Source organism: Priestia filamentosa (assembly GCF_900177535.1).
Classification (GTDB): domain Bacteria; phylum Bacillota; class Bacilli; order Bacillales; family Bacillaceae_H; genus Bacillus_I; species Bacillus_I filamentosa.
On sequence record NZ_FXAJ01000001.1, the window covers coordinates 517373 to 575043 of the forward strand.

66 protein-coding genes and 1 riboswitch (1 of these 67 cut by a window edge) are annotated in these 57671 nt (G+C 37.5%); of the genes, 60 read left to right on the forward strand and 6 right to left on the reverse strand.

The genetic code is table 11. From position 1 onward, the window contains the following. The 18 genes from B9N79_RS02765 to B9N79_RS02850 all read left to right on the forward strand — a co-directional run. On the forward strand, positions 1–122 hold the 3' end of the coding sequence (locus tag B9N79_RS02765; protein ID WP_046217825.1) for a pyrimidine-nucleoside phosphorylase. It extends 1189 nt beyond the left edge of the window; 122 of the gene's 1311 nt are visible here — the last part of the coding sequence; its start codon lies beyond the left edge, outside the window; its stop codon occupies positions 120–122. Positions 123–271: 149 nt separating this feature from the next. Next, on the forward strand, positions 272–1438 hold the full coding sequence (locus B9N79_RS02770) for a D-alanyl-D-alanine carboxypeptidase family protein (RefSeq protein WP_046217824.1): 1167 nt from the start codon (positions 272–274) through the stop codon (positions 1436–1438). Positions 1439–1530: 92 nt separating this feature from the next. Then, a complete protein-coding gene (gene spoIIAA, locus B9N79_RS02775) occupies positions 1531–1878 on the forward strand; it encodes an anti-sigma F factor antagonist (RefSeq protein ID WP_019391611.1) in 348 nt (115 codons plus the stop codon). After that, a complete protein-coding gene (gene spoIIAB, locus B9N79_RS02780) occupies positions 1879–2322 on the forward strand; it encodes an anti-sigma F factor (RefSeq protein WP_019391612.1) in 444 nt (147 codons plus the stop codon). It abuts the gene before it with no gap. Between the two features lie 12 nt (positions 2323–2334). Beyond that, positions 2335–3093, forward strand: a complete 759-nt coding sequence (sigF, locus tag B9N79_RS02785; RefSeq protein WP_019391613.1) for an RNA polymerase sporulation sigma factor SigF — start codon at positions 2335–2337, stop codon at positions 3091–3093. A gap of 128 nt (positions 3094–3221) precedes the next feature. Then, positions 3222–3842 carry a stage V sporulation protein AA gene (locus tag B9N79_RS02790; RefSeq protein ID WP_040056740.1) on the forward strand — a complete coding sequence of 207 codons (621 nt, stop codon included), beginning with the start codon at positions 3222–3224 and terminating at the stop codon, positions 3840–3842. A gap of 40 nt (positions 3843–3882) precedes the next feature. Then, positions 3883–4251 (forward strand): stage V sporulation protein AB, encoded by a 369-nt coding sequence (locus B9N79_RS02795; RefSeq protein WP_081496068.1) that lies wholly within the window; start codon positions 3883–3885, stop codon positions 4249–4251. Positions 4252–4265: 14 nt separating this feature from the next. Continuing rightward, on the forward strand, positions 4266–4727 hold the full coding sequence (gene spoVAC, locus B9N79_RS02800; protein ID WP_019391616.1) for a stage V sporulation protein AC: 462 nt from the start codon (positions 4266–4268) through the stop codon (positions 4725–4727). Between the two features lie 20 nt (positions 4728–4747). After that, complete coding sequence (spoVAD, locus tag B9N79_RS02805) at positions 4748–5764, forward strand: stage V sporulation protein AD (protein ID WP_019391617.1); 1017 nt, start codon at positions 4748–4750, stop codon at positions 5762–5764. Continuing rightward, entirely contained in the window at positions 5764–6114 is a 351-nt protein-coding gene (gene spoVAE / locus B9N79_RS02810; protein WP_019391618.1) for a stage V sporulation protein AE, read from the forward strand. Before spoVAD ends, spoVAE begins: the two co-directional genes overlap by 1 nt. A 5-nt stretch (positions 6115–6119) precedes the next feature. After that, a complete protein-coding gene (spoVAEA, locus tag B9N79_RS02815; RefSeq protein WP_040056739.1) occupies positions 6120–6689 on the forward strand; it encodes a stage V sporulation protein SpoVABEA in 570 nt (189 codons plus the stop codon). Further along, positions 6679–8160, forward strand: coding sequence for a spore germination protein (locus tag B9N79_RS02820; protein ID WP_040056738.1), 1482 nt, complete (start codon positions 6679–6681; stop codon positions 8158–8160). Before spoVAEA ends, B9N79_RS02820 begins: the two co-directional genes overlap by 11 nt. 162 nt (positions 8161–8322) lie before the next feature. Then, complete coding sequence (gene lysA / locus B9N79_RS02825) at positions 8323–9636, forward strand: diaminopimelate decarboxylase (RefSeq protein WP_019391621.1); 1314 nt, start codon at positions 8323–8325, stop codon at positions 9634–9636. Between the two features lie 99 nt (positions 9637–9735). Then, positions 9736–11676 (forward strand): BglG family transcription antiterminator, encoded by a 1941-nt coding sequence (locus B9N79_RS02830; RefSeq protein ID WP_046217823.1) that lies wholly within the window; start codon positions 9736–9738, stop codon positions 11674–11676. Between the two features lie 51 nt (positions 11677–11727). Then, positions 11728–12081: a PTS sugar transporter subunit IIB gene (locus B9N79_RS02835; protein WP_268869746.1), complete on the forward strand. Its 354-nt coding sequence runs from the start codon at positions 11728–11730 to the stop codon at positions 12079–12081. A gap of 20 nt (positions 12082–12101) precedes the next feature. Beyond that, positions 12102–13451, forward strand: coding sequence for a PTS cellobiose transporter subunit IIC (celB, locus tag B9N79_RS02840; protein WP_040056736.1), 1350 nt, complete (start codon positions 12102–12104; stop codon positions 13449–13451). A 34-nt stretch (positions 13452–13485) separates the two neighbouring features. Then, on the forward strand, positions 13486–13818 hold the full coding sequence (locus B9N79_RS02845) for a PTS sugar transporter subunit IIA (protein ID WP_019391625.1): 333 nt from the start codon (positions 13486–13488) through the stop codon (positions 13816–13818). Then, complete coding sequence (locus tag B9N79_RS02850; protein WP_040056735.1) at positions 13818–15152, forward strand: 6-phospho-beta-glucosidase; 1335 nt, start codon at positions 13818–13820, stop codon at positions 15150–15152. Before B9N79_RS02845 ends, B9N79_RS02850 begins: the two co-directional genes overlap by 1 nt. Before the next feature lie 39 nt (positions 15153–15191). Here the strand turns inward: B9N79_RS02850 and B9N79_RS02855 are convergent, their stop codons facing one another. Then, positions 15192–16070, reverse strand: coding sequence for a DUF1002 domain-containing protein (locus B9N79_RS02855; RefSeq protein WP_019391627.1), 879 nt, complete (start codon positions 16068–16070; stop codon positions 15192–15194). 236 nt (positions 16071–16306) lie between these two features. On the opposite strand from B9N79_RS02855, the gene B9N79_RS02860 reads away from it, so the two are divergent. Together B9N79_RS02860 and B9N79_RS02865 are read left to right on the forward strand one after the other, a co-directional pair. Continuing rightward, positions 16307–16744 (forward strand): peptidylprolyl isomerase, encoded by a 438-nt coding sequence (locus B9N79_RS02860; protein WP_019391628.1) that lies wholly within the window; start codon positions 16307–16309, stop codon positions 16742–16744. A 301-nt stretch (positions 16745–17045) separates the two neighbouring features. Then, complete coding sequence (locus B9N79_RS02865) at positions 17046–17423, forward strand: GNAT family N-acetyltransferase (RefSeq protein ID WP_019391629.1); 378 nt, start codon at positions 17046–17048, stop codon at positions 17421–17423. Here B9N79_RS02865 and B9N79_RS02870 read toward each other — a convergent pair. Next, on the reverse strand, positions 17420–17950 hold the full coding sequence (locus B9N79_RS02870) for a DUF309 domain-containing protein (protein WP_019391630.1): 531 nt from the start codon (positions 17948–17950) through the stop codon (positions 17420–17422). The genes B9N79_RS02865 and B9N79_RS02870 overlap by 4 nt on opposite strands. An 89-nt stretch (positions 17951–18039) precedes the next feature. Then, entirely contained in the window at positions 18040–18132 is a 93-nt protein-coding gene (locus tag B9N79_RS02875) for a YjcZ family sporulation protein (protein ID WP_019391631.1), read from the reverse strand. A gap of 170 nt (positions 18133–18302) precedes the next feature. Here B9N79_RS02875 and B9N79_RS02880 point away from each other — a divergent pair, with 170 nt between their 5' ends. From B9N79_RS02880 to B9N79_RS02950, 15 genes are all read left to right on the forward strand, one after another. Further along, positions 18303–19058 carry a segregation/condensation protein A gene (locus B9N79_RS02880; RefSeq protein WP_019391632.1) on the forward strand — a complete coding sequence of 252 codons (756 nt, stop codon included), beginning with the start codon at positions 18303–18305 and terminating at the stop codon, positions 19056–19058. Then, positions 19009–19620, forward strand: a complete 612-nt coding sequence (scpB, locus tag B9N79_RS02885) for an SMC-Scp complex subunit ScpB (protein ID WP_100217205.1) — start codon at positions 19009–19011, stop codon at positions 19618–19620. The genes B9N79_RS02880 and scpB overlap by 50 nt, the downstream gene beginning before the upstream one ends. A 162-nt stretch (positions 19621–19782) precedes the next feature. Beyond that, a complete protein-coding gene (locus tag B9N79_RS02890) occupies positions 19783–20253 on the forward strand; it encodes a DUF3907 family protein (protein ID WP_019391634.1) in 471 nt (156 codons plus the stop codon). Positions 20254–20375: 122 nt separating this feature from the next. Beyond that, positions 20376–21512, forward strand: a complete 1137-nt coding sequence (locus B9N79_RS02895; RefSeq protein WP_019391635.1) for a D-alanyl-D-alanine carboxypeptidase family protein — start codon at positions 20376–20378, stop codon at positions 21510–21512. Between the two features lies 1 nt (position 21513). Then, positions 21514–22110, forward strand: a complete 597-nt coding sequence (locus B9N79_RS02900; RefSeq protein WP_019391636.1) for a nucleoside recognition domain-containing protein — start codon at positions 21514–21516, stop codon at positions 22108–22110. Further along, on the forward strand, positions 22110–22643 hold the full coding sequence (locus B9N79_RS02905) for a spore maturation protein (protein ID WP_019391637.1): 534 nt from the start codon (positions 22110–22112) through the stop codon (positions 22641–22643). Before B9N79_RS02900 ends, B9N79_RS02905 begins: the two co-directional genes overlap by 1 nt. A 123-nt stretch (positions 22644–22766) precedes the next feature. Then, complete coding sequence (locus B9N79_RS02910) at positions 22767–23501, forward strand: pseudouridine synthase (protein ID WP_019391638.1); 735 nt, start codon at positions 22767–22769, stop codon at positions 23499–23501. 90 nt (positions 23502–23591) lie between these two features. After that, the gene (resA, locus tag B9N79_RS02915) at positions 23592–24119 is read left to right on the forward strand and encodes a thiol-disulfide oxidoreductase ResA (protein WP_019391639.1); all 528 of its coding nucleotides are present in this window, start codon (positions 23592–23594) and stop codon (positions 24117–24119) included. A gap of 12 nt (positions 24120–24131) precedes the next feature. Beyond that, positions 24132–25757: a cytochrome c biogenesis protein ResB gene (gene resB / locus B9N79_RS02920; RefSeq protein ID WP_019391640.1), complete on the forward strand. Its 1626-nt coding sequence runs from the start codon at positions 24132–24134 to the stop codon at positions 25755–25757. Next, a complete protein-coding gene (gene ccsB / locus B9N79_RS02925) occupies positions 25754–26938 on the forward strand; it encodes a c-type cytochrome biogenesis protein CcsB (RefSeq protein ID WP_019391641.1) in 1185 nt (394 codons plus the stop codon). Before resB ends, ccsB begins: the two co-directional genes overlap by 4 nt. 124 nt (positions 26939–27062) lie before the next feature. After that, on the forward strand, positions 27063–27779 hold the full coding sequence (locus B9N79_RS02930) for a response regulator transcription factor (protein WP_019391642.1): 717 nt from the start codon (positions 27063–27065) through the stop codon (positions 27777–27779). Beyond that, positions 27776–29542 carry an ATP-binding protein gene (locus tag B9N79_RS02935; RefSeq protein WP_019391643.1) on the forward strand — a complete coding sequence of 589 codons (1767 nt, stop codon included), beginning with the start codon at positions 27776–27778 and terminating at the stop codon, positions 29540–29542. The genes B9N79_RS02930 and B9N79_RS02935 overlap by 4 nt, the downstream gene beginning before the upstream one ends. 122 nt (positions 29543–29664) lie before the next feature. Then, positions 29665–30198, forward strand: a complete 534-nt coding sequence (locus B9N79_RS02940; protein WP_040056734.1) for a sigma-70 family RNA polymerase sigma factor — start codon at positions 29665–29667, stop codon at positions 30196–30198. 144 nt (positions 30199–30342) lie between these two features. Next, entirely contained in the window at positions 30343–31032 is a 690-nt protein-coding gene (locus tag B9N79_RS02945; protein WP_026009497.1) for a peptidoglycan DD-metalloendopeptidase family protein, read from the forward strand. 104 nt (positions 31033–31136) lie between these two features. Then, positions 31137–31257: riboswitch (FMN riboswitch) on the forward strand. Between the two features lie 143 nt (positions 31258–31400). Further along, positions 31401–31997: an ECF transporter S component gene (locus tag B9N79_RS02950; protein ID WP_040057046.1), complete on the forward strand. Its 597-nt coding sequence runs from the start codon at positions 31401–31403 to the stop codon at positions 31995–31997. Between the two features lie 37 nt (positions 31998–32034). On the opposite strand, the gene B9N79_RS02955 is transcribed toward B9N79_RS02950, so the two are convergent. Next, positions 32035–32283: a ferredoxin gene (locus B9N79_RS02955; RefSeq protein ID WP_019391647.1), complete on the reverse strand. Its 249-nt coding sequence runs from the start codon at positions 32281–32283 to the stop codon at positions 32035–32037. A gap of 360 nt (positions 32284–32643) precedes the next feature. Here B9N79_RS02955 and B9N79_RS02960 point away from each other — a divergent pair, with 360 nt between their 5' ends. The 9 genes from B9N79_RS02960 to B9N79_RS03000 all read left to right on the forward strand — a co-directional run bounded on the left by B9N79_RS02960 (position 32644) and on the right by B9N79_RS03000 (position 41540). Next, on the forward strand, positions 32644–33714 hold the full coding sequence (locus tag B9N79_RS02960) for a YpbB family protein (RefSeq protein WP_019391648.1): 1071 nt from the start codon (positions 32644–32646) through the stop codon (positions 33712–33714). Beyond that, positions 33705–35237: a RecQ family ATP-dependent DNA helicase gene (locus B9N79_RS02965; protein ID WP_040056733.1), complete on the forward strand. Its 1533-nt coding sequence runs from the start codon at positions 33705–33707 to the stop codon at positions 35235–35237. Before B9N79_RS02960 ends, B9N79_RS02965 begins: the two co-directional genes overlap by 10 nt. Next, entirely contained in the window at positions 35224–35793 is a 570-nt protein-coding gene (locus B9N79_RS02970) for a CPBP family intramembrane glutamic endopeptidase (protein ID WP_040056732.1), read from the forward strand. The genes B9N79_RS02965 and B9N79_RS02970 overlap by 14 nt, the downstream gene beginning before the upstream one ends. 68 nt (positions 35794–35861) lie before the next feature. Continuing rightward, positions 35862–36320, forward strand: a complete 459-nt coding sequence (locus B9N79_RS02975; protein ID WP_019391651.1) for a DUF2663 family protein — start codon at positions 35862–35864, stop codon at positions 36318–36320. A gap of 161 nt (positions 36321–36481) precedes the next feature. Beyond that, positions 36482–37234: a metallophosphoesterase gene (locus tag B9N79_RS02980; RefSeq protein ID WP_082864757.1), complete on the forward strand. Its 753-nt coding sequence runs from the start codon at positions 36482–36484 to the stop codon at positions 37232–37234. Between the two features lie 90 nt (positions 37235–37324). Beyond that, a complete protein-coding gene (locus B9N79_RS02985; RefSeq protein WP_046217822.1) occupies positions 37325–38230 on the forward strand; it encodes a MerR family transcriptional regulator in 906 nt (301 codons plus the stop codon). Positions 38231–38351: 121 nt separating this feature from the next. Then, the gene (locus B9N79_RS02990) at positions 38352–38951 is read left to right on the forward strand and encodes a genetic competence negative regulator (RefSeq protein ID WP_040056729.1); all 600 of its coding nucleotides are present in this window, start codon (positions 38352–38354) and stop codon (positions 38949–38951) included. Positions 38952–39155: 204 nt separating this feature from the next. After that, the gene (locus B9N79_RS02995) at positions 39156–40436 is read left to right on the forward strand and encodes a Glu/Leu/Phe/Val family dehydrogenase (RefSeq protein WP_040056728.1); all 1281 of its coding nucleotides are present in this window, start codon (positions 39156–39158) and stop codon (positions 40434–40436) included. Between the two features lie 144 nt (positions 40437–40580). After that, positions 40581–41540, forward strand: a complete 960-nt coding sequence (locus tag B9N79_RS03000) for a YpdA family putative bacillithiol disulfide reductase (RefSeq protein WP_019391656.1) — start codon at positions 40581–40583, stop codon at positions 41538–41540. A gap of 25 nt (positions 41541–41565) precedes the next feature. Here B9N79_RS03000 and B9N79_RS03005 read toward each other — a convergent pair whose 3' ends face one another. Next, positions 41566–42531, reverse strand: a complete 966-nt coding sequence (locus B9N79_RS03005; RefSeq protein ID WP_019391657.1) for an asparaginase — start codon at positions 42529–42531, stop codon at positions 41566–41568. A 114-nt stretch (positions 42532–42645) separates the two neighbouring features. Between B9N79_RS03005 and prsW the strand changes: the two genes are divergently transcribed. The 9 genes from prsW (at position 42646) to fni (ending at position 50624) form a co-directional block, all read left to right on the forward strand. Next, a complete protein-coding gene (prsW, locus tag B9N79_RS03010; RefSeq protein ID WP_019391658.1) occupies positions 42646–43320 on the forward strand; it encodes a glutamic-type intramembrane protease PrsW in 675 nt (224 codons plus the stop codon). Between the two features lie 192 nt (positions 43321–43512). Next, positions 43513–44484, forward strand: a complete 972-nt coding sequence (gene sleB, locus B9N79_RS03015; RefSeq protein WP_019391659.1) for a spore cortex-lytic enzyme — start codon at positions 43513–43515, stop codon at positions 44482–44484. A gap of 13 nt (positions 44485–44497) precedes the next feature. Then, complete coding sequence (ypeB, locus tag B9N79_RS03020; RefSeq protein ID WP_040056727.1) at positions 44498–45844, forward strand: germination protein YpeB; 1347 nt, start codon at positions 44498–44500, stop codon at positions 45842–45844. Between the two features lie 123 nt (positions 45845–45967). Next, positions 45968–46624: a flagellar brake protein gene (locus B9N79_RS03025; protein ID WP_046217821.1), complete on the forward strand. Its 657-nt coding sequence runs from the start codon at positions 45968–45970 to the stop codon at positions 46622–46624. 75 nt (positions 46625–46699) lie between these two features. After that, entirely contained in the window at positions 46700–46876 is a 177-nt protein-coding gene (locus tag B9N79_RS25975) for a YpfB family protein (protein ID WP_158512826.1), read from the forward strand. A gap of 130 nt (positions 46877–47006) precedes the next feature. Continuing rightward, positions 47007–47687 (forward strand): (d)CMP kinase, encoded by a 681-nt coding sequence (gene cmk / locus B9N79_RS03030; protein ID WP_019391664.1) that lies wholly within the window; start codon positions 47007–47009, stop codon positions 47685–47687. Continuing rightward, positions 47684–48265 (forward strand): lysophospholipid acyltransferase family protein, encoded by a 582-nt coding sequence (locus B9N79_RS03035; protein ID WP_085117704.1) that lies wholly within the window; start codon positions 47684–47686, stop codon positions 48263–48265. Before cmk ends, B9N79_RS03035 begins: the two co-directional genes overlap by 4 nt. A 142-nt stretch (positions 48266–48407) precedes the next feature. Further along, the gene (gene rpsA, locus B9N79_RS03040; RefSeq protein ID WP_040056725.1) at positions 48408–49553 is read left to right on the forward strand and encodes a 30S ribosomal protein S1; all 1146 of its coding nucleotides are present in this window, start codon (positions 48408–48410) and stop codon (positions 49551–49553) included. A 12-nt stretch (positions 49554–49565) separates the two neighbouring features. Then, positions 49566–50624: a type 2 isopentenyl-diphosphate Delta-isomerase gene (fni, locus tag B9N79_RS03045; protein ID WP_040057045.1), complete on the forward strand. Its 1059-nt coding sequence runs from the start codon at positions 49566–49568 to the stop codon at positions 50622–50624. A 45-nt stretch (positions 50625–50669) separates the two neighbouring features. On the opposite strand, the gene B9N79_RS03050 is transcribed toward fni, so the two are convergent. Continuing rightward, positions 50670–50804: a YpzI family protein gene (locus tag B9N79_RS03050; protein ID WP_019391668.1), complete on the reverse strand. Its 135-nt coding sequence runs from the start codon at positions 50802–50804 to the stop codon at positions 50670–50672. Positions 50805–50907: 103 nt separating this feature from the next. On the opposite strand from B9N79_RS03050, the gene B9N79_RS03055 reads away from it, so the two are divergent. The 7 genes from B9N79_RS03055 to B9N79_RS03085 all read left to right on the forward strand — a co-directional run bounded on the left by B9N79_RS03055 (position 50908) and on the right by B9N79_RS03085 (position 57519). Further along, positions 50908–51510, forward strand: coding sequence for a YphA family membrane protein (locus B9N79_RS03055; RefSeq protein WP_019391669.1), 603 nt, complete (start codon positions 50908–50910; stop codon positions 51508–51510). 188 nt (positions 51511–51698) lie between these two features. Next, positions 51699–53009, forward strand: a complete 1311-nt coding sequence (der, locus tag B9N79_RS03060; protein ID WP_040056724.1) for a ribosome biogenesis GTPase Der — start codon at positions 51699–51701, stop codon at positions 53007–53009. Between the two features lie 20 nt (positions 53010–53029). Next, positions 53030–54070, forward strand: a complete 1041-nt coding sequence (locus tag B9N79_RS03065; protein WP_040056723.1) for an NAD(P)H-dependent glycerol-3-phosphate dehydrogenase — start codon at positions 53030–53032, stop codon at positions 54068–54070. A 181-nt stretch (positions 54071–54251) separates the two neighbouring features. Further along, positions 54252–54455 (forward strand): DUF2768 domain-containing protein, encoded by a 204-nt coding sequence (locus B9N79_RS03070; RefSeq protein ID WP_019391672.1) that lies wholly within the window; start codon positions 54252–54254, stop codon positions 54453–54455. 40 nt (positions 54456–54495) lie between these two features. Beyond that, positions 54496–55206, forward strand: a complete 711-nt coding sequence (locus B9N79_RS03075) for a hypothetical protein (protein WP_019391673.1) — start codon at positions 54496–54498, stop codon at positions 55204–55206. A 181-nt stretch (positions 55207–55387) separates the two neighbouring features. Next, positions 55388–56866: a stage IV sporulation protein A gene (spoIVA, locus tag B9N79_RS03080; RefSeq protein ID WP_019391674.1), complete on the forward strand. Its 1479-nt coding sequence runs from the start codon at positions 55388–55390 to the stop codon at positions 56864–56866. Between the two features lie 380 nt (positions 56867–57246). Next, positions 57247–57519, forward strand: a complete 273-nt coding sequence (locus tag B9N79_RS03085) for an HU family DNA-binding protein (protein WP_019391675.1) — start codon at positions 57247–57249, stop codon at positions 57517–57519. Positions 57520–57671 lie beyond the last annotated feature (152 nt).

Consider the following 57671-nt stretch of genomic DNA (forward strand, 5'->3'; position numbering starts at 1 on the left):
TTTACAGCAACAAAGAAGATGTTCAAGAAGTAAAAGAACATATTCTAAAGAACATTAGCATTTCTTCTGAAAAAGTTGATGCTCCTTCTCTTATTTATGATACAGTTCAAAAATCAAACTAGTATCTATAAAAAAACGCGGTGAAGAATATTCTTCACCGCGTTTTTTTATAGATATAAAAGATTTTTCCTCCATTATTTTCAACAAAATTCAGTATAATATGTGCTTTTTTGGAAAAAATAGTGGTATTACGAATGGAGGTTAACATGCAATGAAACAACTCTTTTCTTTTATACTAGTTCTCTTATTAGGCGTCTCCACTTTATCAACAACAGCATTTGGAGCTGAGAAAAAAGCACCAACTTTAGCTGAGAAAGCGAAGTCGGCTATTTTAATTGAACGAGACACAGGAGAGATTTTATACGAAAAAAACGGCAATGAAAAACTTCCTCCTGCAAGTATGACTAAAGTTATGACAATGATTCTTATTATGGACGCTCTTGATAAGGGGAAAATCAAGATGAGCGACAAAGTTCGGACAAGTGAACATGCAGCTTCAATGGGTGGCTCACAAATTTTTCTTGAGCCTGGCGAAGAAATGACGGTAGAACAAATGTTAAAAGGAATTGCAATTGCTTCAGGAAACGATGCCTCAGTTGCAATGGCTGAGCACATCGCAGGTTCTGAAGAAGAGTTTGTAAGCATGATGAATCAAAAGGCAAAAGATTTAGGACTTAAAAATACACAGTTTCAAAATCCAACAGGTTTATCTGTTGAAGATCACTATAGTACAGCTCATGATATGTCTATTATGGCAAAAGAGCTATTGAAATATGAAGGAATTACAAAATTTACAGGCACCTATGAGGACTATCTTAGAGAAGATACAGATAAAAAATTCTGGCTTGTGAACACAAATCGTCTGCTGAAGTTTTATGATGGCGTTGACGGATTAAAAACAGGGTACACAAAAGAAGCAAAATATTGTTTAACAGCAACAGCTAAAAAAGGCAATATGCGCGTTGTAGCTGTTGTATTTGGAGCAGACACACCAAAAGATCGCAACAGCCAGATTACAAAGATGCTTGATTACGCGTTCAGCAAATACGAAACATCTCCACTTTACAAGCGAGATCAAGTTGTTGGAGAAGTGAAAGTTGCAAAAGGAAAAGATAAAACAGTAAAAGTTGTAACGTCAGAGCCTATTTCAATCTTAAATGAAAAAGGACAAGGAAAAGCAAATATGAAAAAAGAAGTGAAGCTGAATAAGGATTTAAAAGCGCCTTTGAAAAAAGGAGATGAAGTGGGAACGCTTATTATAAAAAAAGATGGAAAAGTTGTCACAACATCACCGCTTCTTGCAAAGGACAGTATGGAAGAAGCCTCATGGTGGAATTTCTTTAAACGAACGTTTACAACATTTACAAAGACGAGCTAAATTTGACGAATCTAAACTAGTTTTGTCATGAAGAAGGAAACCTCCTCCTTTCTAGCGAAAGAAGCATTATATGAAAGCAAGGAGGGTTTAATGTGAGTCTTGTGATTGAATGTGAGGTAAAAGATTCTGTTTTACTTGTTCGTTTGAAGGGCGAACTTGATCACCACACAGCAGAAGAATTGAGAACGCGAATTACCGGCTTGTTGCAAAAAGACGTTAATCATATTGTATTAAATTTGGCTGATCTATCTTTTATGGATAGCTCAGGACTTGGTGTCATTTTAGGACGCTATAAGCAAATTAAGAGCGCTGGAGGGGAAATGGTCGTTTGTGCTATATCTCCAGCTGTTCACCGTCTTTTTGAAATGTCAGGGATGTTCAAAATTATTCGATTAGAGCAAAGTGAACAAAAAGCTCTAACAACGCTGGGGGTGGCCTAAATGAAAAATGAAATGCACCTTCAATTTTCGGCACTGAGTCAAAATGAAGCATTTGCACGTGTTACTGTTGCTGCTTTCGTGACACAGCTCAATCCAACAATGGATGAAATTACAGAAATTAAAACGGTTGTTTCAGAAGCTGTCACAAACGCTATTATTCATGGATATGATAGCAATCCAGAAGGCACAGTATATATTTCCGTTACATTAAGTGATGATGGTGTTGTTGAGTTAAATATAAGAGATGAGGGACATGGAATTGACAACGTAGAAGAAGCAAAACAACCTCTTTTTACAACAAAACCTGAACTTGAACGGTCTGGTATGGGATTTACGATTATGGAAAATTTTATGGATGAATGCAAAATCGAATCATCCACAAATCATGGCACAGCTCTTTACTTAAAAAAGCATTTAGCAAAGCAAAAAGCGTTGTGCAACTAAGGAGACTTGCCTATGGATGTGGAGGTCAAGCGTGAGAAGAATCAGCCATATTTAAAGGACCATGAAGTCAAAGAATTAATCAAACGAAGTCAAGATGGTGACCAAGAAGCTCGGGATACGATTGTAAATCGTAATATGAGGCTCGTTTGGTCTGTGGTACAGCGGTTTCTAAACAGAGGATATGAACCAGATGACTTGTTTCAAATTGGAAGCATTGGGTTATTGAAATCTGTGGATAAATTTGATCTTTCGTATGACGTAAAGTTCTCAACATATGCAGTTCCAATGATTATTGGAGAAATCCAGCGCTTTATAAGAGATGATGGAACTGTGAAAGTTAGTCGGTCTTTAAAAGAAACGAGCAATAAAATACGTAAAGCAAAAGACGAACTTTCGAAAGTATATGGACGTACACCCACGATTAATGAAGTTGCAGAGCATCTTGATATTACGCCAGAGGAGGTTGTGCTTGCTCAAGAAGCGAATCGAGCACCTTCTTCTATTCATGAAACGGTCTATGAAAACGATGGCGACCCTATTACATTACTTGATCAAATCGCCGATCAGAGTGAAGATAAATGGTTTGATCAAATTGCTTTGAAAGAAGCTGTTGAACATCTTGATGAACGTGAAAGGTTAATTGTTTACTTGCGCTACTATAAAGACCAAACGCAATCAGAAGTTGCAACAAGACTAGGCATATCACAAGTTCAAGTTTCAAGGCTTGAAAAGAAAATCTTAAAACAAATTAAAGAACAAATGGGTGAATAAAGCTATCCTTTTTAAAAGGGTAGCTTTATTTTTTTCTATTTTTTGGCTCTTTAAACTGTGTATGAGAAAAGATTTGGAAACTCATACTACACCTACAGAGAAAACGAGCTATAAGGTGTGTGGTATATGTGGGTCGTTCAATATACATCAAAATGAGACATCGAGTACAAGTGAGGCCAAAAGAAAAGATCACAGTAGGAGATGTTGCTGTCGTTTTTACCTCGAAGGAAGAGAAAGAGAAAATTGAAAGCTTAGTGATTTATAAGGTAAATGAAAAAGACCAAAATATTATTATCATTGATGTTATGAGGATCATCCAAGCTATTTCTAGAGAAATGGAAAATATGGAAATCCAGCAAGTTGGCCCAACTCAAACGATTGTAGAAGTGGTATTTGAGAGAAAACGTGCTTCTCTTCCTTTTTTTATTGTTGTTTGGCTTCTTCTTTTCATTGGAGCTGCCTTAGCTATTATGAACTTCCATGAGGATGTGAGCATGAGGGCAGTGCACCAACGTCTCTTCTTTATCTTAACAGGAGAACGAGATGAAACACCTCTTCTTCTTCAAGTTCCTTATTCTATCGGTCTTGGTCTTGGAATGATTTTGTTTTTTAACCATGTGTTTAAAAAGCGAATCAACGAAGAACCAAGTCCATTAGAAGTAGAGATGTTCAACTATCAGCAGGACCTAGACCGATACGTAATCATCAATGAAAATGATGAGAGCGTGACTCACATTGACGAGCGTTAATGTTTTATTAACTATTGTTATCGGACTTGGCGGAGGGCTTATGGTTGGCTGTGGATTTGTTGCATTTCTGACAGTGCTTGGTATTTTACCACGCTTAATGCAGCTAACGAAAACGATGAAGTATATTCAAGGCTATGAATGGGCTATTATCTCTGGAACAATTGTTGGAGTTTGGTTTAGCTTAAATCTTGTCTATTTTCCACTATTCCCAACATTGATTGCGCTTATTGGACTTGCTCATGGCATATTTGTTGGCATGCTTGCAGCAGCATTGACAGAGGTTCTAAATGTTTTCCCCATTCTAGCTAAACGAATTGGAATTGATGATCGGCTTGCAATTCTATTGATGGCTATTGTACTTGGAAAAATTGTAGGATCTTTATTTCATTGGATGTATTTTACAAGTTAAGGGAGGAAGGTACAATGAGTGATAAAAATTTGAAAGACAATTATTCAAAGAAAGTACAGCAGTATCAGCCAAAACCTAATTATTTTCTTAACTGTTTGAAGGCATTTATTATTGGAGGACTAATTTGTACTTTTGGCCAGCTTGTTCAAAATTTCTATATTAGATATTTTGACTTCACTAAGGAAGACGCTGGAAACCCTACTGTATCAACCCTTGTTCTTATTGCTGTTTTGCTAACCGCATTTGGAGTATACGACAGAATCGGGCAGTTTGCAGGAGCTGGATCAGCTGTTCCTGTAACAGGATTTGCAAACTCGATGGCAAGTGCTGCTATTGAACACAGAAGTGAAGGAATTGTACTAGGTATTGCAACAAATATGTTTAAACTAGCCGGAAACGTTATTGTTTTTGGAGTTACAGCAGCTTATATCGTTGGACTTATTCGCTATATCTTTCAACATTATCTTATGCAATAGCTATAGAAAGGGTGGAACAAATGATTCTAACTGGGAAACAATCGTGGGTTTTTCAAAATGATCTTTATATTAACGCAACTGGAACAGCGGTTGGCCCGAAAGAAAAGGATGGACCGTTAAAAGAAACGTTTGATGTTACGTATGATGATTTGCACTGTGGAGAAAAAAATTGGGAACTTGCCGAGCGGAAATTAATGAATACGGCTATTGATACTTGTATACAAAAGCTCAACTACACGTACGATGATGTGGATTTATTTTTAGCAGGTGACCTTCTCAATCAAAATGTAACGGCAAACTTTGTAGCAAGACAAAATCAAATTCCGTTTCTATGCATGTTTGGTGCATGTTCAACTTCAATGGAGACGCTTGCACTTGGTTCGGCTCTTGTTGACGGGGGATTTGCAAATCGCATTATTGCAGCAACAAGCAGTCATAATGCCACAGCTGAACGACAGTTTCGCTATCCAACAGAATATGGAGGCCAAAAACCAAAAACAGCAACCGCAACTGTAACAGGAAGCGGAGCAGCTCTCGTATCAAAAGAAAAAGGAAAAGTGAAAATTACGTCAGCTACAATTGGAAGAGTAGCAGACTACGGAATTAAAGATCCATTTGATATGGGCTCAGCAATGGCACCGGCTGCAGCACAAACAATTTCTCAGCATTTCAAAGATTTAGGAAGAGAGCCAAGCGACTACGATTTAATTGTGACAGGAGATTTATCAGGAGTTGGAAGTCCTATTCTGAAAGATTTATTAAAAGAGGAAGGATACAACGTGTTTTCAACACATAACGATTGTGGCCTTATGATTTATCGACCAGATCAAAATGTATTTGCAGGTGGAAGCGGCTGTGCATGTTCAGCTGTTGTTACGTATGGACACCTTGTGGAGCAGATTGCAAAGGGAGAACTCAAGCGCGTATTTGTTGTAGCAACAGGAGCACTTTTAAGCCCAACAATGACGCAGCAAAAAGAGACCATTCCAACGATTGCACACGGAGTTGTTCTTGAATCTGTGGAGGTGGAAAGCTGATGGAATATTTAATTGCCTTCGTCTGTGGCGGGTTAATTTGTGTAGTAGGTCAGCTTTTACTCGATATTATTAAAATCACGCCTGCTCACGTTATGACTCTTTTTGTTGTGACAGGGGCTGTCTTAGATGGATTTGGTTTATATGATAAATTTATTGAATTTGCAGGAGCAGGAGCAACGATTCCGATTACAAGCTTTGGTCATTCTCTTTTACATGGAGCCATGAAAGGAGCAGAGGAACACGGATTAATCGGGATTGGTATGGGGATGTTTGAATTAACATCTTCGGGGATTTCAGCAGCTATTCTTTTCTCTTTTCTTGCTGCGTTGATCTTTAAACCGAAAGGATAAAAGACATGAAAACACGCCAAGTAATTGTTGTTACAGATGGAGATGAATTTGCGAAAAGAACGATTGAATTTATAGCTAAAAAAGTGGGAGGACGCTGTATTTCTCAGTCGTTTGGAAATCCATCTATTCTCTCAGGTGAAGACCTTGTTTCACTTATTATGCAAACGCCTCACAGCCCTGTATTTGTAATGTTCGATGATTGCGGCTACTTAGGGGAGGGAGCAGGAGAGACGGCGTTAAAATATGTTGCAACACATCCAAACATCGATGTTCTTGGCGCAATTGCTGTAGCTTCGAAAACGCATCAAAATGAATGGACAAAAGTAGACGTAAGCATTGATGGAAATGGAGAACTTACCGAGTACGGAGTAGATAAATACGGCGTTGCAGAAATGGATGTTGGAAAACAAAACGGCGATACAGTGTACTGTTTAGATGAACTTTCCCTTCCGATTGTTGTTGGTATCGGTGATATTGGAAAAATGGGGATGAAAGATCATATTAAATATGGTTCTCCAATCACCTTAAAAGCCGTGGAGTTAATTCTTGAAAGGAGTAAAGGTCATGTCGAATAAAAATTTACAGAAGACACCCATTTCCAAAAATATTTACGATAATGATGAGTTTTTTAAAGATGAAGCAAACATGGGTGCGAGCTTTGATTTAGGCGTTCGAAAAATTTTAGTTTTAGATCATGCTGTCCATTTTTACTATGTAACAGGACTTTGTGATTCTCAATACATTATTAAAATCGCAGAATCGCTTGTAACAATCAATGATCATGAAAAAGAGCCAAGAAAAGTAAAACAGATTGTTGAAAATAGATTGATTCATCAGCAAGTGAAGAAATTAGACAATCTTGAAGATTGCATGGTTTCGGTTTTATCTGGATTGATTGTGGTGATGATCAATGGAGAAGATGTTGGATTTGAAGTTGACGTTCGTACATATCCAGGTCGTTCACCAGAAGAGCCTGATACTGAAAAAGTCGTTCGTGGGGCACGCGACGGCTACACAGAAAATATCATTATTAATACAGCTCTTACAAGAAGAAGAATCCGCGATGGGCGCTTGCGCTATGAAATTATGAAGGTTGGAAAACGTTCAAAACTTGATGTTTGTATTGCTTACATTGATGATGTAGCAGATCCTGATTTAGTAAAAAAAGTTCGAAAAGAATTACAGGGGATTGACATTGATGGACTCCCGATGGCAGACAAAACAATTGAAGAGTTTCTTATCAAACAAGGATTTAATCCTTTTCCACTTGTAAGATATACGGAACGGCCGGATGTTGCTGCGGCCCATATGTTTGAAGGACACGTGATTATTATTTCTGATACGTCCCCAAGCGTTATCATTACACCTACAACGTATTTTCATCATGTCCAACACATTGAAGAGTATAGACAATCTGCAGGTGTCGGAACATTTACAAGGTGGGTTCGCTTCATTGCTATTTTTGCTTCTATCTTTCTATTGCCATTATGGCTTATGTTTGCATTAGATCCTAGTTTGCTAAATGAAAATTTGAAATTTATTGGACCAAACAGCAGCTCACGTATTCCAATGGTTGTGCAAATTTTCTTAGCAGATATAGGGATTGATTTCTTACGGCTTGCCTCTATTCATACCCCAACATCACTCTCTACAGCGATGGGACTTATTGCCGCTGCTTTAATTGGACAAATTGCTATTGATGTTGGATTATTCGTTCCGGAGGTTATTTTGTATGTTTCAATTGCTGCCATTGGATCATTTGCAACACCAAGCTATGAACTTGGTGTCGCAAATAAAATTGCACGTCTTACGCTTCTTATTGCTGTGGCCCTTTTCAAAGCTCCAGGGTTTGTTATTGGAACAACGCTTTACGTTCTATACCTTGTGCATATCAAATCTTTAAACACACCATACTTGTGGCCATTGCTTCCATTTAATCCAAAAGCTTTCTTGCAAGTTATTATTAGAACGCCTGTCCCTGGAGCAACGGTTCGTCCAAGTATTGTAAATCCACGCAATCGTATTAGACAAAAGTTAAAAGAATAAAGATATAAAAAGTGAATCCTACTAGAAATAAAGTAGGGTTCATTTTCTTTTCTAGGTCTAATGCCCCTAAGTACATGTTGAAAGACCTTTATGTATATGGTAAAGTAACTTTAATTCAAAAAATGATTGATATTTCAAAAAAAGGAACGAGGTAAGGCAACAATGTTTTTTCATGGCACAAGCAAAGTGAACAATCAAAATCATTTAGAAATAGGCGGAGTAGATACAATTGAGCTTGCGAAAAAGTACGGGACGCCTCTCTACGTATATGATGTCGCCCTTATTAGACAGCGAGCAAGACAGTTTAAAGAGACATTTGCAGAGGAAGGAGTAGAAGCGCAAGTAGCATATGCAAGTAAAGCTTTTTCTTCTTTAGCAATGTTTCAGCTTGTTAATGAAGAAGGTCTCTCACTCGATGTTGTATCAGCAGGGGAACTTTATACAGCGCTTCTTGCTGGATTTCCAAAAGAGCGAATCCATTTTCATGGTAACAACAAGAGTTATGAAGAATTAGAATATGCAATTAAAGAAAAGATTGGATGCATTGTTGTAGATAACTTTCATGAAATTGCGTTGCTTGAAGAGTTAAGTAAGAAACATTCATGGAAAGTGCCTGTTCTTTTACGTGTCACTCCAGGAATTGAAGCACATACACATGACTATATTTTAACGGGTCAAGAAGACTCTAAGTTTGGTTTTGATCTTAAAAATGGTCAAGGAGATAAAGCTGTTGCTCATGCTTTTCACTCTCCATACTTAGATTTACTTGGGATTCATTGTCATATAGGATCACAAATTTTCGAAGTAACAGGTTTTGTGATGGCAACGAGAAAGCTTTTTGAAAAAATTGCGTCTTGGAAGGACGAATTAAGCTTCGTTCCTCGTGTATTAAATCTTGGTGGCGGATTTGGGATTCGCTATACAAGCGAAGATACGCCACTGCCTCCATCTCAGTATGTACGTGAAATGGTCACAGAAATCAAAAGTCAAGCAGAAAAGTTAACGATTGAGATTCCTGAAATATGGATTGAGCCTGGGCGTTCTCTTGTGGGAGATGCAGGAACAACACTTTATACAGTAGGTTCTAGGAAACATATTCCAAATGTGCGTGATTATGTAGCAGTTGATGGAGGAATGAGTGACAATATTCGCCCTGCCCTTTATGAAGCAAAATATGAAGCCGCCCTTGCAAACCGAATGAATGCTCCTCATGAAGAGAAAGTTTCTATTGCCGGAAAGTGTTGTGAATCAGGTGATATGCTTCTATGGGATATCGAGCTTCCGAAAGTGGAAAGTTCGGACATTTTAGCTGTATTTTGTACAGGTGCGTATGGTTATGCTATGGCGAGCAACTATAATCGTATGCTAAAACCAGCTGTTGTTTTTGTTGAAAATGGAGAAGCTCAGCTTGTTATCAAACGAGAGACGTTTGAAGATCTTGTTCGTAATGAAGTTGGATTAAAGTCAAAAGTTTAATACCCAATACGGAAAATAGAGCTCTTTTTCTGAAAGAGCTCTATTTTTTTTGCATCATTATCTCTAAAATAATATAAACGGGATTAGGGAGGAAGAGAAATGAATGATAGAAAAAGACGGATTTTACGCTATATGCTTGCAAGCTCTTCTTTTATTACAAGTGATGAATTAGCCCAAAAAGTTGGAGTTACTTCTCGGACAATTCGCAATGATATTAAATTATTGAACGAAGATCTTCATCAATATGAGATTGACATTCAATCGATTCGTGGAAAAGGATATGCTCTTAGCATTAAAAATCAGGAAAAATTTCAAGAATTAATGAGAAAATTCTCAGCTGAAGATATGATTGTAACAACGGAAAGACCTGAAACAAAAGAAGAAAGGGTTGTATATATTATAAAACGCTTGCTTCTTACTCATCAGTACATAAAACTAGAAGATTTAGCTCACGAACTTTATGTTAGTCGTTCGACTGTGCAAGGGGATTTAAAGGAAGTAAAGAAGCGTCTTGAGTTTTATAACCTTGTCTTTCTTCAAAAACCAAATTACGGATTAAAAGTAGAAGGAGAGGAAGTGAAAATTAGATTTTGCATGTCTGAATATATTTTTAACCGGCGCTCTCTATCAAAAGAGGTAAACGAGCATCTTGGAGCAATCTTTGCAGAACAGGAAATTTCAGTTGTGCGACGCATTATGATTGAGGAAATAAATAAACAGCAAATTATCCTGTCCGATTTGTCACTAAATAATCTTGTTGTTCACTTGTTAATTTCTTACAAACGAATTCAGGCTGGAAACTATGCTTCTTTCTATATTGAGGAGTTTTCTTCAATTAAGGAAAGCAAGGAATATGAAGTTGCAACAAGCATTGTCAAAGAGCTTGAAAAACACTTTGGGCTTCCTTTTCCACAGCATGAAGTTCTGTATGTTGCTCTTCACCTTTTAGGAACAAAGTTGATTTCTCATTCTAAAAAACAAGGAGTTAGTGTAAAAGAATTAGTAAATCAAGAAATGTATCAGCTTGCTAGAGAATTATTACAGGTAATAGATGAAGAATTGAAACTTGATCTGCAGCATGATGAAGAACTACTTCTTGGCCTGTGTCTTCACTTGAAACCGTTTTTAAATCGGCATAAATATGGAATGAATTTAAGAAATCCTCTTCTTGCAGAAATTAAAGCAAATTATCCACTTGCATTTGAAGGAGGAGTTGTAGCTGGGTCAGTATTGAAATCAAAATATAATATTGATAGTACGGAAGAAGAAATAGGCTATTTAGCTCTTCATATTGGGGGAGCGTTGGAAAGAAAAAGTATGAAAGTTAGGCGGAAAAGGTGTGTGATTGTATGTGCATCTGGCTTGGGAAGTGCTAAATTGCTAGAATATAAACTTCGTAAAGAATTTAGTTATGAATTAGAGATTGTGGGAACAACAGAATATTATCGTCTCTCTGAAATGTCATTGCATTCTTTAGATTTTGTAATTAGTACAATTCCGATTGAAACGGCTTCTATTCCGGTTGTGCAAGTGAAATCTATTTTAGGGTTAGAAGATTTAAACAAAATTGAGAAGACGATAAGGAAAAACAAACACCAAATCGCTCAATTTATAAGGGAAGACCTTATCTTCTTTAATCAGACGTTTGAGAATAGGAAGGATGTTATCCATTTTTTAGCTTGTGAATTAGAAAAGAAAGAAATTGTACCTTCTTCTTTTTTTAACTCGGTAATGGAGCGCGAAGAAATTTCCGCCACAAGTTTTGGAAATCTTGTTGCAATTCCTCATCCAATCCAGCCGTATACAGATTCCACCTTTTGGACGATTGTTTTACTAGACAAGCCAATTAAATGGGGAGAGGAATTTGCACAGTTTATTTGTCTTTTGAACGTTGAAAAAGAGAGCAATCAAGATTTAAAGGAAATGTATGAGTTTCTCATTGAGATTGTAAACAATCCACATCTTGTAAAAAAACTTTTGAAGTGTAAAACGTATCAAGAGTTTATAAACGTTCTCTTTTTGTGTTCTTCACACTCATAAAATTTCCGTTAGCTACGGAAATTTTATGAGTGGATATGAAAGCGTTTTCATATTACTCTTAAATTAAGAAAATCAAAAGAGTCCAAGGGGGAAATAAAAATGAATATTTTACTATGTTGTGCAGCAGGAATGTCTACAAGTTTACTTGTTACAAAGATGGAGAACCACGCAAAAAATGAAGGAAAAGAATATAAAATCTGGGCTGTGAGTGCTGATGCAGTTAAAAACCATATTGATGAAGCAGATGTTCTTCTATTAGGTCCACAAGTTCGCTATCTCTTGCCACAAATGAAGAAGCTTGGCGAAGAAAAAAGTATCCCAGTGGCAGCTATCAATCCCGTTCACTATGGTACTTGCAATGGAGCAGAGGTATTGAAAACAGCTGCAAGTTTAGTTAATAGCTAATCTTAGAAGGGGTGAAAGAGATGAGTAAGTTCAATCGGTTCTTAGAAGATAAGGTAATGGTTGTTGCAGGTAAAATAGCTGGACAAAGACATTTGCAAGCAATGCGTGACGGTTTAATTTTAACAATGCCACTTCTAATTATTGGATCACTGTTTCTTATTTTAGCGAACTTCCCTGTTGAAGGATATTTAAACTTTATGGAGAAGACATTTGGGGAAAGCTGGGCATCAAAACTTGGCTATCCTGTAAGTGCTACTTTTGATATTATGGCGCTTATTGCCTCTTTTGGAATTGCTTACAGACTTGCAGAAAAATATGGCGTTGATGCGTTGAGTGCAGGCGCCATTTCTGTATCTGCTTTTCTGCTTGCAACACCATACAGTTTCTTATACACGCCACCTGGAAGCGAGGCTGGAATTGAAGTTACAGGCGGTATTCCAGTAGCTCTTTTAGGAAGTAAAGGTCTCTTCGTAGCCATGATCTTAGCTCTTGTCTCTACAGAAATATATCGCTTCATTATTCAGAGAAACATTGTGATTAAAATGCCTGACGGAGTTCCGCCAGCGGTAAGTAAATCATTTGTTGCTCTTATACCTGGTTTTATTATCATTACACTTGTTTGGATTGTTCGGCTTGCCATTGAGAGTACATCTTTTGAAAGCGTTCATAATATTGTGAATCAACTTTTGCAAGAACCTCTTGGCGCCCTTGGTGGTGGACTGGTTGGAACAGTGATTGCAGTATTGCTTCAACAGCTTTTATGGGTTTGTGGCCTTCACGGTGCAACAATTGTTGGAGGGGTAATGGATCCTATTTGGTACTCATTTATGGATGAAAACCGCCTTGCTTTTCAAAATGGAACGGAGATTCCAAATATCGTAACAAAACAGTTTGTGGACGTATGGATTAATATGGGTGGTTCTGGAGCAACATTTACCCTCGTTGTGGCGATGATTTTATTTGCAAAAAGTCAGCAAATGAAGCAGCTTGGGAGACTTTCAACAGGACCGGGAATTTTCAACATTAATGAGCCAGTTATCTTTGGAATGCCAGTTGTTCTAAATCCATTAATGATGGTGCCATTTATTTTAACACCGGTTGTTCTTGTCGTCATCACGTACGTTTCTATGCAAATAGGTCTTGTCGCAAAACCCGCAGGAATTGCTGTGCCATGGACAACACCGCCTATTTTAAGCGGTTATCTTGCAACTGGTGGGAAAATATCAGGTGCTGTTATTCAAGTAGTGAACATGGCTGTAGCTTTCTTAATCTATTTCCCATTTCTTAAAATGTGGGATGTTCAGAAGTATAAAGAAGAGCGTCAGTTAGAAGATTTAACAAGCACAGATTCCAATGTGAATGTAAATTAAATAGGTTAGAAAATGCCTAGAAAGGACTAAAGAGATGACAAAAGAAGAGCTATATGATATCTCATTTCATCTTATTATGCATAGTGGAAATGCCAAAAGCTTAGCAATGCAGGCAATCGGAGATGCAAAGGTAGGAAACTTTTTAGAAGCAGATCAGAAATTAAAAGATGCTGAAGAAGAGTTTAGGAAAGCGCATCACTTTCAAACAAGCTTAATCTCAAATGAAGCAGGAGGAGAAAACTATGACATTCCTATTCTCCTTATTCATGCTCAAGATCATTTAATGACGTCATTAACTGTAAAAGATCTAGCAAAGGAAATGATTGAGCTATACGAACGTACTTCAACTAAAGGAGTGGAGAGATAATGGAAGGAAAAAAAGGACTTAAAATTGTAACGATAGGTGGAGGATCAAGCTATACACCGGAACTTATTGAAGGCTTTATTAAGAGATATGACGAACTTCCAATTCGTGAACTATGGCTCGTTGATATTGATCAAGGAAAAGAAAAATTAGAGATTGTGGGAAATCTCGCTAAGCGAATGGTGAAAAAAGCAGGAGTACCAATTGATATCCATCTCACATTAGATAGGAGAGAAGCTTTAAAAGATGCGGATTTTGTGACAACTCAATTTCGCGTTGGTCTTCTTGATGCTCGTAAAAAAGATGAAGAAATACCGTTAAAATATAATGTAATTGGTCAAGAAACAAATGGACCTGGGGGGCTTTTAAAAGGTCTTCGCACAATTCCAATTATTTTAGAGATTTGTCGTGACATTGAAGAGCTTTGCCCAAGTGCATGGCTTATCAATTTCACAAACCCTGCTGGGATGGTAACAGAAGCAATTTTAAGGCATAGCTCAATTACGAAAGTTGTTGGTCTTTGTAATGTTCCAATTGGGATGAAAATGAAAATTGCTGAAATGCTTGGAGTAGAACAAAGTCGAGTGCATGTTCAGTTTGCAGGTTTAAATCACATGGTATTTGGCTTGGATGTGTTTCTAGATGGAGTTAGCATTAAAGAGAAAGTATTGAAAGAAATGGGGAATCCAGAGAATGCAATGACAATGAAAAACATTGCTGGTGTTGCATGGGATTCAGACTTCCTTCAAGCATTGGATGCTATACCGTGCGGTTATCATCGTTATTATTATAAAACAGATGAGATGCTTGCGGAAGAAATACGAGCTTCCCAAGAGGAAGGAACTCGTGCAGAAGTTGTTAAGGAGCTCGAAAAAGACTTATTTGAACTTTATAAAGATGAGAATTTAAGTATTAAGCCCCCACAGCTTGAAAAAAGAGGAGGTGCTTACTACAGTGATGCAGCATGCAGCCTTATTCACTCCATTTACACGGATAAAGGAGATATTCAGCCTGTTAATACAAGAAACAATGGAGCGATCGCAAGCGTACCATATGATTCAGCTGTTGAAGTAAACTGTGTTATTACAAAAGACGGACCGAAGCCAATTGCAGTTGGCGACTTGCCTGTTCATGTCCGCGGTCTTGTAAGCTCGATTAAATCCTTTGAAATTACTGCAGCAGAGGCAGCTGTTAGTGGAGATTACAAAAAAGCTCTTTTAGCAATGACAATCAATCCGCTTGTTCCATCAGATACAATTGCTAAAAAGATTTTAGATGAAATGCTGGAAGCTCACAGAGAGAATTTACCTCAGTTTTTTAATTCGGTAGAAGCATGAAAAAAGCGTAAGAGGCTAAGCCTCTTACGCTTTTATAAATTAAAACAAACTTGCAAAGAATGAACGAATCGCGTTAATAATACTCATAAAAAACTCTTTTAGTTTCTGCAAGAAGGATTGACCTTCTTCAGAGTTTAAAAAGTCGCTTACTTTTTCTTTTGTAACATTGAACTGATTTTCAATTTGGTTCCAGTTAATATCAATGTTTGTTAGTTTATTGAAGAAGTTAACAAGAGAGTTAATTTCCCCTGTTGTTAAGTTGATATTAAGTTCATTTGCATTATTTTCAATAATTTGCTTAATCTCTTCTTTATTTTCCGGGGTGTTCTTTGCAATTTCTTCTTTTACATTCGCCATTAGAGCAGCTGCTTTTTCTTTTCCAACAGAGTCGCCAAGCTGGCTTGTTTCCACCATTTCTTCGTTAGCAATCTTTTTAACATCCTCTGGAATTTCTTCACCAGATTGAACTTCATATGCTTTTAAGATACCTGTTAGAGCAGCCGTTCCTGAAACTTCAAATGGAGCAGTGATGTAGATCTTAGCATCTTTAACTCCTGCAGTAATTAAAGCATTTGTATACATTTCATCGGTTACCCAATTGATATTGTTTGTTGTAATGTTAAGACCAGAATCTTTCTCCCCAAGGGTAATACTTGCGGAAGAAATAGCTTTCGTACCAATTTGTGATTTTGGAATAAAATCCCCTAAATATTCATGTTCTTCAGCATTTGACACAGTTACTTCCTGTGCATCTTGAGGTACTTCCATTTCATTTAAGAGCTTTGTTTTTTGTTCTTGCGTTAGATTTTCTCCAAGGGTTACAATCACGTCCCCAACTGCGGCATCAGCAGAAGCAAGAGACGGTAGTATTGTCAAAGAGATCAATACTGCTAATAATAGTTTGAAACACTTCTTCAAGGTTCAAAACCTCCTTCGTAGACGAAAAGCCATGTTCATTATAGTATGTTTTCTTTCGCTCTGGCAATAGCAAAAAGAAGGGCTAAGATCTTACTAGATTATTAGACGAATGAAAAAGGAAAGAGTTTCAAAAAAGTTATATTCTTAAAAAATAAAAGAAGGAAATGAAAAATTCGTGTCTCTCACATTTATGTGGTAAGATAGGATGGAAATTGTTTAATAAAGGAGCGATTACTATGGCGAAAAAAGGCTATATTTTAATGCAAAATGGTGAAAAAATTGAATTTGATCTTTATCCAAATGAAGCACCGATTACAGTTGAAAATTTTGAAAAACTAGCAAACGAAGGATTTTATAATGGTTTAACATTCCACCGTGTTATTCCTGGGTTTGTTTCTCAAGGTGGATGTCCAATTGGAAATGGGACAGGTTCTGCAGATAAAACAATTCCTTGTGAAACAGACAACAACCCGCACAAGCATGTTGTAGGTTCACTTTCTATGGCACATGCTGGCCGTGATACTGGTTCTTGTCAGTTCTTCATCGTACATGCTCCACAGCCTCATTTAGATGGCGTACATACGGTGTTTGGACAAGTAACAAGCGGCATTGAGACGGCATTAAATATGTCTAATGGCGACATTATGGAAAAAGTGGAAGTTTTTGACGCGTAAAAAGTGGAGGAACAGGTTTGTTCCTCTTTCTTTTCTATAAAAAATAAGGTTTTCTGAGAAAGGGCTTACATAAAAGGGTGTTATTCGTAAAAATATTCCGAATAAATGCGTAGGAAGTCATATAATACAGCGGGGCTTCAAAAAACGAAGATATCACTGAAATAACAAACATTGATATTTTAATCGTTATTTTGTATTATAAGGTGGATACACCGAAGTGAAGGTCGATTCAAAAAACTTGATTAAGGGTTTATAGCCATACTTTTCTTTTCTGAACCTTTATATTAAAGAGGAGAATTTTATGTTAAATCGATACAAGAAAGCAAATGAAAAAATTGCGATGGGTCTGCTTTCCTTTATGCCCAATGAAAAAGATTTAAAAAAGCTGCAGCAAACAATTAAAGAGTATGAACAAAACGCAGATTGGCAGCTTTATCTTTGGAAAGAAGAAGATGACTTTGTTGGCATAATTGGCATTATTAAGCACTCGGACACTGTTGCTGAAGTTCAGCATATTAGCGTCAATCCATCTTACCGTAAACAGGGAATTGGGAAAAAGATGATGAAAAAAGTGCAGGAAATCTATAAAAATGCAGAAGTTCGTCCTAATGAACATATAGCCTCATTTTTTGAAAAGTGTGAGGCACATAATAAAACAGGCAATGAAACGATTTCTTAACATTGCCTGTTTTTTCTTTTCTTATACAAATTCGTTTCTCTCTGTAAAATAATTTCGGTACGATCACGCAATTTGTGTCGGTCGATAATAAATTTATTTGATAAATTTGATGGCTGCCACCATAGAAGCTGTTTATTAGCAGCTTCTTTTTTGCATGCTTGCTGGAGTTCGCTGTTTGCAATAGGGAAATAAAAGCTTTCGTATGCTTTTTCTGCTTTAATGCGTTCTTCTAGAGTTTTTAAAGAAGCTAGAAGCTTTTCAGCATGAAGACCAAGTTCCTCAAGCGTTGTTCGTCGACCTTTCATAATACGGCGCGCATTTTTAACCATACGATAAGCACCTTTAAAGTTGTTTCTTCGTTGATGGTAGAGGCCAACAGCGATTTGGATAAACGCAACCCAAATTTCATCTCTATGTTGGACTTCTTTTTCTTTCCAAAAGTCCTCTAAAATTTCGTGACATTCAAAATAATCACGATCACTGTGGAAATGAACTAAATAGTCTATGTATGCTTGTGGAAAATTCATGTTTTTAACCTCCTATAAAAAGTGTAGCATATGTTTTTCTTTCTTCAAAATAAAGAGGAGTTAGCAATTGCTAACTCCTTTTTTACCTATTAGCACCAAGCTGCACCTACGATAATAAGCAAAATAAATAAAACAACGATAAGCGCAAATCCGCTTCCACAATTAAACCCTTTTTCACCCATGATATTTTCCTCCTTTAATCTTTCTTACATAAGCATAGTATGTTCTTTCTTTCGTTTTGGTTGGGCAATATACCCAATTCCAAAAATTATTATTGGACAGAAGACTATAATCCTCTATACTAGTTACAGAATGCTCTTAAAGATGAAAGAAAAAGTGTTGGTGAAGTGTAGTGGAATATAGTGTAAAAATAGATGCTTTTGAAGGACCGCTTGATTTGCTGCTGCACCTTATTAATCGTTACGAAATCGACATATATGATATTCCTGTAGCTAAAATCACAGAGCAGTATATGTCTTACGTTCATACGATGCAAGAGCTTCAGCTTGATGTAGCAAGTGAATATTTAGTAATGGCTGCAACTCTTTTAGCAATTAAAAGCAAGATGCTACTTCCGAAAGAAGAAGAGCTTGAAGAACTAGAAGAGGACTTTGATGAAGAAGATCCTAGGGATGAGCTTATGCAACGTCTTCTTCAATATCGTCGCTTCAAAGAAGTTGCAAAAGATTTTGAAGAACGGGATATAGAGCGTGGATATGTTTTTACACGTCCTCCTCAAGATTTACAAAGCATGGAGATCGAAGCGCAAGAAAGCAGAGAGCTTTCCGTTTCAATGTACGATATATTAAGCGCAGTTCAGAAACTATTAAAACGAAAAAAAATTCAAAAGCCGTTAAAAACTCGGATTGCAAGACAAGAAATTCAAATTGAAGATCGGATGACTGATATTTTAAAAGATCTTCGAACAACGCGGAAGAAAACAAGCTTTTTTGAACTTTTCCCTGTTCCTGAACGAGAACACATTGTTGTGACATTTTTAGCAGTGTTAGAGCTTTTAAAACAAAACCAAATTATTGTAGAACAAAAAGGGAATTTTGATGAACTTTTCGTGTCTGCAAGCCAAGGAGGAGAAGCTGGTGAAGAATGAGAAATGGTTTTCGATTATTGAAGCTCTCCTTTTTACAGTAGGTGATGAAAAGGCAACGCTCGAACAAATTTCAGCTGCACTTGAGCTTTCCTTACAAGAAACAAAGGAGTGTATGGAGGAGTTTCAAACCTTTTATGCTCAGAGTGAAAGAGGAATGAGCGTTTTAGAAATTGCGGGCGGCTATCAGCTTGCAACGAGAAAAGAATACTCGGAATATATAAAACGTCTTATTTCTGTACCAACACATCAATCTCTTTCGCAAGCTGCTCTTGAAACACTTGCGATTATCGCTTATCGTCAGCCTATTACACGGCTTGAAGTTGAGGATATAAGAGGAGTAAAAACAGATAGAGCACTTCAAACGCTTGTTGCCAAAGCCCTTGTAAAAGAAGTAGGAAGAGCAGAAGGGGCAGGACGAGCTATTTTGTATGGAACAACAGATGATTTTTTAGCTCATTTCGGCTTTAAAACGCTTGAGGAACTACCTCCATTGCCAGAGGAGTTTTATGAAGAAGAAGTAGAAAAAGAAGCAGATTTATTTTTCGAAAAAATGAATGAGTAAATAGCCGAAAAAAAAGACTTTTTTTGTATAAAAAGACGAATTTTTTCATATAATGGACAATCGCAGTGCCGCTTATAGAAAACGTGTATAAAATATGACAAGAGCAACAAAGCTTGGCCACTATATGAAATTCGTAGAGTAAAGATATTCGGAGGCGAAAAAATGCAGGAACATACCGTGCAAAAACAAGTTGAATTTGCACAAACAAAGCTTTCCGTCATTGAACAGAAGCTTCAGCATTATTTAAATTACACAAACATTACGGTTCTGGAGAGAGAAGGAAAGGAAAAAGAGGAATATCCACTCCTTTTATCAGATTTGCGTCGGCTTTCTGTACACTGCTTAGAAGCAAAAGAAGCTTGTACAATGTTTTTAACAACCAAAGCCGTACCCTCCGCTCAAGCCCAGCAGCTATTAAAACGAATTTACCAGCGCTGTGTACTTGAGTTTTTCAATCCTAAAAATGACTTGTGGTATGAGAACAGTAGGGCATCATACACAGGAAGTGATGCAATTCACTTTCGATTTGAGGCCCCAAACTCCGTTCACGTCCTGTTTCGGAATATTGAAGAGCCATTCCTTTCTTTACAGGAAGAACTTCAAATGTATGAAAAAAACTATTTTGCTAATTAAATAAAGAAGAAAAACGTCAGCACACGTGCTGACGTTTTTTCTTCTTTATTTTTAATCATATCAGCAAACGGACAGGCATAAACTTGTACAAACAAATGATGTGCTAAAGGGACGTGGAGACGATGAAGGGTTATAAAAAAATTCTTTGCTATATGATAGTCACTATATTTCTTGCTGGTACCTTTCCATTAAAGAGTCAAGCTCAAGGAGAGGTTAGTGCACGGAGCGCTATATTAATAGATCAGCGCTCAGGAAGAATTCTGTATGAAAAAGACATTCATGAAAAGCGTCGTATTGCGAGCATCACTAAGATTATGACAGCCATTCTGGCGGTGGAGTCTGGAGAAATGAACAAAAAAGTAAAAGTAAGTCGAGAAGCCATTCAAACAGAAGGCTCTGCTATTTATCTAGAGGAAAACGAAAAAATCTTACTTGAAGATTTAGTCTACGGTCTTATGCTTAGATCTGGTAACGATGCGGCAGAAGCTATTGCAGAGCATGTTGGAGGAAGTAAAGAAGGCTTTGTTTACTTAATGAACCAAAAAGCAGCTGAGATTGGCATGCAAAATACAGAGTTTGCAAATCCACACGGTCTTGATGATCATGAAAATCACTATTCAACAGCGTATGATATGGCCATTTTAATGAAGTATGCGATGAACAGCAAAAAGTTCCGAGAAATCTCTGGAACAAAAACATATCGAACTAAAAGCGGAGCACATGTACGCGTATTTAAAAACAAAAATAAGCTTCTTACAAGCCTTTATCCATATACAACAGGCGGAAAGACAGGATATACAAAAAGAGCGAAAAGAACGCTTGTCTCGTCAGCACAGAAAGATGGTTTAGACCTCATTGCTGTAACGATTAATGCACCGAGTGACTGGGATGATCACATCTACATGTATAACATGGGGTTCGACAACTATAAAGCAACAAAAGTTGTCCAAGAAGGCGAGATTGAAGGTGTGAAAAATAAGTTTTATGAAGACAAACTTTATGTAAAAAGAGATTTTATTTATCCTCTTACAGAAAAAGAGCAGGAAAAAGTAAAAACGAAGCTTACCCTTTTAAAACCAAGAAAAAAGGAATGGAAAGATGAAAGAAATGTCCCACAGATTGTTGGGAAGATTTCTATTTCTCTAGATGGCAAAGCTCTTGGTGAGATGCCCATTTATTATGATCATGGAGGAAAAGAAACAGGATCGTTTTTCGAGAAAGCAAAAGAACTGTTCTTTATAGGCCAAGGAGTACGATAGCATGGTTAATATTATTTGGGTTTTGCTCACAGTTATTGGCTTAGTATTTGCGGTTGTGAATGGAAAAGTAGAGGAAGTAAATAAGGCTATTTTTCAAGGAGCACAAGAGGCTGTAACAATTAGTTTAGGTCTTATTAGTGTTCTTGTGTTTTGGCTTGGGTTAATGAAAATTGCTGAGGGAGCAGGTTTGCTTGTAAAACTTGCTCGCTTAGCTCGTCCTTTCATTTCAAGGCTTTTTCCAGAGCTTCCGAAGGATCATCCAGCAATTGGATATATTTTGTCAAATATGATGGCTAATATGTTTGGACTTGGCAATGCTGCAACGCCCCTTGGAATTAAAGCAATGGAAGAGATGAAGCGAGCGAACAACGGAAAAAATGAAGCAAGCAGCTCAATGATCACTTTTCTAGCTCTTAATACATCGAGTATAACGCTTGTGCCGACAACGGTCATTGCTCTTCGCATTACGTATGAGTCAGAAAGCCCTGCTGAAATTATCGGAGCAACGCTTCTAGCAACTTGTGTTTCCATGCTTGGTGCTATTTTACTTGATCGTTTCTTTTATCTTCGTCGTTTGAAAAAAGGTGGGAAAAAGTAATGGAAATCGTAAATTTTATTTCGATTTTACTCATTCCGCTTATTATTGGTTTTATTCTAATCTATGCTACTTTCAAAAAAATACCAACGTACGAGCTGTTTGTTGAAGGCGGAAAAGAAGGGATCAGTTTAGCTTTCTCTATTATTCCTTATTTAGTTGGGATGCTCGTAGCTATTTCTATTTTTAGAGCTTCAGGAGCGATGGAATGGCTTCTTTCATTTTTAAAACCAATGCTTCTTGCGATTGGCGTTCCTCCTGAAATTGTGCCGCTTGCACTTATTCGTCCGATCTCAGGAAATGCAGCTCTTGGAATGACGTCTGACTTACTTGCAACGTATGGACCAGATTCCTTTATTGGACGGCTTGCTTCCGTTATGCAAGGAAGTACAGATACGACGTTTTATGTATTAACCGTTTATTTCGGAGCGGTGGGAATTAAAAAAATGGGGGACGCTGTCAAAGTTGGCCTGCTTGCAGATTTAGTCGGAATTATTGCGGCAATTGTTATTGTAACGCTTATATTCGGAGCATGATGAAAAAGCTTCTTTATAAAAGAAGCTTTTTTATCGTATATGGATGATAAGAATGAGCTTTTAAAGGAAAACTACTTGTACAACATATATGAAACAAGTAAGATGTACAAGAGGTGAATAACGATGGAACGATTACAAAAAGTGATTGCACACGCAGGAATTGCGTCAAGAAGAAAAGCAGAACAGCTTATTTTAGAAGGAAAAGTGAGAGTCAATGGCAAAGTAATTAAAGAGCTTGGAACAAAAGTAAAGCCACAGGACCGTGTTGAAGTTGAGGGAGTACAAATTGAACAGGAGAAACCTGTTTATTTCTTATTATATAAACCAACAGGGGTTATTTCGAGTGTAACAGATGATAAAGATCGTAAAACTGTACGAGATTATTTTCCGTATGTAGAAGAACGCATTTATCCAATTGGGCGTCTTGATTACGATACGTCAGGTCTTTTACTTATGACAAATGACGGAGCTTTTGCTAATCATCTTATGCATCCAAAATATGAAATTGAAAAAACATATATTGCAAAAGTGAAAGGCATTCCACAAAAACATGAAGTTCGCTTGCTAGAAAAAGGAGTACGTCTTGAAGATGGTGTAACAGCCCCAGCAAAAGTACGTGTTCTTTCCGTTGATAAGCGAAAACAAACATCGATTGTAGAGCTTGTTATTCATGAAGGAAGAAATCGTCAAGTTCGTCGTATGCTTGAAACAGTTGGATATCCGGTCGTAAAGTTAAAGCGTGAACGCTATGCGTTTTTAGATTTAGTTGGTTTAAATGCAGGAGAGGCAAGAGAACTTACTCCACATGAAGTGAAAAAATTAAATTCGCTTGCGGATACAGGAAAAGAGCGAGTGTGAAGCAACTGCTTCATACTCCTTTCACTATACTTTAGTATGGTGAAAGGGATATATGTAAGCGGATAACTTATCGATGTAAAGGGGGATTTTATGAAAAAGAAAAAAAGACGTCTCCTCGTTCGAACGATTATTTTGTCCATCTTGTTTAGTGCTGTTGGCTATACAATGTACGCTCAATTTTTTGCTGAAAAAGAGAAAGTTGTGGTTGGGGAAAAAGCGCCTGACTTTGTCCTAGAAGATTTAAACGGAGAAAAACATAAGCTTTCAGATTATGAAGGAAAAGGCGTTTTCTTAAACTTTTGGGGAACGTGGTGCAAGCCTTGTGCAAAAGAAATGCCCGTGATGCAAAATCAGTATGAGCAGTTTAAAGACAAAGGAGTCGAAATCCTAGCTGTAAATGCAGATGAGACTGAGCTTGCTGTTAATCGATTTTCGAAAAGTTATGGGCTTACATTTCCTGTGATGATTGATGATGGTGGAGAAGTGCAGACCGCATATGATATTGGCCCTTTGCCAACAACTATTTTAATAGATTCCAAAGGGGAGATTGTTGATATTTTTGAAGGTGGACTTGATGAACAAAAAATCAAGGAATATATGGATAACATAAAGCCATAGGAGGTTTGAAACATGAAAGAAGTGAAATGTGAATGTGGCCATGTAAATCCACACGGAACAATTTTATGTGAAGCATGTGGAAAACCAACAAATGGTGAGAATTCTAAAAAGCTGTTAGATATGAGGTATGAAGGAAGTGCGAGAAGATCGCAGACGTATAACAAAACAGTAATTGATCATATCTGGAACTTCTTCTCGTCTGTAAAAGTAGGAATATGGCTTATTGTTTTAACCCTTATTGCCTCAGCTTTTGGAACGATTTATCCTCAGGAAGCGTACATTCCGATTAATGCAGATCCTTCGACTTATTATGAAGAACAATACGGAACACTTGGTGCTCTTTACTATCAGCTTGGTTTTCACAATTTATACAGCTCATGGTGGTATCTACTTCTTATTGCTTCAATAGGGATTTCCCTTGTTATTTGTAGTCTAGACCGAGTCATTCCCCTTCATCGAGCATTGAAAAAGCAGCGTGTTACCCGACATGAATCTTTTTTACAACGACAGCGTTTTTTTAGTGTAACCGAAAATCCGCTAGAATCCGATATTAATAAGGTAGAAGAACGGTTGAAAAAGAGAGGATACAGAGTTAAAAAAGAAGAAGGCAACTTGTTAGGTGAGAAAGGGCGTTTTTCAAGGTGGGGTCCTTATGTTAATCATATTGGACTTATTATCTTTCTTATTGGAGCAATGCTTAGAGTTGTTCCAGGGATGTATATTGATAAAACAATGTGGCTTCGTGAAGGAGAAACAAAGGCCATTCCTGGTACAAATGGGGAGTATTTTTTGGAAAATAATCAATTTATCTATGAGGAGTATGGAAAAGATTCTGATGAAGTATTTCAAAAAACAATTGATCGCGTAGGAGCGGTAGCTAAAAACTATCAAACAGACGTAACCCTTTATAAAGGACAAGAAGGGAAGATTGCGGGAGAAGATCAGAAACTTGTAAAACAAAAAGACTTTCCTATCAAAGTGAATGAGCCTTTAAAATTCGATGGGTATGCTGTTTATCAAGTTGATTACCGGTTAAATGAGCTAAGTGAAATGAAGCTATCGTTAGACGACAAACAAAGTGGAGAAAGCTTTGGCACAATCTCTATTGATTTACATAATCCAAAAGATACGTATAAGCTAAAAGACGGCTATAGAGTAGAGATTTTAAGCTATTTTCCTGATTTTTATTTTAATGAAGAAGGAGATCCTGATACAAAAACGAAAACTCCTTCAAATCCGGCTTTTGTGTTTAAAATGTTTACCCCAGATCGACAGGAGGGAGAAACAAGTTTTGTAGCCATTAGGCAAAATGTCGAACCTCTAGGAGAGAATAAGTATAAGATGACGTTTGCGGGAATTGATACAAAAAATGTGACAGGGCTTACTATTCATAAAGACTCTACCCTTTGGGTACTAGGACTAGGTGGATTAATCTTTATGATTGGGGTTATTCAAGGTATGTATTGGAATCATCGTCGTATTTGGGTTCGACATACAGCTCAAGGGTTATTTATCGCAAGTCATACAAACAAAAACTGGTTTGGACTAAAACGAGAGCTTGAAAAAGTAATAGAAGGAACAGCAATTGTGATGCCAGAGGATCAGCAAGAAAAGAAAAAGGGAGGGGATAAAGCATGAACTTAGTTAGTTTAAGTGGAAACTTACTTTATACAGCTTTTATCGTCTACTTAATTGCAACGCTTTTTTTCGGGGGAGCGATCAAATCAAAAAAAGTAGAGCGCAACAAGGAAAAAAATAAATTCGCAACATTTGGTATTTCGTTAGCGATTGTAGGGTTTGTCGCACAAGCAGGTTATTTTGTTACCCGATGGATTGCAGCCGGACACGTTCCTGTGAGTAATTTATTCGAATTTATGACGTTTTTCTCACTTATGCTTGTTGGGGCATTTATTTTGCTATACTTTATGTATAGATTAAGTTCACTTGGGGTTTTTACCCTTCCTATCGCCCTTTTACTAATTGCATATGCAAGCATGTTCCCACGTGATATTTCACCTCTTATCCCTGCGTTGCAAAGTCACTGGCTTTATATTCATGTTACAACAACAGCGCTTGGTCAAGCCATTTTAGCCGTTAGCTTTGCAGCAGGCCTTATCTATTTAATTAAGGAAGTTGATCAAACTAAAAGAGGGAAGAGGACGTTTTGGCTTGAAGTTGTGTTGTATAGCCTTGTTACAACCCTCGCATTCGTCATTATTACCTCATCTTTTCGAATTGCAGATTATGAAGCAACGTTTTCATGGGTTGATAAGCATGGTGAGAAAGCAGAAGCTGTGTATCATCTTCCAGCACTTGTTGGACCAAACGAACATGAGCTTGTAACAGAAGGAAAACTGAGCCCATTTGTAGAGGTGCCTGCACTTATTAACGCAGCTAAACTTAATACATGCATTTGGTCCATCATTGGCGGCTTGATTCTCTATGTAGTATTACGATTGGTTTTACGCAGAAGGCTTGGAGAAGCTTTAAAACCGCTTGTACGAAATGCAAATTCAGAGTTAGTAGATGAAATTAGCTACCGCTCTGTAGCAATTGGGTTTCCGGTATTCACTCTTGGTGCTCTTATTTTCGCGATGATATGGGCTCAAATAGCGTGGACAAGATTTTGGGGATGGGATCCAAAAGAAGTTTGGGCTCTTATCACATGGCTCTTTTATGCAGCGTTTTTACATCTCCGTCTTTCAAAAGGATGGCATGGTGAAAAATCAGCATGGCTTGCTGTGATAGGATTTGCCATTATTATGTTTAACCTTATTGCTGTTAACTTAATTTTAGCAGGGCTTCATTCATATGCTTAAGCCTTCACAACTGTGAAGGTTTTTCAATTGCAGAGAAAGGGCATAAAAACGTATGATAGGAATGAATCTAGGAGTACAATAAACAATAATAAGTCGTACATAAGAGAAACTAGGAGGTAAGAAAATGGACGTAGCTGCACGAATTTTAATCGTAGATGATGAAGAAAGAATTAGAAGACTATTGAAAATGTATCTAGAGCGTGAAGGGTATGCTATTGATGAAGCTTCTAATGGGGATGATGCAGTAGCAAAAGCGCTCGAGACAGACTATGACATGATTTTGCTTGATATCATGATGCCTGGAAAAGACGGACTTGAAGTATGCAGAATTGTAAGAGAGAAAAAATCCACGCCAATTGCAATGCTAACAGCCAAAGGGGAAGAAGCAAACCGTGTCCAAGGATTCGAAATTGGAGCAGATGACTATATTGTAAAACCATTCAGTCCACGTGAAGTTGTGCTTCGCGTAAAAGCTCTTCTGCGCCGCTCTTCTCAAACGTCATATTTAACAACGGAAACAAAAGCAAAAGACTTGCTTGTATTCCCACACCTTACAATTGATAATGATGCCCATCGGGTTACAGCTGAAGGAAAAGAAGTAAGCTTAACACCAAAAGAATACGAGCTTCTTTGTTTCCTCGCGAAATCTCCAGACAAAGTATACGATCGGGAGCATCTTCTTCGTGAAGTATGGCATTATGACTTTTTTGGAGATTTGAGAACGGTTGATACACATGTAAAGAGACTCCGTGAAAAATTGAACCGAAAATCAGAAAAGGCAGCAAGTATGATTGTGACGGTATGGGGAGTTGGCTACAAGTTTGAGGTTGGCAATGAATGAGACTTTGGCGAAGTGTTGTAGGGAAGCTTTGGATTACAATCATTCTGCTTCTTTCTGTCGTTTTATTCATTCTAACTATTTTACTTCTTGAGTTTTTCGAAAACTATATTGTTGATCAAGCTGAAGAGGATTTGAATAGTACGAGCAAGCAAGTTGCTCATTTTGTAGAAGAAATGGAAGATGGAGATTTAGCTTTAAAGGCAACATGGAATCTCATTGATGATGCAAATATTATCGTGCAAAAAGGAAATGAATATAGCTTTTCACCGAATATTCGAGAAGACAAAAAGCAGATTGAGAAATTCTTAAAAGAAGACAGCTATTTCAAAAACAGTGCAAATGGAACAAAGATGAGGAAAAAAGAAACAACCCTAAACCTTTCAAAAGAAGGGCAATCAGATCAAATCTACATCGTTTCAATGCCGTTTACGATGTCTTCTGGAGAGAAAGGAGCCGTATATTTATATCAGCCTCTTTCTTATCTCCAAGAGCCTTCTCGTCAAACAACAAAATTTATTCTTTTAGCAGCTGGGATTGCTATTATTTTAACGACAATTTTTGCCTTCTTCCTTTCTACAAGAATTACAGCCCCTCTTCGTAAAATGAAACAAGCTGCATTTGAAGTAACGAAAGGAAACTTTGATACAAAAGTTCCTATTTTAACGTATGACGAAATTGGAGAGCTCGCTATTGCTTTCAATCAAATGGGACGTCAGCTTAAATATAATTTAAATGCACTGAATCAAGAAAAAGAACAACTTTCAAGTATTTTAAGCAGCATGGCAGATGGAGTTATTACCTTTAGCCGGAATGGCACTATTCTTATTACAAATCCACCTGCCGAACAGTTTTTGCAAGCTTCTCTCTATGAACAAAAAATCGATATTACAAATGCATCAGGTCTTTCATCAAAAGTGCAGCGTTTGTTAGAAGAAGTTGTTCAAACAGAGCAGGAGCAAGTAACTGAGATGACAGTACAAGGAAGAACATGGGTTATCCTAATGTCTCCACTGTATAATCAAACAAAAATACGTGGAGCTGTTGCTGTTATCAGGGATATGACAGAAGAGCGCAGACTTGATAAGCTTCGTCAAGATTTCGTTGCTAATGTTTCGCATGAATTAAGAACACCGATATCAATGCTGCAAGGCTACAGTGAAGCAATTGTTGATGATATTGCTTCAACAGAAGAAGAAATGAAAGAAATTGCAAAGGTTATTCATGATGAATCATTAAGAATGGGTCGCCTTGTAAATGAACTGTTAGATTTAGCCAGAATGGAAGCAGGTCATATTAGACTTTCAATTGATGAAGTAGACATTGAATCGTTTACAGAACGGGTGCTTCGGAAGTTTCAGGGGGTTGCAAAAGAAGAGAATATCGCGCTTCATTTATCGTTAGAATCGCTTCAAAGACAAGAAGTGAAAATTGATGCGGACAAGCTAGAGCAAGTCTTAACAAACCTTATTGATAATGCTATTCGTCATACACAGGGAGAAGGAGCTGTAACATTAGAAGTCGAAAGTTTACCTAGCGCCCTTTCTCTTAAAGTACAGGACACAGGAGCAGGTATTGCTGAAGAAGATTTGCCATTTGTTTTTGAACGCTTTTATAAAGGAGACAAAGCAAGGACAAGAGGAAAAGCAGGAACTGGTCTTGGACTTGCAATTGCTAAAAATATTGTTGAAGCTCATGAGGGAACAATCCGTGTTCATAGTACATTAGGAAAAGGCACAACATTTTCAATTCGACTGCCACAATAGAAAGAAAAAAGCTAGAAAAGAGCCATCTTTTTCTAGCTTTTTTCTTTTTATTTAGGTAAAGTTTAATTACCATTTATTAGTATTTAGTTTCTTTTATAAAGGTTAGGGGAGGAGGAGAGATGATGAACACTGTACTTGAGCGGCTCTATATAACATATCATCAAGATTTGCTTCGATTTTTAGGATATACAGTTAAAAATCGAGAGAAAGCAGAAGACTTAGCGCAGGAAGTATATATACGTGTTTTGAAATCTTGCAGTAAATTTGAAGGAAATTGTAGTGAAAAGACTTGGCTTTTTACAATTGCTAAAAATATTGCAATAGACTATTTTAGAAAAGAAAAAGGTTTAAAAGAGTGTTGTCTTTTATCAAGTTGGCGGAAGCACATTTGTTGTGAAGAATCTCCTTCTCCAGAAGAACATGCCCTCGTTAAAGAAGAGGTACAGCAGTTATATGAAAGGCTCAGGGCGTGCAAAAATGATTTTCAGCTTGTTTTACTTTGTCGTTTTATTCGTGGATTATCTGTTGGACAGACTGCTCATTTTTTAGGGTGGTCAGAAAGTAAAGTGAAAACAACGCAGCATCGAGCCCTTAAAGCCTTAAGGGCAGAAATGATTGGAGGAAGAAAGCGAAATATAAGCGTCAAATACAGTTAAGAAAAAGATGATGTACAACATTAACTTTTTAACATTTTCCTGGATAAAACTCTTAAAAAACGTAAAGTATATGGGAGATGTCTTAAAATGGGAGAACAGTTTAAGGCAGGGACTAAACATGTTTTTTTAGGAGGAACTACAGCGATGAAAGCACGCATATTTGGAATTATAACAATAGTCGCTTTTATAGTTGGAAGCGGGTCTGTCCAGGGAAATGCTGAAGAAGCCGAACAGTGGATTTGGCCAACTGAAGGAATATTAACAGACTTATTTGGCACACGTCATGCTAAGCATTATGGGATTGATATTGCAGCTCCTATTGGAACAAATGTTGAAACAGTTGCAGATGGTAAAGTGACAAAATCCTATCCTTCCTCAACATATGGAAACGTTGTTTTTATTAAACAAAACAATGGATATGAAGCAGTATACGCTCATTTGCACAAGCGTCTTGTAAAGCAAGGTGACACAGTTAGAAAAGGACAAATAATTGGTGAAGTTGGAAGTACAGGCCGATCTTCGGGAAGTCATCTGCATTTTGAAGTACATAAAGGAAATTGGAATGAACATAAAACAAACGCCGTTGATCCTCTTCCTCTTCTTGATGAAGAAAAGCTCTATGCTTATTTAAGAGGAGGGGTTACAAGGGAAGTTTTTCAGTCTGTTTATGGAGAGACAACAAATGATGGAAAAGTGAAAACAACTGTTCAAAAAGGTGACACGTTATCAAATATTGCCGAGAAATACGGTGTATCAGTTTCAACTTTACAAGCGTGGAATAACTTAAATGAAACAACGATTTATGCTGGAGAAAAGCTTATCGTTCGGCAATAAAAGGTCTCCTAAAAGGAGATCTTTTATTGTTAAGGAAAGGAAAAAGGTTTTTATAATTTACTTTTAATTCGAGAAAAGTTATAATGAACATAAAATCACATATGGTTCATCTTCGGGGCAGGGTGAAATTCCCGACCGGCGGTTATAGCCCGCGAGCTTTCATTGAAAGCAGGATTTGGTGAAATTCCAAAGCCGACAGTACAGTCTGGAAGGGAGAAGGTGGAGGTTCAAACGTTTAATTTTTTAATTGCTAAACGTTTATTAAACGAGCTCTGCTAACTCCTTCAGCTATTTATGAAGGAGTTTATTTGCGTTTAATACAAGAACCTTTCTTCTTTGAGATGGATCGCAAAGAAGGAGAGAGGATTATGAACAAAAATAAAAAGACTCAAAAATTCGTTGCGATAGGAATGCTGAGCAGTATTGCTTATGTACTAATGATGCTTAATTTTCCTATCCCTATTTTCCCAAGCTTTTTGCTTATTGACTTCAGTGAGCTTCCTGCTCTTATTGCAGCAATTGTTTTTGGACCGCTAGCGGGAATTGCAGTTGAAGCAATTAAAAACTTTCTGTATTACGCTGTTCAAGGAAGCATGACAGGTGTTCCAGTTGGATCACTTGCTAATTTTATCGCTGGAGTTTTATATATAGTGCCTGTTGCACTTATGTTTCGCAAATTTCGCAACCGTAAAAGCATTACGCTCGGTCTTACAGTAGGAACTATTTTAACCTCAATTGTTATGAGCATTCTTAATTATTATGTTATTTTACCGGCTTACACATGGTTTTTACAAGCGCCAGCGATGTCAGATAAAATGCTTTATGCAACAGTTACAACAGCTATCTTCCCATTCAACATTGTTAAAGGTGCTATTGTCGGAGTTCTGTTTGGTCTTATGTATGCTAAGATGCATACTTGGATTGCCAAACGCTCTATTCATCCTTCAACATCTGTTTCAAAATAAAAAAAGCTCGTTAGGAATTATCCTAACGAGCTTTTTTCTATTCGTATTTAAGAGCGTCGCCTTCAAAAGGATCGTCCGCTACTTTGATAGACTCAGTTGGGCACCCTTCAAATGCATCCATCATGTCATCTTCAAGTGCCTCTGGTACTTCTACAACGCCTTCATTGTTGTCTAATGTTACAAATGCAATACCTTCGTCGTCGTAGTCGTAGATATCAGGTGCTGCAGCTCCACATGCACCACAAGCAATACATGTGTCCTTGTCAACAATCGTATACTTTGCCATTATAAAGACCTCCTAAAATTCTATCCATCATATAAATTTTATGATTATTGTAGTTATCACGAAACAATACGTTTCATACTCATTAAACATTGTACGGCTGTTTGGATAAGTTTTCAATAGAAAAATCATTCTGTCATTCTAATCCTTATATTAACAACAGGCCCCAAGGAATATCTCGTTGAACCAATTCATTCTGTTCACTATAGTATTACCCGAAAAGGCGTAAGGAAAAACGAATGGAAAATGTCCTTATTTTTCAATTGATCTTTATAGGCTATGCAAAGGGAAAAAAGTGTGTGAACAACAAATGCATGTTAAAATAAAGAAAAAAGAAATGTTATAAGGAGAAGCGTATCTATTATGAATTCTCTTCATATTGTAATGTTATTTTGTCTTCAACGCTTGAAAGAAGAGCGTACAATATATGGGGTTTATCATTTGTTAAAAGGAAAGAAATCAGCCCAAACAATTCAAGATGGGCAAATCTACGGTTTGTCTTTTTTATTCCAATCTTTTCCTTATTTAAAAAAACCATCCTTTGATAGTATGATCACAACCTTAGTTCAAAAAGAGGCTATTACCTCCAAAGGGGAACATGTTTATCAAGTTACAGAAAAAGGGCACGAATATGTACAAAAGTGGTTAACGACTAATAAACTACCATCTTCACTGAACGGCTGGCAGTATGCCAATGTAACATACCCTTTTTGGAAACGTCTTCTTGTTCTGTTTCAAACTGCCTCAAATTTAGTTTACGAAGAGAAGAAATTTGTTCCTGTGACAAGAGATGAGGAAACGTTAAGATGGTTAAAAAACTTTCTTGTGCGAAATGGGCAAAATCGGACTGAATTAGCTCATCAACTCTTTCAAGAACTAAAAAATATTTTGAAGGAAACCCCACAGCTTAATGTGGAGCTATTTGTGCGACAGTTTTCAGGGTATCAGTATGCAGGAGAAACAAACGTTCAAATTGCGAAAGAGTATAATGTTGATGAGCATTATGTGCATCTTTGCCAACTAGCAACAGTGCATTTTATTATTCATATGTTGGAAAAGCAGAAGGATTTGTACAAGTTATTACAAGGATTACTAACCGATTTTAATGTTGTTCTTCCCTTAACATCGTCAGCTAAGGCAACATATGAACTTATGAAGAGAAACAAGTCATTTGAAGATATTATGAGAATTCGTCGTTTGAAAAAAAGTACGATTGAAGATCATTTAGCTGAAATTGCCCTTTTTATAGATGATTTTAGCCTCTCAGACTATGTAACAAATGCTGAACAAGAAGAAATTAAACGCGTCTATTTAAAGCTCAATACAAATAAATTAAAGCCTATCAAAGATGAAGTGTCATCTTCTATTACTTATTTTCAGATTAGGCTTGTGCTTGCTCATTTGACTAAAGAAAGGAGAGTCACATGGAGTTAGAAGATATTCTTTTTAAAAAGTTTGGCTACCAAACATTTAAGCCTGGACAAAAAGAAGTGATAAGTTCTCTTCTAGAGGGAAAGCATACGATAGCTGTTTTGCCAACAGGAACAGGGAAATCGCTATGCTACCAGCTCACAGGTTATATTATCAACAAACCAATTCTTATTGTGTCTCCGCTTCTTTCCCTGATGGAAGACCAAGTTCAGCAGCTTAAAATGAATGGAGAAAAGCGCGTGATTGCTTTGAATAGCTTTTTGCAAGAAAAAGAGTGGAAAAAAGCAGTGAACGAGCTTTCAAAATATAAGTTCATTTACGCTTCTCCAGAAGCACTACAAAATCCACGAACGCTGGATGCTTTGAAACGAATTGGCATCGCTCTTTTTGTTGTTGATGAAGCACACTGTATTTCACAGTGGGGACACGATTTTAGGCTGGAATATTCAATGCTTGGATCAGTGTGGGAAAAACTTGAACGTCCAACTTGTTTAGCCCTAACAGCCACTGCAACAGAAGCGGTTACCAAGGATATTGTGGCACATTTACATTTGGAAGATGTAACAAAGCTTATTTATTCTGTGAATCGTCCTAATATTGGAATGAAAGTTGAACGAGTTGAAAGTATAGAAGAAAAAAAAGAGCATGTACTGCGTTATGTGCAAAAAATGAAAAAACCTTGCCTTATTTATTGCTCAAGCCGAAATTGGACCGAAAACTTAACAGAATATTTGCTTGAGAATGGAGTAAGGAATGTTGCTTTTTATCATGGGGGGATGCCATATAATGAGCGCATTTTGATTCAACAGCAGTTTCTTCATGATCAGCTGGATGTGATTTGTTGCACAAGTGCATTTGGTATGGGCGTAAACAAGAAAAACGTTCGGTTTGTGCTCCACTTTCACCCCCCCACACAGCTTGAAAGCTACGTTCAAGAAATGGGAAGATCAGGAAGGGATGGAAAAGAAAGTTTTTCTGTTGTTCTTTACGATGAGCGCGATGACGAGCTCGCTTTTCACCTTATGAGTAGCGAACTTCCTGACCGTTCATTATGCTATGCTGTTTTATCTATATTAGAAAAGTACCAAGATGGAACGAATGTTTCGCTACTTGATCGGGATATGATCGAGACATATGGCATCAATGAAGTTCACTGGCGTTTTATTCGTTTTCACTTGCAGCAAAATGGTATGATTAAAAATGAAAAACTAGTGAAGATGAACTATAAAGAAGAAATGGTTAACAATATCCAGAAAGCTGTTGAAAGCAGACTTCATGATAAAGAAGCTCGTTTTAAAGAGATGAAAAAGTTTCTACTTTCAAAATCATGTCGTCGTTCCACTATCCTTGATTATTTTCAGAACGATAGTGAGCCTACTCCACCATTATGTTGCGACATTTGCGGGATTGAGGAAGAAGCATATGAAGAACGTGAATGTGTGAACGAGGATAAAAAACCGTATAGTTGGATAAATCATTTATCACATCTGTTAGGACAGAAAGAGGAAAAGTATGAACACTTCTAAGTATAGTGATAGAGAGCTGATTTGGAGTCTATATGGCACACAGGGGTTACTTTTTCTTCTCACAATTGGGCTCGTATTCTTTTTACATGATCAACCAGGAGAATTAGGGGAGTATTTTCAACTTGACTTTAGGGAGCTTTTTTTATTTGGCATGTTTCCAGCCCTTGTTGTTGTGGCAGTGGATCTTTTACTGACAATAAACCTGCCAAGTCATCTTTATGATGATGGAGGAATCAACCGCCAAATTTTTCGCTCTCGCTCCTTTTGGCATATTATCTTTCTTTGTCTTCTTATTTCCTTTGTAGAGGAACTGCTTTTTCGAGGAGTTATACAAGCGCATATCGGTCTTGTTGGAGCAAGTATTATTTTTGCGCTTATTCATGTTCGTTATTTAACAAAACCAGTACTGTTTAGCTCGGTTGTTTTAATGAGTTTTATGATCGGCTTGCTTTTTTGGTGGACGGATAACTTACTTGTAACAATGATGGCTCATTTTGTAATTGATTTTGTACTTGCTTTATATATTCGCTATATTGAAAAAGAAGAACACGCCTAAAAAAACATAATAATGACTAGGACAACCACATACCTATATTAACAAAGCGGAATGTAGGAGGAGTGGGCATGGAGAAAGAAATTCAAGCGCTTGATCATCGTACAGATGAGGCGACAAAGTTTGTATTACAAAGTGTCGTGAAGCGGAAAAGAAAGTTTGATACGTTAACAAAAAAAGAAAAAAAGCTACAGGGGCTATTGCTTCTTTTGGCAGTCGGAATAATGGGGTATACGTGGTTTTCACTTCAAACTTTAGAACAGTTAACGTTTCAATCCGTTCTTACTCATATGCTTGAACGGTCTATTTATTTTATGTTTATTCTTGTGATAGGAAGCCTTTTTTTCTATTTAAAATATGTTCATGAAAAATGTGAGAAGGCAGAAAAAGAATTTCACGAACTTCGGTGTGAAATTATTCAGAAAGCAGGGGAATACTGGCCTCAGCCAACTAGATGGGAAGCGAGACAATCCGTCTTTGCAATGATGTTAAAAAAGTTTGATGTGAATTTATATCACGAGCATAAGTAGCGATAGGACAGACCCATATTCCGTTTTTTTTCATAGTATGAGTTTTGAATACTTTTTATAAAAAAATTTTAAAAAAATTCTTCTCTAACATTTGTGACTGTTAAGGGAACACAGATGTTATATCACCAAGAAAAAGCAGGAGAAGTAGAGGAGGAGATATCGTGAAGTTTATATTTTCCATTGTGTTGTTTCCAGTTGCTTTATTAGGATACATGTGGAAAAATGCATTTGAAAACCGAGTTGTATATCATACGTTCCGTTTCCCGCAGTTTCCCGCTCGTGAAAAACTGCGTCTTTTTTTTATTTCTGATGTTCATAAAAGGAAAATAGATGACAAACTCATTGAGAAAATGAAGGATGAGGTGGACGCTGTTGTTATAGGGGGAGACTTAACGGAAGAGGAAGTGCCTTTTCTTCAAGTAGCAGAAAATGTGCAAAAACTAAAAAGCTTAGCACCTGTTTATTTTGTATGGGGAAATAATGATTATGAAGCAGGAGAAGATGAGCTTTCAGAGTTGCTTGAAGAAAACAGTGTAACTGTCCTTCGTAATGAAGCAAAGTCGTATCTGTTGAAAGAGAATTCGATTGATTTCATTGGTGTGGAAGATGTTTCAAAACGGAAGGCAGATTTAGAAAAAGCTGTTCAAGGTGCAAAAGCTCCTTTTCGTTTACTTTTGAGCCATAATCCTTTCATTATGAGAAGGATAAAGGAGGAGATGAATATTTCTCTCGTTTTGAGCGGTCATACACACGGAGGACAAATTCGCTTTTTTGGATGGGGACCTTACGAGCATGGAGGAGTTTATACAAGAAATGGAACAACTATTTTAATAAGTAATGGATATGGTACAACGAAGGTACCTCTAAGGCTTGGCGCGAAGCCTCAGACACACCATATTACAATTACAAGCTAATGATACAAAATGTATACAACATTTACACAAAAATAATGGTAACGTATAATTCAACTAGATAAAGAAACGATGTTTACTTGGAGGTTCGCAATGGCTTCAAGAGAAGGAAAATATAATATAAAGGCAATTTCACAGATTGTAGGTGTTCAACCTGGAACATTGCGCGCATGGGAGAGACGATACAATATAGTAGATCCTGTCCGTAATGATTCAGGTCATCGGTTGTATACGGATCGAGACCTAAAAACGATAAAATGGCTAACAGACAAAGTAAATAATGGTTTTACAATTAGTCAAGCCGTTTCTCTACTTGAAAAAGAGGCTGTTTTCTCAGTAGAGGAAGAAGATACAGCTACAACAACCTCAAAAATCAAAGAAGACCTTTTGAGGGCTCTCTTATCTTTTCAAGAAACAAGAGCTCAGCAACTTATGGATCAAGCTTTTAGTCTTTATTCAATTGAGAAGGTAGTTATTGAGATTTTAGGGTCGCTATTAATATCCATTGGGGATTTATGGGGAAAAGGGAAAATTACAAGTGCCCATGAGCACTATGCATCACAGCTTATTAAAACAAGAATTGGGATTATTCTTTATTCATTTCCATCGCCACCAATTATGCCAAGAGCAATTGCTGTATGTGGACCAAACGAGCGTCATGAAGTTGGATTACTCATTTTTACGCTTTTCCTAAAAATGAAAGGTTTTGAAGTTATTTATTTAGGGAGCAGCGTCGATAATCAAGATGTAAAAATAGTTGTTGGAGAAGTTCAGCCTTCCTTATTGTTTATGTCATGCACAATGAAAGAAAACCAGGAAGAAACAATATCTCTTGTAAAAGAAGTGAAGCGGGAATTTCCTTCACTTTCAATCGGTCTTGGGGGAGCTGCTTTTTCAAATGTGGAAGATGAAAGCATCCTTTCTTTTATTGTCGGTGATTCAAAACAAGAATGGGAACATTGGATTAACATAAAATTAACAGAGATTCAAATGCAATAAGGTTGTCTTCTTTCTTATAAACATGTAAACTCTATTGTAACAGCACGAATGAACTCTTTTTCAACAAGTGCATATATTAAACTGTTAATGTCGTTGTTTCGGCGAATGGGGAGGGTGTATGATGAGATTAGAGCGCCTGAATTATAACAAGATAAAAATTTTCTTGACGTTTGATGATTTAACAGAACGCGGATTATCAAAAGAGGATATGTGGAACAACTCGTTAAAAGTCCAGCAGCTTTTTAGAGATATGGTTGACCAGGCAAGTGAAGAGTTAGGTTTTCAACCAACACAGTCGCTTGCTGTTGAAGTATTTGCTCTTCAAGCGCAGGGCATGGTCGTTATTTTAACAACAAGTTCTGAAGACCTCTCAGACCAAGAAGATGATGACTTCATGGATGACTATATTCAAATGCAGGTAACGCTAGATGAAAATCAGGACATTTTCTTTGAATTTTCATCGTTTGAAGACGTTATCCAGCTTGCAAATCGACTCTCCCCTTTAGATGTGAAAAGTGGTACGCTTTATTCTTATGGCAAACACTTTTATCTATTAGTGGACACAGAGAATGAAGAGGATTTGGATACAGAAACTCTTGTAGCGCTTTTGGCTGAGTATGGATATCCGTCAACGCTGACAAAATATCGCGTTCATGAGTATGGGAAAATGCTCCTTGAAAAGAATGCGCTATCGTTTATAGCTGAGAAATTTTCATCATGAAAAGAAGAGCGATTTTATATGACGAACGTTCGTCATATAGTCGCTCTTCTTTTAAATTTCTAGAGAATAGTTAATCGCTTTCAAGAAAGTCGATTTTTAAATGTGAAATTTTACGTTTTTCTCTTTGCATCAGCATATGAAAGGTGTATACTATGTCATGAAAGAAGCACCATTTACTATATTTGACTGTGGGAGGTTCTCTAAATGGTTGCCGATAAAATGCAAACCAATGAACATGATGATAGAGACAAAAACGATGTATTAAAGTCAACTCAAACTGTTATACATAGTGCTTTAGAAAAGTTAGGGTATCCAGAAGAAGTATTTGAGCTTTTGAAAGAGCCTTTACGATTAATGACAGTGAAGATTCCTGTACGTATGGATGATGGCTCTGTGAAAGTTTTTACAGGTTACCGTGCACAGCATAATGATGCTGTTGGGCCAACAAAGGGAGGAATTCGTTTTCACCCGGGTGTAACAGAAAAAGAAGTTAAAGCGCTTTCTATTTGGATGAGTTTGAAATGTGGTATCGTTGATCTTCCTTATGGTGGTGGAAAAGGCGGTATTGTATGTGACCCACGCAATATGTCATTTGGTGAGCTTGAGCGCTTAAGTCGCGGCTATGTAAGATCCATTAGCCAAATTGTTGGACCGACAAAAGATATTCCAGCTCCAGATGTTTTTACAAACTCGCAAATTATGGCATGGATGATGGATGAGTACAGCCGAATTGATGAATTTAATTCTCCTGGTTTTATTACAGGAAAACCGCTTGTGCTTGGTGGCTCACATGGTCGTGAAACAGCAACAGCTAAAGGAGTAACAATTTGCATTCGTGAAGCAGCGAAAGCAAAAGGAATTGAACTAGAAGGAGCACGCGTTGTTGTTCAAGGATTTGGAAACGCAGGTAGCTTTTTATCCAAATTTATGCATGATGCTGGAGCTAAAATAGTAGGCATCTCTGATGCATACGGAGCTCTTCATGATCCAAACGGTCTTGATATCGATTATTTACTAGATCGACGAGATAGTTTTGGTACTGTAACAAAGCTTTTTGATAGTACAATTACAAACAAAGAGCTTTTAGAACTTGATTGTGATATTCTTGTCCCAGCAGCTATCGAAAATCAAATTACAGAAGAAAATGCAAATGATATACGAGCAAGCATTGTAGTTGAAGCTGCAAACGGACCTACAACGCTTGAAGCGACTAAAATTTTATCTGAAAGAGGCATTCTCCTTGTGCCAGATGTGCTAGCGAGCGCTGGGGGAGTCACTGTTTCTTATTTTGAATGGGTTCAAAATAATCAAGGTTATTATTGGACAGAAGAAGAAGTAGAGCAAAAGCTGGAAACAGTAATGGTCAAATCATTTCATAACATTTACAATATATCAAAAACGAGAAAAGTGGATATGCGCCTAGCTGCATATATGGTTGGCGTTAGAAAAATGGCTGAAGCCTCTCGTTTTAGAGGGTGGATTTAAAGCCCTATATTTGCATCCATCCAAAAAATCTCCTAATATAGATTAGGAGATTTTTTTAATTTATAAGAAAAAAGCTTTAATTTTACTTGCTCTTATACAGTTTAATAAATAGTGAAGTTTTTTTACCACTAAGGAGGAGCGGCAATGGAAAAGGAAAGAGTTATAATTGTTGGAGGAGGCCCTTGTGGACTAGCTGCCTCGCTTGCTCTGCAAGCGGAAGGGATAGATGCCCTTGTTATTGAAAAAGGGAACATTGTGAACGCAATCTACCATTACCCAACACATCAAACATTTTTTAGTTCAAGTGCAAAGTTGGAGATAGGTGATGTTCCTTTTATTACAGAAAATCGGAAGCCAAAGCGCAATCAGGCGCTTGCATACTATCGTGAAGTTGTGGAACGTAAACAAATTCGCGTGAATGCGTTCGAAAAAGTCGTTAAAGTGGAAAAGCAATCAAATGGAATGTTTTATGTTTTTACAGATAAGGAAACGTATGAAGCAGAGAAGGTAATCATTGCGACTGGTTACTATGATCATCCAAACTACATGAACGTAAAGGGCGAAGATCTTCCAAAAGTTTTTCACTATTTCAAAGAAGCACATCCATATTACAACTGTGATGTTGTGGTAATCGGAGGGAAAAATTCAAGTATTGATGCATCGCTTGAACTTGTAAAAGCAGGAGCGCGAGTGACAGTGTTGTACCGTGGTGCTGAATATTCACCAAGCATTAAGCCTTGGGTGTTACCAGAGTTTGAAGCCCTTGTTCGCAACGAAACCGTTCAAATGGAGTTTGGCGCGAATGTGAAAGAAATCACGGAATCGCATCTCACATATGTAAAAGGAACAGAAGTTCATAAAATTAAAAATGACTTTGTCTTTGCTATGACAGGATACCATCCAGATCACGCCTTCTTGAATAAGATGGGAGTTAAGCGTGATGAAGAAACTGGTCGCCCGCATTTTAACAGCGAAACAATGGAAACAAATGTTGAAGGAATTTATATTGCAGGTGTCATTGCAGCAGGAAATAATGCAAATGAAATCTTTATTGAAAATGGACGCTTTCATGGAGGTCTTATTGCCAAACATATTATTTCATAAAAAAGGCGAGCATTGTCGCCTTTTTTCATTGAGTAAAATATTGAGAAAGAACTTCGTGATTTGAAGTTGTTTCTAATGCAAGGGCTAGTTTGATACGAGCTTTCTGACCGTTCAACCCATTAGAAAAAATAATTCCAAGTTCTTTTAGCATTCTTCCACCGCCTTCATATCCGTACACATCTTGTGCAATACCATTAAAACAGCGGGAAACAAGCACAATTGGAATGCCTTTTTCAATATACTTTTGAAGCTGCGGTACAGTCTGAGGAGGCATGTTTCCTTGACCAAGTGCTTCAATAACGAGTCCATCTATTTTAAGAGAAGAGAGAGCTTGGAAAATCTGTTCATCCATCCCTGCATAAGCTTTTAAGAGAATAACATTTTTTTTCGTCTCTGTAATTGGAAAATGGTCGTGAGATGTTGGAGCATGGTGGAAATTTACTCCACGCTTTGTTACAATTCCAATCGGTCCATACTGAGGACTTTGAAATGTGGCTACATTACTTGTATGTGTTTTAGTAACGTTAGCTGCAGTATGAATCTCGTCATTCATGACGACGAGAACCCCTTTATCTCCAGCTTCTTTACAAAGCGCAACTTCGACAGCTGAAAAAAGATTGTGCGGTCCATCTGCTCCAAGCTCATTGTTTGAACGCATTGCACCCGTTAGTACAATAGGGACGTTTTGTTGTAGCACAAGATCAAGGAAATATGCCGTTTCTTCAAGTGTATCAGTTCCATGTGTAACAACAACGCCTTCGGCACCATTTTGGATTGCTTCTTCAATCCCCTGTGCAAGCTGGCGCATATGTGCAAGTGTTACGTGCGGGGATGGGAGACGAAAAATTTCTGAAATTTGAACATCAATTTCAATATCAAATAAACCCGAAAGATCGCTAAGCGGATGTTTATCACCTGGCTTAACAGCTCCCCTTTGATCTTCTTCCATAGAAATAGTTCCGCCAGTATGGATGATGTGAATCTTTCGCATGTTTATCCCTCCTTATGAATTATGAACTAGGAATAGTAAATTCTTTTAACTGAAACCATTCTCAATCACTAATGAACATGGTACGATTAAAAAAAAGAGAAAAGAGGCGCTTGAATGCTCGCAATCATCTCAGCAGGCATTGCCCCTGGACTGGCGCTTTTGAGCTACTTTTATTTAAAAGATGAGTACGAAACAGAGCCAATCTCAGTTGTTTTAAAAACATTTATCTTTGGGGCAGTCCTTGTGTTGCCTATTATGTTTATACAGTATGTCATGCAAGAAGAACAAGTGTTGCAAGGGGCATTTTTAAATTCCTTTCTTACAACTTCATTTTTAGAAGAGTATTTTAAATGGTTTGTACTATACTTTACAATTTTTCAGCATGTGGAATTTGATGAACACTATGACGGCATTGTATATGGGGCCGCTGTTTCATTAGGCTTTGCTACTGCCGAAAACATCCTTTACCTTGTTGCGAACGGTGTGCAAGACGCTTTTGCCCGGGCAGTTTTACCTGTCTCGAGTCATGCTCTTTTCGGCGTTGTTATGGGATACTATCTTGGAAAAGGAAAGTTTTTTGGGAAAAGCAGCCGTAGAAAATGGCTCATATATTCTTTATTTATTCCCATTTTACTTCATGGAATGTACGATTATATCTTAAGAACGATTGATAATTGGATGGTATTAATGATTCCATTCATGGTTTTTCTATGGGGGTTAGGGCTATGGAAAGTTAAAAAAGCCAAAAAAACAAAACCACCTGTTAGCGATTTTTTTACTCCTTCTTAAAGTGAAAGATAAAGTTTAGAAGTTTATGGAAAAAAGATAAATTAAATGATTTTAACACAAAAACCCCTTAAAAGCCCCTGCTTTTAAGGGGTTTTTCTTATGAAGGGAGGGAAAGGTGAGATCTGAATAAAATAGCGGACTTTACAAAAAATACTCTTATCATCAATCAGGTATGATTTAGGAGGGTATAGGATGATTCGGTTTCGTAAAGTAAGGAATATTTTATTTGTACTATTCATATGTCAATGGGTCTTTATTCCAACTTTTTCTGACAAAAATGTAGCCAAAGCCTTTTCAAATCAAGTAATTCAGCATGGAGCTGTTGGTAATGATGTAATAGAGCTACAGTCAAGGTTGCAATATGTGGGATTTTATACTGGACCAATTGATGGAGTATTTGGATGGAGAACGTACTGGGCATCAAGAAACTTTCAATATGAATTTGGAATGAAAGTAGACGGATTAGTAGGGCCTGAAATGAAGAGAAAACTTGTTGCTGCAACAAAATATCATGAAGGATATGTAAAAGAGCAAATCCGAAAAGGACGAGATTTTTCACATTATGGAAATGTGCCGCTTGATCAACAGACAAAAAAAGGAAAAAGTGAATCAAAAGGAGGCGGACAGGCTGGCGGAGGTGCTGCCAAAGGTGGAACGTCTAAAGGAAGCGCAAATAACGCTGGACAAAAAGGAAGTGGTGGAGCTAATGGAAATCAATCATCCCCTGGTGGAAACCAAGGGACACAGCAATCTGCTACAAAAACAGGAAACTCTAATAAACCACAAGCAGCAAATGTTCCTGATGGGTATTCACAAAATGACATTAATTTGATGGCCAATGCTGTCTACGGAGAATCTCGAGGTGAACCATATATCGGTCAAGTTGCTGTTGCAGCTGTTATTATCAACCGTACAGAAAGCCCATCGTTCCCTGATACTCCAGCAGGCGTCATTTTTGAACCTGGGGCCTTTACAGCGGTTGCTGATGGTCAAATTTGGCTTACTCCAAACGAAACGGCTAAGAATGCGGTTCTAGATGCTTTAAACGGCATGGACCCAACAGGAAACGCAGAATATTATTTTAATCCAGATACTGCTACAAGTGCATGGATATGGTCAAGACCGCAAATTAAGAAAATAGGGAAACATATATTCTGTAGATAAAGAGGTGAGCAATATGTTACGAACAATATTGATTTGTATCCTTTCTATTGGGATTATAGGTGTTGGGTATTGGGGGTACCAAGAACATAAAGAAAAAACAGCAGTTCTTTTGCAAGCGGAAAATAACTACCAAAGGGCTTTCCATGATTTAACGTATGATATGAGCTTATTGAATGACAAAATGGGTTCAACGCTTGCTATGAGCTCAAGAGATCAGCTTTCCCCGGCATTAACGGAAGTTTGGCGTGTAACATCTGAAGCGCATAGTAACGTTGGACAGCTTCCTTTAACACTTGTTCCTTTCAATAAAACAGAAGAGTTTCTTTCAAATGTTAGCGATTTTTCGTACCGAGTTGGCGTACGTGATTTAGATAAAAACCCGTTAACAGATGAGGAGTACGGAAGACTAGAAGAGCTTTATAAACAGTCTACAGATATTCAGCAAGATTTACGGAAAGTACAAAATTTAGTATTAGAAGATAATCTTCGCTGGATGGACGTCGAAATGGCGCTTGCCACTAACGATGCTCAAGCTGACAACACAATTATTGATGGTTTGAAGACAGTTGAAAAGAGAGCTGGAGAATATTCAGAGACTGACTTTGGTCCAACAAATGCAAGCAGTGAAGAGGGAAATAAAAACTTCTCAAAGCTAAAAGGAAAAGAAATTGATGAGAATGAAGCAAGGAAAGTTGCGCGCTCGTTCCTCGAATTAGACAAAAATGCAAAGATTGATGTAACGAAAAATGGAAATGGAGCAAACTATAAGTTTTACAGCTTACGTATCCAAGAGCCCGGAAAAGAACAAGAAACAAATATGGATATTACGAAAAAAGGTGGTTATCCAATTTGGGCTATTCGCCATGTTGATGTAGATAAGCAAAATATCAGCTTGAATAAGGCAATGAATAAAGCGATGAAATTTTTAAAAGATCAAAGATTTGAAAGTCTTGTGGCATCTGATAGTGCTCAATATGATAATGTAGGAGTTTTTACATTTGTAGAAGAGAGACAAGGAGTTCGTATTTATCCAGATGCTGTAAAAATTAAAGTTTCACTTGGAGATGGAAGTATTGTCGGATTTTCAGCAGCAGATTTCTTAGCTGCACACCATGACCGTGAAATTCCAAAGCCTGCTCTTAACGCTGATGAAGCTAAAAAGAAAATTAATGAAAATGTACTCATCCAAGAAGAAAGACTTGCGATTATTCAAAATGATCTTGGTGAAGAAGTACTGTGCTATGAGTTTTTAGGAACCATTAATAAAGACACATACCGCATTTTTATTAATGCTGAAAATGGAAACGAAGAAGATGTGAAGAAAATGGATAACACAGAACCAATTTATAATGGTGTTTAGAAGAGAAAGGGATTCCCTTTCTCTTTTTTGTTGTTCATGTTTTAGTAGTAATCGGTAAAATATAGTGTATTATCCTGATATATGAAAACCGAACGGTAACAAGTAGAGAGGAAGAGAGTGTTTATGGAGCTGAAGGCTGGAACCTCATTGAGGTTAGAAGAAGTAAACGGAGAAGGAAAGTACTATTGCAAAGTTGTTGAGGAAGGAGAAGGATATATTTATATTGATTATCCTATTCATCAAGCAACTAAAAAGAGTGCCTTTCTTCTTATGCCTACAAAATTAAAAGCTTATTCTATAGAGGAGAATGGAGTGACATACCATTTTTCAACGGAAGTTGTTGGGCGTATAAAAAAGGAAATTCCTATGATACAGCTTCATTATAAGGGAAAAGAAAGCTTAGTTAAATACCAGCGACGTGAGTATGTCCGCGTTGATGCAACACTTCCTGCAGCTCTTCACTCTCTAAATGGAGCATTTGAGCCTTTTACAACAATAACGAAAAACATCAGCGCAAGCGGAGCTCTTTTAGCTGTTAAAGCAAAAGGAGTTTTTTTAAAAAAGGGAGATACAATAAACGTTTGGCTCGTTTTTGAGCTATCTGATCAATATTATCATATACAAACCGAAGCGGAGGTTATCAATGTTTTGCCCTCTCACATAGAAAAGCAGCATAATGTCGGGGTGAAGTTTTTAACGCTCGGAGTTAAAGAGAAAGAGGCCCTTATTCGATACACGCTGGAAGTACAGAGAGAACTAAAGAGAAAAGGTCTTCTTTAGTTTAGAATAAAACAAAAATGATTGCCCCATAATGGATAAAGAAATAACCTTTATAGCTTAATGGAGTGATTATAGTTGAAAAAAGTAGAACGGGTTCTTTTTAAGCTTCTTATTATCCAGCTCTTTTGTTTGCTGTTTTCTCAAGCTCTTCTGCGTGTAGAAGCTATCAGCCCATATATTTCAAAAATTCCTCAATACGAAGGCGTAACAAAAGAGAATATCACAAAAATTGTGGAAACGTTCGACCAGTAAGGGAACGTATGATAAGATAAAGAGAGAGTAAACAAGATACTCAAGGAAAGCATGCAGGAGTGGAAATCCCTGCTTTTTTTTCGTTCACATATGCACGAATTGAAATTTTAAAATAACTAGAGGAGGACGCATGGAAAAGCACATTTCAATTGCGATTGATGGACCAGCAGCTGCAGGAAAAAGCACTGTTGCTAAAATCGTCGCTACTAACTTATCTTATATTTATGTTGATACGGGGGCAATGTACCGAGCCTTAACTTATGAGGCGCAAAGAACAAAAGTAAATCTTCAAAACGAACAAGCCCTAATAGATCTTTTATACACGTTAGATATTACATTAAAGCCTTCTCCGCAAGGTCAGCTTATCTTTATTAATGGAGAAGATGTAACAGAACAAATTCGTACAAATGAAGTAACAAAAGAAGTATCCATCGTTGCAAAACATGGAGAAGTTCGTAAAGAAATGGTTGACCGCCAACGCAAGTTAGCAAAAGGCGGTGGAGTTGTAATGGACGGACGCGATATTGGGACCCATGTTCTTCCACACGCAGAAGTAAAAGTTTTCTTACTTGCTTCAGTAGAAAAAAGAGCGTATAGACGCTATGAAGAAAACAAACTAAAGGGATTTGATTCAGATTTAGAACAGCTTAAGCTTGATATTGCCAAGCGTGACAAGCTTGATTCTGAACGAGAAGTTTCTCCACTTCGAAAAGCAGAAGATGCAGTAGAAATTGATACAACTTCATTAACAATTGAAGAAGTGGTAGCTAAGATTCTTGACCTTGCTGATGAAAGGATCAATGTCTCATGAGCATTTATGGTTTTGCACGTGGGGTAGTAAAGTCCATTTTGACCCCGTTATTTCGAGTGGAAATAATTGGTAAAGAAAACATTCCAAAAGATGCAGGCGTAATTGTTTGTTCAAACCATATTTCAAATTTTGATCCTCCTGTTGTAGGCATGACGTTTCCTCGTCCTGTCTACTTCATGGCTAAAGCAGAGCTTTTTAAAGTTCCTGGTTTGAAAACGTTACTGCCAAAAATCTACGCTTTTCCTGTTAAAAGAGGGCTTAGCGATCGAGACGCGCTCCGTAAAGGAATTTCTATTTTAAAAGAAGGGAGCGCGCTTGGTCTGTTTCCAGAGGGATCGCGCAGTAAAGATGGAAAGCTAGGGAAAGGGATGGCAGGTGTCGGCTTTTTTGCTCTTCGTTCAAATGCGGTTATTGTTCCATGTGCCGTTATTGGTCCTTATAAACCGTTTAAGAAATTACAGGTTGTATATGGTAAACCAATCGATGTGACCGAAATGAGAAAAGAGCGGGTCTCTTCTGAAGAAGTAACGGAAGTTGTAATGAAAGAAATCGGTCTTCTGCTCGATAAATATCAATAACATTTAAGGCTTAACACTTGACAAAAAGGGTATATTTATTAGAAGTTAGAAAAAAGAGGATTTCTCGTAGATTAGCGAGAAGACAGTATAAATTCAAACTTTTAAATAAGTAAGTTGTTGGTCAACTAAGGAGGTTAAGGCAATGGTAGAAGATATGAATAGTGTAGAAATTAACAACCTAGAAGTGGGTGCAACAGTTACTGGAACCGTTTCAAAAGTAGAAGAAAAGCAAGTTTTTGTAGAAGTTGAAAACAGCAAAGTAGATGGCATTATTCCAATTAGTGAGCTGTCAAGCTTACATATTGAAAAAGCGGAAGATGTGATCGAAGTTGGCGCGAAAATTGAGGCAAAGATTCTTAAAGTAGAAGATGAAGCTTTAATTTTATCAAAACGTGCTGTTGATGCAGATAAAGCATGGAACGATTTAGAAGAAAAATTAGAATCAAAAGAAGTGTTTGACGTTGAAGTAAAAGACATTGTCAAAGGTGGCCTTGTTGTTGATATCGGCGTGCGAGGCTTTATTCCAGCTTCTTTAGTAGAAACCTATTTTGTAGAAGACTTTGAAGATTATAAAGGAAAAACGATGAGCGTAAAAGTGATGGAGCTTGATCGCGAGAAAAACCGCGTTATTCTTTCACATCGTGCTGTTGCAGAAGAGCAGGAAGTAGCGAAAAAGCAAGAGCTTCTTCATTCTCTTGAAGAAGGGCAAGTTCTTGAGGGGACAGTACAACGCTTAACAGATTTTGGTGCGTTTGTAGATATCGGTGGCGTTGACGGCCTTGTACACATTTCACAGCTTTCACATACTCATGTTGAAAAACCATCTGATGTTGTTACAGAAGGTGATAAAGTAAACGTTAAAGTATTGTCTGTTGATAAAGAAAATTCTCGTATTTCACTTTCTATTAAGGATACGCTTGAAGGACCTTGGTCAAACATTAGTGACCGTATTAAACAAGGAGATGTCTTAGAAGGAAAAGTGAATCGCCTTGTTTCCTTTGGAGCATTTGTAGAAGTTGAGCCTGGTGTAGAAGGCCTTGTGCATATTTCTCATATTTCAAACCAGCATATCGGTACACCACATGAAGTTTTATCAGAAGGCGAAGCTGTTAAGGTGAAAGTTTTAGATGTGAACGAGAATGAAAGACGTTTGTCACTAAGTATCCGTGAACTTGAAGAAGGAAAAGGTGCACAAAAAGAAGACTATAGTCAGTATGAGAAAAAAGAAGAATCAACAGGTTTCCAACTTGGAGAAATGATTGGAGATCAGCTAAAAAAACTGAGATAAATGGTGATGATTGTGAGCAGAGCACAACGAAAGATTGATCATATTAACCATGCTCTTTCAACAGGGCAAGAACGAAAACATGGGTTTGAAGATATAAGATTTGTTCACAATAGTTTACCCAATACATCTGTTGATGAAATTGATATTTCTACAAAAATTGGCGAGCTTTTCTTAAGTTCGCCAATTTTTATCAATGCGATGACAGGTGGCGGCGGACGTGAAACAGAACAAATAAATGGAAGTTTAGCAAAAGCAGCTGCTGAAACGGGTGTTGCCATGGCTGTTGGTTCCCAAATGGCGGCAATTAAAAATAGCGAGGAAGCGGCAACATACGAAGTGGTAAGACGCTGTAATCCGGATGGTATTATTCTTGCGAACCTTGGAAGTGAAGCTACAGTAGAACAAGCAAAAAGAGCTGTTGAGATGATTGATGCCGATGCTTTTCAGATTCATCTTAACGTTATTCAAGAGCTTGTCATGCCAGAAGGCGATCGGGATTTTAAGCAAGCACTTGAACGAATCGAACGAATCGTGGAAGAAGTTGGCGTCCCCGTTGTCGTAAAAGAAGTAGGATTTGGAATGAGCCATGAAACAGTTGAAAAACTTTCAACTGTTGGTGTTTCCATTGTAGATGTAAGTGGATACGGGGGAACAAACTTCTCCAAAATTGAAAATGAGCGACGCGACCGTCACTATGAATTTTTTAATAGTTGGGGAATTACAACAGCAGCATCTTTAATAGAAGTAAACAATAAACATCCATACATATCCACAATTGGTTCAGGTGGAATTCAATCTGGTGTAGATGCCGTGAAAGCGCTAAGTATTGGTGCAAATGCGGTAGGAATGGCAGGGACGCTCCTTCGAGTTCTAAGCGGTAAAGGAATGGAAGGTCTTTTAGAAGAACTTTGGACAATTCAAGACGAAATGAAAATTATTATGGCGGCTCTTGGTTGCCGAACTGTGGAGGATTTAAAAAAGGTTCCGCTCGTTATTAGCGGTGATACACATCATTGGTTATCTTCACGTGGAATTGATTTGAACAAATACGGAACTCGCACGAAGAGGTAAGCAACAACAAAGGAGGCTTGAGTATGATGATACTCAAGCCTTTTTTTAGCGTTTATTAATTTGTCTTGCTTCTTCAGGGCTTTGCATATGGGTTGCTCCCTTGTAATGAAGACCCTGATCACGGTCAGACTCCACACGTTTAGACTCTCGTAGCTTTTTTTCTTGACGGTCTTTTCCCACTCTTACCCCTCCTTTAGTAAGTTAGGATTCCCGCTCAGTTTTCTTCCTATACGATTATTTTGAATGGTTTTTACACATAATGGAGATGTTGGGAGGTTAGTGGATGGATGTCCTTTATTTTTATTGGTTCTCTTGGATATGGTGGGTTTTACTGACTTTTTTTATGGAAAAAACAAGAGAAAGAACATATTTAAGTGCTCTTATTTTACTGTTGCTTATTTTTTCTACAACGTTTATTTCTTTTGAGATTTGGAAGATTAATGTAGCGTATCTTGTTTTGTTCATCAGTTCTTTCATTCCTTACAAAAAGCAAACAAACTATATGATAAGCTGGATATACACACTCATAATTGCTCTATTTTATGGCGGCTTTTATTTGTTTACTCTTTATGACCCCGTTTGGATCATTGGAGATTACTTATGGCTTCTGAGCGCTTGTATGTTCCTCATTACATGCGTTGTCGTTGCCCCACATCGAGCGAGGCAGTGGCACTTTATTAATGGAGCTTGTGTAGGAGAAGCACTTCTCTCCCTTGTGTTAGGAAAAATAGGGATAAAGCCTGAAGTCGGGGATGAAGCGTTTTTAAGCTTAATAGCTGCTGTAACACTTGCCCTTTTTTTATGGGAGAGCATGAAAAAAGCATTTTATTATATTAGTTTTGTTCGTTTAAAGGAAAGACCATCTTCCTTTTTCAAAAAAGGGTAGTTGTTCATAATGATGGTTTTTGATAAAATAACAAGGTTAAAAACCCTTATTAAATAAAAGGGTCCTTTATTTTTTAAAACGGAACATTTGAAAAATGAAATGAGACAAATTTGAAATAAAAAATCATAGCGATGGTTAAAAGAAAAAGTATCGCGTTTAGATGATGAACAAATGAAGGAGACAAAGTTATGGCAAAACCAGTTATTGCAATTGTAGGTCGTCCAAACGTCGGAAAATCGACTATTTTTAATCGTATTGTCGGTGAGCGTGTGTCGATTGTAGAAGACGTTCCAGGAGTAACAAGAGACCGTATTTATAGTTCTGCTGAATGGCTGAACAAAGACTTTAATATTATTGATACAGGCGGAATTGAGCTTAGCGATGAGCCGTTTATGACGCAAATTCGTCAGCAAGCTGAACTTGCAATGGATGAAGCGGACGTTATTATTTTCCTAACAAACGGTCGTGAAGGCATTACAGCAGCTGATGAAGAAGTAGCTAAAATTTTATATCGTACGAAAACTCCAGTTGTACTTGGCGTTAACAAAATTGATAATCCACAAATGAAAGAGCTTATTTATGATTTTTATTCTCTTGGATTTGGAGAACCATTCCCAATTTCAGGTTCACATGGGTTAGGGCTTGGAGATTTGCTTGATGAGGCTGCTCGTCATTTTCCGAAAGATGAAGACGAAGAATACGGCGATGAAGTTATTAAGTTTTCATTAATTGGTCGTCCAAATGTAGGGAAATCTTCACTTGTGAATGCCATTTTAGGAGAAGAGCGTGTTATTGTAAGTAATATCGCAGGTACAACACGTGATGCAATTGACAGCAAACTTACAAAAGATGATCAAGAATACGTAATTATTGATACAGCTGGAATGCGAAAGAAAGGAAAAGTATATGAAAGTACCGAAAAATATAGTGTACTGCGTGCTTTAAGAGCAATTGAACGCTCTGACGTTGTTCTTGTTGTGTTAGACGGAGAAGAAGGCATTATTGAACAAGACAAACGTGTCGCAGGCTATGCACATGAAGCAGGTAAAGCTATTATTATTGTTGTGAACAAATGGGACGCAGTTGAGAAAGATGAGAAAACAATGAAGGAATTTGAAGAGAAAGTGCGTGATCACTTCCAATTCTTAAGCTATGCACCAATTGTATTCTTATCAGCGAAAACGAAAAAGCGCGTTCATACTCTTTTACCTGTTGTTCAAACAGCAAGTGAAAATCACGCAATGCGTGTTCAAACAAACGTATTGAACGACATTATTATGGATGCTGTGGCGATGAACCCAACGCCAACGCATAACGGAAAACGATTAAAGATTTTTTATGCAACACAAGTTGCGGTTAAGCCACCGTCATTTGTTGTATTTGTAAATGAACCAGAGCTGATGCATTTCTCATATCAGCGTTTCTTAGAAAATAAAATTCGCGAAGCATTTGGCTTTGAAGGAACGCCAATTCGTATTTTTGCACGACAACGAAACTAGAGAGTGGAGGCGTGGGAAAATTGTCAAATATTGCAGTTTTAGGAGCAGGAAGCTGGGGAACAGCTCTTGCTATCGTTTTAGCAGATAATGGACATCATGTTCGTTTATGGGGGCATCGTGAGGCAACAGTAAAGGAAATTAACGAATGTCATACAAACGAAAAGTATTTGCCTGGAGTTATGCTTCCTGAAAACATCTATGGAGAAGCTTCATTGGAGAAAGCTATTGAAGGGTTAGATACAATTATTTTAGCCGTTCCAACAAAAGCAATTCGAGAAGTATGTCAAAGCATTAAATTAACAAACGGTATGTATACGATTGTTCACGTCAGCAAAGGTATTGAACCTGACACACATATGCGTATTTCTGAAATGATTGAAGAAGAGTTTGGGAATCATTCGGTACTTAAAGATGTTGTTGTATTATCAGGTCCAAGTCATGCTGAAGAAGTGAGCCAGAAACAGCCAACAACTGTAACCGTTTCTTCTACCAATATGGAAGAAGCAGAAAGAATTCAAGATTTATTCATTAATGACCAATATTTTCGCGTTTACACAAATCCGGATGTTGTAGGAGTCGAAATTGGCGGAGCGCTGAAAAATATTATCGCTCTTGGCGCTGGAATTAGCGATGGCCTTGGCTATGGAGATAACGCAAAAGCTGCTCTTATTACAAGAGGACTAGCTGAAATCTCTCGTTTAGGTTGCGCGATGGGAGCTAATCCGCTGACGTTTTCTGGATTAACTGGAATCGGAGATTTAATTGTTACGTGTACAAGCGTACATTCTAGAAACTGGCGTGCTGGCAATTTGCTTGGAAAAGGGCAAAGCTTGCAATCTGTATTGGGTAATATGGGAATGGTTGTGGAAGGCGTACGTACTGCCAAAGCAGCTTACCAGCTCTCCTCAAAGCTTGGCGTACAAATGCCGATAACAGAGGCTATTTATAACATTTTGTTCAATGACGTTGATGCGAAGAGTGCTGTTGACGACCTTATGGGGAGAACAAAAACGCATGAAATGGAAGATTTAACAAATATTTTAGATGATAGAGGTATCTAATAGGAGATAGAAAGAAATTTCTATTATCCACTTTTGTTTTAGAGATAAAAAGTCTTGGATGACAATATGTTGTCCAAGGCTTTTTTACTTTTTGTAATAGAAACTAAAAAATTAAAGGTGTATGAAAAAAAAACAAGAACTATATAGTTAAAGTATTAAGAAGGAAAAGGAGCTGAAAAGAATGTCAGAAGGATTGATGAAAATGTGGATTGCCTTTGGAGCAATTGCTTTTATGTTCTTTTCCGTATTCTTTATTTACGTGAGCAGATTTAAGCTTAAAAGAAGATTTCTAAAAGGGCTTACTGCTACTTTTGCATATCTTTTCATGGTTATAGCAGGTCTTATTATTATGCTTGTTGTATTCAGCGGACCTGTCCAAAAGTAATATATTTGCTTACATAATAGGTGATAAGGTAGGTTTTTTCATGAAAAAGGCTAGCGCTCTTTTATGTATTCTCTTTCTATTAACAGGCTGTTTATATCCTGAAGAAAGATTAAAAGAAAACAAAGTTCCATATGAGGCCCAGCTTAATGCTGTTCAGACAGCTGTTGATCAATTCAGAGAAGATAAGGGAGGCATTGTTCCTATTAAGACAAGAGATATGAACACGCCTTTATATCAGAAGTATCCTATAGAATTTAATAAGCTTATCCCTGCTTATCTCGAAGATGTGCCAGGAAACTCTTATGAAGCAGGAGGAGTATATTCTTATGTGCTTGTTTCTCCTGAAGAAGATCCAACAGTAAAATTAATTGATGTTTCTGTGTCTCAAAAAATCCATGATATTCACATTCGATTAGACGCTTATAGACAGAAGCATGGCTCTCCTCCATATGCACAAGAAGCAGGAGGTGGATTTTACACGCTTGATTACAAAAAACTCGGCTATGAGCATAAAATCACCGTACAAAGTCCCTACAGTGGCCAAACACTGCCCGTATTAGTCAACGGAAAAGCTGAGCTTTTTGTAGATTACTCAGAAGATTTGTATCGAGCATTGCAGAAGACAGAAAAAAGCTATAAAAAAGGAGATGATATAAGAGAGGTTCTTGTTGAAAACTCTCCTTTTGTACCTATTTTTTCCCCTTCTTATACTGTGAACAATAAGGGAGAACCTCTAATTCTCCAAAATTAAGTCATGAACCTCTTCTCTTCGAATACATATTGAAGGGAAGGGGTTTTTAACCTTTTTCATATAAAAGGATAGACAAATCTTTTTCTTTTAAGCTAGTCATATTTTAATAGGACAACATCATAAGTATATAGTGTTCTAGGCATTATATAGGTTATGAACTCATAGATCGGAGGGGGATCTTTTGGAAAAGGTTGATGTTTTCAAAGATATCGCGGAACGTACAGGTGGAGATATTTATCTCGGAGTCGTTGGGGCTGTAAGAACAGGGAAATCAACATTTATTAAAAAATTTATGGAACTTGTTGTACTTCCAAACATGGCGGATGAAGGTGAGAGAGCTCGTGCGCAAGATGAACTGCCGCAAAGTGCAGCAGGGAAGACAATCATGACAACTGAGCCCAAATTTGTTCCAAATCAAGCTGTAAATGTGGAAGTTGACGAAGGGCTGGATGTAAATATTCGCCTTGTTGACTGTGTAGGATATACAGTCCCAGGAGCAAAGGGATATGAAGATGAAAATGGGCCGAGAATGATTAATACACCATGGTATGAAGAACCAATTCCATTTCATGAAGCTGCGGAAATTGGAACGAGAAAAGTCATTCAAGAACACTCTACAATCGGCGTTGTTATTGCAACAGATGGAACGATTGGGGAGATACCTCGAGCTGACTATATTGAAGCAGAAGAGCGCGTTATTGCGGAGCTGAAAGAAGTAGGGAAACCATTTATTATGGTCATTAACTCTGTGCAGCCATTTCATCCTGATACAGAGAAGCTTCGTCAAAATCTAATTGAGAAATACGATATTCCAGTGCTTGCTATGAGTGTTGAAAGCATGAGAGATCAAGACGTCCACAATGTGCTACGTGAAGCACTTTTCGAATTCCCAGTGCTAGAAGTAAACGTGAATCTACCAAGCTGGGTTATGGTATTAAAAGATGAACATTGGCTCCGTGAAAACTATCAAGAAGCTGTTCAAGAAACGGTCAAAGATATTAAGAGACTTCGGGATGTTGACCGAGTTGTTGACTTATTTTCAGAGTATGAGTTCATTGATGAAGCAAGATTAGCAGGGATTGATATGGGGCAAGGGATTGCTGAAATTGACCTCTTTGCGCCAGATGACTTGTATGACCAAATTTTAAAAGAAGTTGTTGGCGTAGAAATCAGAGGGCGTGATCATCTTCTTGAACTTATGCAGGAATTTGCTCATGCTAAAGTCGAGTACGACCAAGTTTCAGATGCCCTTCGAATGGTGAAGCAAACAGGCTACGGAATTGCGGCGCCATCACTTGCGGATATGAGTCTTGATGAACCTGAAATTACAAGACACGGCTCTCGCTTTGGTGTACGTTTGAAAGCAGTAGCTCCATCTATTCATATGATTAAAGTAGATGTAGAGTCTGAATTTTCTCCTATTATTGGAACTGAAAAGCAAAGTGAAGAGCTTGTTCGCTACCTTATGCAAGACTTTGAGGATGATCCGCTCTCAATTTGGAACTCAGACATTTTCGGCCGCTCTTTAAGCTCTATTGTGAGAGAGGGAATTCAAGCAAAGCTTTCTCTAATGCCTGAAAATGCGCGTTACAAGCTTAAGGAGACGCTTGAACGGATTATTAACGAAGGTTCTGGTGGATTGATTGCGATTATTTTATAAACTAACAAAAAAGAGAGGATATCCTCTCTTTTTTGCGTTGATTTAATAAGAATCTCTTAAAATGAGCTAAGTCTTTTGGATTATTCATAGAGAAAACCTAGCATTGTTCATAACTTTTCGCTTGATTACCAATATGCGATATGTTAATCTTTTAAAAGACATAGCGAGCAAGATATGCCTAAGTCAATGGAACATGTTGTGAAACCATTGCATTTTATTAACGAATCCTTTATGATGTAGGCATATTAACGAAACAAGAGGATTCTAAAGTATAAAGTTTGAGTAATATGTAAAGAAATGAAATAAGGACTAGGAATGTTACGATATCTCTTGCAAGGGATCGATGGATTCATTATCCTTTTTGGGAGGAGGTGAATAGCGTGAATAAGACAGATTTAATCAATGCAGTTGCAGAAGCTAGCGAGCTTTCAAAGAAGGATGCTACAAAAGCAGTTGATGCTGTTTTTGATACAATTCTAGATGCGTTAAAAGAAGGTGACAAAGTTCAACTTATTGGCTTTGGTAACTTTGAAGTACGTGAGCGCGCTGCTCGTAAAGGTCGTAATCCACAAACTGGGGATGAGATTGAAATTCCAGCGAGCAAAGTACCAGCGTTCAAACCAGGTAAAGCTCTTAAAGATGCTGTTAAATAAACATTACATATTAACAAGAGCTTAGAAAGGTCGCTTAATAGGCGACCTTTCTTTTTTGCCTTTGGGTGTTCCGTATGCTAGAATTTTGTTTGGAATTATCTCTTTATCCTCTTAAAGCCAACTTTGCTTCTATAAAGCAAAGTTTATGATAA

Excerpts from the sequence above, each read along its gene's own strand:
- B9N79_RS02770 (WP_046217824.1), top strand. The coding sequence starts at position 272 with ATGAAACAACTCTTTTCTTTTATACTAGTTCTCTTATTAGGCGTCTCC.
- spoIIAB (WP_019391612.1), top strand. The coding sequence starts at position 1,879 with ATGAAAAATGAAATGCACCTTCAATTTTCGGCACTGAGTCAAAATGAA.
- sigF (WP_019391613.1), top strand. The coding sequence starts at position 2,335 with ATGGATGTGGAGGTCAAGCGTGAGAAGAATCAGCCATATTTAAAGGAC.
- B9N79_RS02795 (WP_081496068.1), top strand. The coding sequence starts at position 3,883 with ATGGTTGGCTGTGGATTTGTTGCATTTCTGACAGTGCTTGGTATTTTA.
- spoVAC (WP_019391616.1), top strand. The coding sequence starts at position 4,266 with ATGAGTGATAAAAATTTGAAAGACAATTATTCAAAGAAAGTACAGCAG.
- spoVAD (WP_019391617.1), top strand. The coding sequence starts at position 4,748 with ATGATTCTAACTGGGAAACAATCGTGGGTTTTTCAAAATGATCTTTAT.
- spoVAE (WP_019391618.1), top strand. The coding sequence starts at position 5,764 with ATGGAATATTTAATTGCCTTCGTCTGTGGCGGGTTAATTTGTGTAGTA.
- spoVAEA (WP_040056739.1), top strand. The coding sequence starts at position 6,120 with ATGAAAACACGCCAAGTAATTGTTGTTACAGATGGAGATGAATTTGCG.
- B9N79_RS02820 (WP_040056738.1), top strand. The coding sequence starts at position 6,679 with ATGTCGAATAAAAATTTACAGAAGACACCCATTTCCAAAAATATTTAC.
- lysA (WP_019391621.1), top strand. The coding sequence starts at position 8,323 with ATGTTTTTTCATGGCACAAGCAAAGTGAACAATCAAAATCATTTAGAA.
- B9N79_RS02830 (WP_046217823.1), top strand. The coding sequence starts at position 9,736 with ATGAATGATAGAAAAAGACGGATTTTACGCTATATGCTTGCAAGCTCT.
- celB (WP_040056736.1), top strand. The coding sequence starts at position 12,102 with ATGAGTAAGTTCAATCGGTTCTTAGAAGATAAGGTAATGGTTGTTGCA.
- B9N79_RS02845 (WP_019391625.1), top strand. The coding sequence starts at position 13,486 with ATGACAAAAGAAGAGCTATATGATATCTCATTTCATCTTATTATGCAT.
- B9N79_RS02850 (WP_040056735.1), top strand. The coding sequence starts at position 13,818 with ATGGAAGGAAAAAAAGGACTTAAAATTGTAACGATAGGTGGAGGATCA.
- B9N79_RS02860 (WP_019391628.1), top strand. The coding sequence starts at position 16,307 with ATGGCGAAAAAAGGCTATATTTTAATGCAAAATGGTGAAAAAATTGAA.
- B9N79_RS02865 (WP_019391629.1), top strand. The coding sequence starts at position 17,046 with ATGTTAAATCGATACAAGAAAGCAAATGAAAAAATTGCGATGGGTCTG.
- B9N79_RS02870 (WP_019391630.1), bottom strand. The coding sequence starts at position 17,950 with ATGAATTTTCCACAAGCATACATAGACTATTTAGTTCATTTCCACAGT.
- B9N79_RS02875 (WP_019391631.1), bottom strand. The coding sequence starts at position 18,132 with ATGGGTGAAAAAGGGTTTAATTGTGGAAGCGGATTTGCGCTTATCGTT.
- scpB (WP_100217205.1), top strand. The coding sequence starts at position 19,009 with ATGAACTTTTCGTGTCTGCAAGCCAAGGAGGAGAAGCTGGTGAAGAAT.
- B9N79_RS02890 (WP_019391634.1), top strand. The coding sequence starts at position 19,783 with ATGCAGGAACATACCGTGCAAAAACAAGTTGAATTTGCACAAACAAAG.
- B9N79_RS02895 (WP_019391635.1), top strand. The coding sequence starts at position 20,376 with ATGAAGGGTTATAAAAAAATTCTTTGCTATATGATAGTCACTATATTT.
- B9N79_RS02900 (WP_019391636.1), top strand. The coding sequence starts at position 21,514 with ATGGTTAATATTATTTGGGTTTTGCTCACAGTTATTGGCTTAGTATTT.
- B9N79_RS02905 (WP_019391637.1), top strand. The coding sequence starts at position 22,110 with ATGGAAATCGTAAATTTTATTTCGATTTTACTCATTCCGCTTATTATT.
- B9N79_RS02910 (WP_019391638.1), top strand. The coding sequence starts at position 22,767 with ATGGAACGATTACAAAAAGTGATTGCACACGCAGGAATTGCGTCAAGA.
- resA (WP_019391639.1), top strand. The coding sequence starts at position 23,592 with ATGAAAAAGAAAAAAAGACGTCTCCTCGTTCGAACGATTATTTTGTCC.
- resB (WP_019391640.1), top strand. The coding sequence starts at position 24,132 with ATGAAAGAAGTGAAATGTGAATGTGGCCATGTAAATCCACACGGAACA.
- ccsB (WP_019391641.1), top strand. The coding sequence starts at position 25,754 with ATGAACTTAGTTAGTTTAAGTGGAAACTTACTTTATACAGCTTTTATC.
- B9N79_RS02930 (WP_019391642.1), top strand. The coding sequence starts at position 27,063 with ATGGACGTAGCTGCACGAATTTTAATCGTAGATGATGAAGAAAGAATT.
- B9N79_RS02935 (WP_019391643.1), top strand. The coding sequence starts at position 27,776 with ATGAGACTTTGGCGAAGTGTTGTAGGGAAGCTTTGGATTACAATCATT.
- B9N79_RS02940 (WP_040056734.1), top strand. The coding sequence starts at position 29,665 with ATGAACACTGTACTTGAGCGGCTCTATATAACATATCATCAAGATTTG.
- B9N79_RS02945 (WP_026009497.1), top strand. The coding sequence starts at position 30,343 with ATGAAAGCACGCATATTTGGAATTATAACAATAGTCGCTTTTATAGTT.
- B9N79_RS02950 (WP_040057046.1), top strand. The coding sequence starts at position 31,401 with ATGAACAAAAATAAAAAGACTCAAAAATTCGTTGCGATAGGAATGCTG.
- B9N79_RS02955 (WP_019391647.1), bottom strand. The coding sequence starts at position 32,283 with ATGGCAAAGTATACGATTGTTGACAAGGACACATGTATTGCTTGTGGT.
- B9N79_RS02960 (WP_019391648.1), top strand. The coding sequence starts at position 32,644 with ATGAATTCTCTTCATATTGTAATGTTATTTTGTCTTCAACGCTTGAAA.
- B9N79_RS02965 (WP_040056733.1), top strand. The coding sequence starts at position 33,705 with ATGGAGTTAGAAGATATTCTTTTTAAAAAGTTTGGCTACCAAACATTT.
- B9N79_RS02970 (WP_040056732.1), top strand. The coding sequence starts at position 35,224 with ATGAACACTTCTAAGTATAGTGATAGAGAGCTGATTTGGAGTCTATAT.
- B9N79_RS02975 (WP_019391651.1), top strand. The coding sequence starts at position 35,862 with ATGGAGAAAGAAATTCAAGCGCTTGATCATCGTACAGATGAGGCGACA.
- B9N79_RS02985 (WP_046217822.1), top strand. The coding sequence starts at position 37,325 with ATGGCTTCAAGAGAAGGAAAATATAATATAAAGGCAATTTCACAGATT.
- B9N79_RS02990 (WP_040056729.1), top strand. The coding sequence starts at position 38,352 with ATGAGATTAGAGCGCCTGAATTATAACAAGATAAAAATTTTCTTGACG.
- B9N79_RS02995 (WP_040056728.1), top strand. The coding sequence starts at position 39,156 with ATGGTTGCCGATAAAATGCAAACCAATGAACATGATGATAGAGACAAA.
- B9N79_RS03000 (WP_019391656.1), top strand. The coding sequence starts at position 40,581 with ATGGAAAAGGAAAGAGTTATAATTGTTGGAGGAGGCCCTTGTGGACTA.
- B9N79_RS03005 (WP_019391657.1), bottom strand. The coding sequence starts at position 42,531 with ATGCGAAAGATTCACATCATCCATACTGGCGGAACTATTTCTATGGAA.
- prsW (WP_019391658.1), top strand. The coding sequence starts at position 42,646 with ATGCTCGCAATCATCTCAGCAGGCATTGCCCCTGGACTGGCGCTTTTG.
- sleB (WP_019391659.1), top strand. The coding sequence starts at position 43,513 with ATGATTCGGTTTCGTAAAGTAAGGAATATTTTATTTGTACTATTCATA.
- ypeB (WP_040056727.1), top strand. The coding sequence starts at position 44,498 with ATGTTACGAACAATATTGATTTGTATCCTTTCTATTGGGATTATAGGT.
- B9N79_RS03025 (WP_046217821.1), top strand. The coding sequence starts at position 45,968 with ATGGAGCTGAAGGCTGGAACCTCATTGAGGTTAGAAGAAGTAAACGGA.
- cmk (WP_019391664.1), top strand. The coding sequence starts at position 47,007 with ATGGAAAAGCACATTTCAATTGCGATTGATGGACCAGCAGCTGCAGGA.
- B9N79_RS03035 (WP_085117704.1), top strand. The coding sequence starts at position 47,684 with ATGAGCATTTATGGTTTTGCACGTGGGGTAGTAAAGTCCATTTTGACC.
- rpsA (WP_040056725.1), top strand. The coding sequence starts at position 48,408 with ATGGTAGAAGATATGAATAGTGTAGAAATTAACAACCTAGAAGTGGGT.
- B9N79_RS03055 (WP_019391669.1), top strand. The coding sequence starts at position 50,908 with ATGGATGTCCTTTATTTTTATTGGTTCTCTTGGATATGGTGGGTTTTA.
- der (WP_040056724.1), top strand. The coding sequence starts at position 51,699 with ATGGCAAAACCAGTTATTGCAATTGTAGGTCGTCCAAACGTCGGAAAA.
- B9N79_RS03070 (WP_019391672.1), top strand. The coding sequence starts at position 54,252 with ATGTCAGAAGGATTGATGAAAATGTGGATTGCCTTTGGAGCAATTGCT.
- B9N79_RS03075 (WP_019391673.1), top strand. The coding sequence starts at position 54,496 with ATGAAAAAGGCTAGCGCTCTTTTATGTATTCTCTTTCTATTAACAGGC.